Annotated in this window: 42 protein-coding genes and 2 tRNA genes; 15 read left to right on the top strand and 29 right to left on the bottom strand. The window is 57.0% G+C overall.

Annotated features, from left to right (window positions below; translation table 11 throughout):
• Positions 1 to 211: 211 nt before the first annotated feature.
• The gene (locus VM554_02905; protein ID HVJ07306.1) at positions 212 to 3808 is read left to right on the top strand and encodes a chemotaxis protein CheB; all 3597 of its coding nucleotides are present in this window, start codon (positions 212 to 214) and stop codon (positions 3806 to 3808) included.
• A 740-nt stretch (positions 3809 to 4548) separates the two neighbouring features.
• A complete protein-coding gene (locus VM554_02900) occupies positions 4549 to 6162 on the top strand; it encodes a hypothetical protein (GenBank protein ID HVJ07305.1) in 1614 nt (537 codons plus the stop codon).
• A gap of 187 nt (positions 6163 to 6349) precedes the next feature.
• Here the strand turns inward: VM554_02900 and VM554_02895 are convergent, their stop codons facing one another.
• From VM554_02895 to VM554_02865, 7 genes are all read right to left on the bottom strand, one after another.
• On the bottom strand, positions 6350 to 6697 hold the full coding sequence (locus tag VM554_02895) for a DUF488 domain-containing protein (protein ID HVJ07304.1): 348 nt from the start codon (positions 6695 to 6697) through the stop codon (positions 6350 to 6352).
• A gap of 92 nt (positions 6698 to 6789) precedes the next feature.
• Entirely contained in the window at positions 6790 to 9270 is a 2481-nt protein-coding gene (locus VM554_02890) for a 2-oxoglutarate dehydrogenase E1 component (GenBank protein ID HVJ07303.1), read from the bottom strand.
• 186 nt (positions 9271 to 9456) lie between these two features.
• Positions 9457 to 11367, bottom strand: coding sequence for a glycoside hydrolase family 2 TIM barrel-domain containing protein (locus VM554_02885; GenBank protein HVJ07302.1), 1911 nt, complete (start codon positions 11365 to 11367; stop codon positions 9457 to 9459).
• Between the two features lie 283 nt (positions 11368 to 11650).
• Complete coding sequence (locus tag VM554_02880) at positions 11651 to 13042, bottom strand: sigma-54 dependent transcriptional regulator (GenBank protein HVJ07301.1); 1392 nt, start codon at positions 13040 to 13042, stop codon at positions 11651 to 11653.
• A gap of 9 nt (positions 13043 to 13051) precedes the next feature.
• Complete coding sequence (locus VM554_02875) at positions 13052 to 14353, bottom strand: ATP-binding protein (GenBank protein HVJ07300.1); 1302 nt, start codon at positions 14351 to 14353, stop codon at positions 13052 to 13054.
• 64 nt (positions 14354 to 14417) lie between these two features.
• Positions 14418 to 14975: a DUF2231 domain-containing protein gene (locus VM554_02870; GenBank protein HVJ07299.1), complete on the bottom strand. Its 558-nt coding sequence runs from the start codon at positions 14973 to 14975 to the stop codon at positions 14418 to 14420.
• A 66-nt stretch (positions 14976 to 15041) separates the two neighbouring features.
• Positions 15042 to 15563 carry a rubrerythrin family protein gene (locus VM554_02865; protein ID HVJ07298.1) on the bottom strand — a complete coding sequence of 174 codons (522 nt, stop codon included), beginning with the start codon at positions 15561 to 15563 and terminating at the stop codon, positions 15042 to 15044.
• Positions 15564 to 16039: 476 nt separating this feature from the next.
• Here VM554_02865 and VM554_02860 point away from each other — a divergent pair, with 476 nt between their 5' ends.
• Positions 16040 to 16504, top strand: a complete 465-nt coding sequence (locus VM554_02860) for a universal stress protein (protein ID HVJ07297.1) — start codon at positions 16040 to 16042, stop codon at positions 16502 to 16504.
• 80 nt (positions 16505 to 16584) lie between these two features.
• Here the strand turns inward: VM554_02860 and VM554_02855 are convergent, their stop codons facing one another.
• Entirely contained in the window at positions 16585 to 17448 is an 864-nt protein-coding gene (locus VM554_02855) for a uroporphyrinogen-III synthase (GenBank protein HVJ07296.1), read from the bottom strand.
• Between the two features lie 132 nt (positions 17449 to 17580).
• Here VM554_02855 and serB point away from each other — a divergent pair, with 132 nt between their 5' ends.
• Positions 17581 to 18843, top strand: coding sequence for a phosphoserine phosphatase SerB (gene serB / locus VM554_02850; protein ID HVJ07295.1), 1263 nt, complete (start codon positions 17581 to 17583; stop codon positions 18841 to 18843).
• A gap of 61 nt (positions 18844 to 18904) precedes the next feature.
• Here serB and VM554_02845 read toward each other — a convergent pair whose 3' ends face one another.
• Entirely contained in the window at positions 18905 to 20002 is a 1098-nt protein-coding gene (locus VM554_02845; GenBank protein HVJ07294.1) for a hypothetical protein, read from the bottom strand.
• Positions 20003 to 20072: 70 nt separating this feature from the next.
• Positions 20073 to 20453: a hypothetical protein gene (locus tag VM554_02840; protein ID HVJ07293.1), complete on the bottom strand. Its 381-nt coding sequence runs from the start codon at positions 20451 to 20453 to the stop codon at positions 20073 to 20075.
• A 216-nt stretch (positions 20454 to 20669) separates the two neighbouring features.
• Between VM554_02840 and VM554_02835 the strand changes: the two genes are divergently transcribed.
• Together VM554_02835 and VM554_02830 are read left to right on the top strand one after the other, a co-directional pair.
• On the top strand, positions 20670 to 22313 hold the full coding sequence (locus VM554_02835; protein ID HVJ07292.1) for an NAD+ synthase: 1644 nt from the start codon (positions 20670 to 20672) through the stop codon (positions 22311 to 22313).
• A 41-nt stretch (positions 22314 to 22354) separates the two neighbouring features.
• Positions 22355 to 23407, top strand: coding sequence for a thioredoxin domain-containing protein (locus VM554_02830; protein HVJ07291.1), 1053 nt, complete (start codon positions 22355 to 22357; stop codon positions 23405 to 23407).
• A gap of 51 nt (positions 23408 to 23458) precedes the next feature.
• Here VM554_02830 and VM554_02825 read toward each other — a convergent pair whose 3' ends face one another.
• The 10 genes from VM554_02825 to VM554_02780 form a co-directional block, all read right to left on the bottom strand.
• On the bottom strand, positions 23459 to 25363 hold the full coding sequence (locus VM554_02825; GenBank protein ID HVJ07290.1) for a hypothetical protein: 1905 nt from the start codon (positions 25361 to 25363) through the stop codon (positions 23459 to 23461).
• Positions 25364 to 25407: 44 nt separating this feature from the next.
• The gene (locus VM554_02820; protein ID HVJ07289.1) at positions 25408 to 26181 is read right to left on the bottom strand and encodes an HAD family hydrolase; all 774 of its coding nucleotides are present in this window, start codon (positions 26179 to 26181) and stop codon (positions 25408 to 25410) included.
• Positions 26182 to 26219: 38 nt separating this feature from the next.
• A complete protein-coding gene (locus VM554_02815; GenBank protein ID HVJ07288.1) occupies positions 26220 to 26501 on the bottom strand; it encodes a helix-turn-helix domain-containing protein in 282 nt (93 codons plus the stop codon).
• A 92-nt stretch (positions 26502 to 26593) separates the two neighbouring features.
• Positions 26594 to 27130, bottom strand: coding sequence for a CvpA family protein (locus VM554_02810; GenBank protein HVJ07287.1), 537 nt, complete (start codon positions 27128 to 27130; stop codon positions 26594 to 26596).
• Positions 27131 to 27140: 10 nt separating this feature from the next.
• Complete coding sequence (locus tag VM554_02805; protein ID HVJ07286.1) at positions 27141 to 28034, bottom strand: phosphoribosylaminoimidazolesuccinocarboxamide synthase; 894 nt, start codon at positions 28032 to 28034, stop codon at positions 27141 to 27143.
• A gap of 646 nt (positions 28035 to 28680) precedes the next feature.
• Complete coding sequence (locus VM554_02800; GenBank protein HVJ07285.1) at positions 28681 to 28899, bottom strand: DUF2934 domain-containing protein; 219 nt, start codon at positions 28897 to 28899, stop codon at positions 28681 to 28683.
• A gap of 105 nt (positions 28900 to 29004) precedes the next feature.
• Entirely contained in the window at positions 29005 to 30168 is a 1164-nt protein-coding gene (locus tag VM554_02795) for an ABC transporter ATP-binding protein (GenBank protein HVJ07284.1), read from the bottom strand.
• A gap of 67 nt (positions 30169 to 30235) precedes the next feature.
• Positions 30236 to 31135 (bottom strand): ABC transporter permease, encoded by a 900-nt coding sequence (locus tag VM554_02790; GenBank protein HVJ07283.1) that lies wholly within the window; start codon positions 31133 to 31135, stop codon positions 30236 to 30238.
• On the bottom strand, positions 31129 to 33732 hold the full coding sequence (locus tag VM554_02785; protein HVJ07282.1) for a condensation domain-containing protein: 2604 nt from the start codon (positions 33730 to 33732) through the stop codon (positions 31129 to 31131). The genes VM554_02790 and VM554_02785 overlap by 7 nt, the downstream gene beginning before the upstream one ends.
• 56 nt (positions 33733 to 33788) lie before the next feature.
• A complete protein-coding gene (locus VM554_02780; GenBank protein ID HVJ07281.1) occupies positions 33789 to 34736 on the bottom strand; it encodes a P1 family peptidase in 948 nt (315 codons plus the stop codon).
• 225 nt (positions 34737 to 34961) lie between these two features.
• Between VM554_02780 and VM554_02775 the strand changes: the two genes are divergently transcribed.
• Both VM554_02775 and VM554_02770 read left to right on the top strand, forming a co-directional pair.
• Positions 34962 to 38270 (top strand): amino acid adenylation domain-containing protein, encoded by a 3309-nt coding sequence (locus VM554_02775; protein ID HVJ07280.1) that lies wholly within the window; start codon positions 34962 to 34964, stop codon positions 38268 to 38270.
• A gap of 100 nt (positions 38271 to 38370) precedes the next feature.
• On the top strand, positions 38371 to 39864 hold the full coding sequence (locus VM554_02770; GenBank protein HVJ07279.1) for an aminotransferase class V-fold PLP-dependent enzyme: 1494 nt from the start codon (positions 38371 to 38373) through the stop codon (positions 39862 to 39864).
• Between the two features lie 5 nt (positions 39865 to 39869).
• Here the strand turns inward: VM554_02770 and VM554_02765 are convergent, their stop codons facing one another.
• Together VM554_02765 and VM554_02760 are read right to left on the bottom strand one after the other, a co-directional pair.
• On the bottom strand, positions 39870 to 40610 hold the full coding sequence (locus VM554_02765) for a class I SAM-dependent methyltransferase (protein HVJ07278.1): 741 nt from the start codon (positions 40608 to 40610) through the stop codon (positions 39870 to 39872).
• Positions 40611 to 40742: 132 nt separating this feature from the next.
• Entirely contained in the window at positions 40743 to 43832 is a 3090-nt protein-coding gene (locus VM554_02760; protein HVJ07277.1) for a hypothetical protein, read from the bottom strand.
• Positions 43833 to 44304: 472 nt separating this feature from the next.
• Between VM554_02760 and VM554_02755 the strand changes: the two genes are divergently transcribed.
• From VM554_02755 to moeB, 4 genes are read left to right on the top strand one after another with little or no spacing between them, the layout of a single operon-like run.
• Positions 44305 to 45276, top strand: a complete 972-nt coding sequence (locus VM554_02755; GenBank protein HVJ07276.1) for a cysteine synthase family protein — start codon at positions 44305 to 44307, stop codon at positions 45274 to 45276.
• The gene (locus VM554_02750; protein HVJ07275.1) at positions 45273 to 45767 is read left to right on the top strand and encodes a M67 family metallopeptidase; all 495 of its coding nucleotides are present in this window, start codon (positions 45273 to 45275) and stop codon (positions 45765 to 45767) included. The genes VM554_02755 and VM554_02750 overlap by 4 nt, the downstream gene beginning before the upstream one ends.
• Before the next feature lie 12 nt (positions 45768 to 45779).
• Positions 45780 to 46073, top strand: coding sequence for a ubiquitin-like small modifier protein 1 (locus VM554_02745; GenBank protein ID HVJ07274.1), 294 nt, complete (start codon positions 45780 to 45782; stop codon positions 46071 to 46073).
• A 40-nt stretch (positions 46074 to 46113) separates the two neighbouring features.
• Positions 46114 to 47280 carry a molybdopterin-synthase adenylyltransferase MoeB gene (moeB, locus tag VM554_02740; protein HVJ07273.1) on the top strand — a complete coding sequence of 389 codons (1167 nt, stop codon included), beginning with the start codon at positions 46114 to 46116 and terminating at the stop codon, positions 47278 to 47280.
• Positions 47281 to 47431: 151 nt separating this feature from the next.
• On the opposite strand, the gene VM554_02735 is transcribed toward moeB, so the two are convergent.
• Together VM554_02735 and VM554_02730 are read right to left on the bottom strand one after the other, a co-directional pair.
• A tRNA-Cys gene (locus tag VM554_02735) sits at positions 47432 to 47508 on the bottom strand.
• A 151-nt stretch (positions 47509 to 47659) separates the two neighbouring features.
• Positions 47660 to 48100 (bottom strand): Rrf2 family transcriptional regulator, encoded by a 441-nt coding sequence (locus VM554_02730; GenBank protein ID HVJ07272.1) that lies wholly within the window; start codon positions 48098 to 48100, stop codon positions 47660 to 47662.
• Between the two features lie 159 nt (positions 48101 to 48259).
• Here VM554_02730 and VM554_02725 point away from each other — a divergent pair, with 159 nt between their 5' ends.
• Together VM554_02725 and VM554_02720 are read left to right on the top strand one after the other, a co-directional pair.
• Positions 48260 to 49405, top strand: a complete 1146-nt coding sequence (locus VM554_02725) for an L-rhamnose/proton symporter RhaT (protein HVJ07271.1) — start codon at positions 48260 to 48262, stop codon at positions 49403 to 49405.
• Between the two features lie 117 nt (positions 49406 to 49522).
• The gene (locus VM554_02720) at positions 49523 to 51412 is read left to right on the top strand and encodes a CRTAC1 family protein (protein ID HVJ07270.1); all 1890 of its coding nucleotides are present in this window, start codon (positions 49523 to 49525) and stop codon (positions 51410 to 51412) included.
• Between the two features lie 247 nt (positions 51413 to 51659).
• Here the strand turns inward: VM554_02720 and VM554_02715 are convergent.
• Both VM554_02715 and VM554_02710 read right to left on the bottom strand, forming a co-directional pair.
• Positions 51660 to 51747: transfer RNA gene (locus VM554_02715), tRNA-Ser, on the bottom strand.
• Between the two features lie 99 nt (positions 51748 to 51846).
• Complete coding sequence (locus VM554_02710) at positions 51847 to 52611, bottom strand: WecB/TagA/CpsF family glycosyltransferase (GenBank protein ID HVJ07269.1); 765 nt, start codon at positions 52609 to 52611, stop codon at positions 51847 to 51849.
• A gap of 233 nt (positions 52612 to 52844) precedes the next feature.
• Between VM554_02710 and VM554_02705 the strand changes: the two genes are divergently transcribed.
• The gene (locus VM554_02705) at positions 52845 to 54248 is read left to right on the top strand and encodes an MATE family efflux transporter (GenBank protein ID HVJ07268.1); all 1404 of its coding nucleotides are present in this window, start codon (positions 52845 to 52847) and stop codon (positions 54246 to 54248) included.
• Between the two features lie 420 nt (positions 54249 to 54668).
• On the opposite strand, the gene VM554_02700 is transcribed toward VM554_02705, so the two are convergent.
• From VM554_02700 to miaB, 3 genes are all read right to left on the bottom strand, one after another.
• Complete coding sequence (locus VM554_02700; protein ID HVJ07267.1) at positions 54669 to 55250, bottom strand: hypothetical protein; 582 nt, start codon at positions 55248 to 55250, stop codon at positions 54669 to 54671.
• Positions 55251 to 55593: 343 nt separating this feature from the next.
• Entirely contained in the window at positions 55594 to 56079 is a 486-nt protein-coding gene (locus VM554_02695) for a bifunctional nuclease family protein (GenBank protein ID HVJ07266.1), read from the bottom strand.
• A gap of 13 nt (positions 56080 to 56092) precedes the next feature.
• Positions 56093 to 57436 (bottom strand): tRNA (N6-isopentenyl adenosine(37)-C2)-methylthiotransferase MiaB, encoded by a 1344-nt coding sequence (gene miaB / locus VM554_02690; protein ID HVJ07265.1) that lies wholly within the window; start codon positions 57434 to 57436, stop codon positions 56093 to 56095.
• Positions 57437 to 57671: the final 235 nt, after the last annotated feature.

The raw sequence follows: 57671 nt of genomic DNA, 5'->3' as shown, positions 1-57671 counted from the left end.
GTTGCCTACCAGCGCTGGGATGTCAGGCCAGTAAAGCCGCTGCTCTTAGAGATAGGCTCGAATTCCAAGCGTGGCGTAGTATTAAGAGGATCACCGATCGAGCCAGAAGGTGAAACCAACCGGTCCGATGCCCGTGGATCCCGGTGCCTAAATGCCTTCTTCTCGAGTACAACGACCGCTGGCCAAAGGCGCTTCATTGGAGATTCCAGTGGTGGCAATTGGGGCATCGGCAGGCGGTCTGGAAGCTCTCACCGCGATTCTCCGTGCTCTACCCACTGATATAGCTATGGCATTCATGCTGATTCAGCACCTGGATCCTAAACGCCACAGCATCTTGCCAGAACTGCTATCGAAGGCGACCAGGATTCCGGTACTGGAGGCCCTCGATGCGATGAAAATCGAGTCGAACCGCGTCTATGTGATGCCGAGTAACGTGGACATCTCTATCAAGGATGGCCACTTTGGGCTGACCCAGCGAGTCGCAGATCATAAGCAGCATTTGCCCATCGACATCTTCATGCGTTCTCTTGCGGAAGCACGCAAGAGCCAGGCCATAGGTGTCATTCTCTCGGGGACCGCATCGGATGGCACTGCAGGGGTACAAGCGATTCGCGCCGAAGGTGGGGTGACTTTCGCACAAGACCCACAGACAGCCAAGTTCGACGGCATGCCTCGGAGCGCGATTGAATCCGGCTGCATCGATCACGTTCTGTCTCCTGAGCAGATCGCGGCGGAGTTGTCCTGGATGAGTAAGCATCCGAAGCTTCGGAGAGCGCCGGCGGACTTGCGAGAAAACCGACAGGGCGATGACCAGGTTTTTGATTCCATTTTGAACATGGTCAGCGCTTCCCAGGGCGCCGATTTCACTAAATACAAACCCAACACTATTCATCGGCGTACGCAGCAACGCATGGCCGCTCTTAGAATCGCTTCCCTCGCTGCATATCTCGCCTATCTCGGAGAGCATCCAGAAGAGGTTGCGACGCTCGCCAATCATGTTTTGATTCCCGTAACCGAATTCTTCCGCAACCCCGAGGTCTTTGAGGATCTGGCAAATACGGTTTACCCGGTGATTGCCGGCAAAGAAGCAGAGGGAACGATCCGTATATGGGTAGTCGCCTGTTCCAGTGGGGAAGAAGTGTATTCACTGGCGATTACCCTGCTGGAATTCCTGGGTACAAGAGCCGATGAGATCCATATTCAAATCTTTGGCACGGATATCAATGAAAAGGGGATTGCGAAAGCACGCGCCGGTATCTATCCCGACAGCGCTATGAAGAATGTCTCGGCGGACCGCGCTGCAAAGTTCTTTACGAAAGTGGCAAGCGGATACCGAGTCAACAAAACAATTCGAGATCTCTGTGTCTTTGCGCGCCAGGATGTCACCAAGGACCCGCCATTCTCAAGTCTGGATCTCATCTCCTGCCGAAATTTCATGATTTATGTTCAACCGGAGTTGCAGGAAAAGATTATCTCGACCTTGCACTACGCCCTGAATTCATCCGGTTTTCTGTTACTGGGCAACGCCGAAAGCGCAGCCTCTTACCCTCAGATGTTTACGCCCCTGGATAAGAAGAACAAGATCTATGTCAAGAAAGCTGACGATCAGCGTCAGCAGCGCTTGTTCAGGACAAGCAGAACTCTCACTCCACCGACTGCATCGTCGGCAGCGAATGCGCTCCCTATCAGTCGCGCTAGCCAGCATGAAGCTGAACTGCGGCAACTCGCAGATCGTATTGTCCTCAAGGAGTGTGCCCCGCCAGGCGTTATCGTCAACGACACACTTGAAATCCTTCAGTTCCGCGGGCGAACCAGTCCCTTTCTGGAGCCTGCCGCAGGGCGCGCAAATCTCAACATACTAAGCATGGTTCATGAAGAGTTGGCAATCGCCTTGCGCACTGCCATTACTTCGGCCAGGAAAAAAGCTGCTCCCATAAAGAAGAAGAACGTCGCTTTTGAACACAACAATAAGAAGGGCGTGGTGCATTTGTCCGTGATTCCGATGGATGAGGCGGCTTCAGGAATCGGACAGTGTTATCTCATCCTTTTTGAAGATGCATTGCCTCAGGTCGAGATGCATGGCACTGCGAGTCGGCACCTCCCTTTGAGAGCAAGCGACCTTGTTCGGAAAACTATTCTTGAGCAGAAGCGTGAATTGCATGCCGCACGCGCTCTGCTCAAAGAACACCTGGTGGCACAGGAAGCGCTCCGCGAAGACTATCAGTTGGCAAGCGAAGAGATGCTCTCCGCAAATGAAGAGCTACAAAGCACCAACGAAGAGTTGGAAACCTCGAAGGAAGAACTGCAAGCTACCAACGAAGAACTCAACACGGTCAACGACGAGTTGAATAGCAATAATTCCACACTGCACTTGCTTGGGAATGACCTCAAGAACCTGCTCGAAAGCACAGTGATCCCCATTGTGATGGTGGATGGCGGCCTGCGTATACGGCGTATGACGCCTTCGGCGCAGACCATTCTTAAAGTGCTTCCGTCCGATATTGGGCGACCCATCACCGATATCAGGCCGGATCTCGATCTCGATCTGAAGCCTCTACTGACAGACGTTCTTCGCGATGGTGTAAGCCTCGAACGGGAGGTACAGGATCAGCAAGGCCATTGGTATCGGCTGCAAGTAAGGCCCTACAAAACGTTCGATAACCGCAGTGATGGAGCCGTCTTGGTCCTCATGGATATCGATGTCATTAAGAAGCGCAATCAGGAGCTGATTCTCGCGGGTGAGTTTACCAAGTCCATCATCGAGACTATGCCGGAGCCTGTACTGGTCTTGAACGCCGATTTCCATATCCTGATGGCAAATCATGCGTTCTACGTGGCTTTTGAATTTAAGCCCGAGGCAACACTGAATCAGCTTGTGTATAGCCTCGGGGAGGGGCAGTGGAATAAGCCCGACTTGCGAACGCTGCTGGAGGAGGTTCTGCCGCACGACAGAAACTTCTTAAATTATGAATTTGTATACGATTTTCCCGGTATCGGCTGGAAATCCTTCATGCTCAGTGGTCGTTACATGGGGCAGGCGCCGGATGTGGCACCTCTGATCCTCTTGTCGCTCACGGATATAACCAAACGTAAGAAGATCGAAGCCGCACTCATCCAGGCGGAGAAGCTGGCCATTGCCAGCCGTCTCGCAGCTTCCATCGCTCATGAGATCAATAATCCGTTAGAAGCGATCACCAATCTTCTCTATCTCGCCTCGAACGGAGATGATGCAGCGGCCGCAAAATCATATACAGCCAAGGCGCTTGAGGAGATAGGCCGTGTTTCGGAGATCACGCAGCAGACACTCAAGTTCTATCGGCAATCTACGGCTCCATCATCTGTGCAGGTCTCTGAGATGCTGGACTCTTTGCTGGTGCTCTACCACGGAAAGCTCCTGGCCAATAACATCTCGGTCCATCGCCAATATAGAGAAGGGCGGCCAATCTTGTGCCTGGCGGGAGATCTTCGTCAGATCTTAGCCAATATCATTGCCAACGCGGTAGACGCGATGAAGTCAGGGGGGGCGCTCACCATGCGAGTGAGCCCATCGGTCGACTGGCGTAACCGGGAGCAATCCGGCATACGTACTACAATTGCCGACTCCGGCACAGGGATGAATTCTGAGACGCTCCGCAAAGTCTATGAGCCGTTCTTTACGACTAAAAACGAGACGGGCACCGGGCTTGGGATGTGGGTGTCTGCTCAACTTGTCGAACGACTGCAAGGCGATCTGCGGGTGTCAAGCACAATGCGTCCCGGCAGGAGTGGCACAGTGTTTTCTCTGTTCTTGCCCCTTGACCTGCCTTAGCGGGACAGCCACTGAATTAAAGGTCACATCCTGCGCTGAGGCATCAGAGCATGCGCACGGGCAACTTTCGGGCGCGAGGGCTTCCGCTAGGAACCTGATTCCGATTACGGTGAAGTCGCTTCCATGCAGGCCACTTCTCAAAGAAACGGCAGCAGCATGCGCCGCCGCTTCTTTCTGAATCAAACAGTGGCGCGTGCGCTCGCTGCGCAAGGTGCACAGCTAACGATCAAGGGAATCATCTCATCAACCGCGTCGTTCCTCTTGTGATGTCCGCTCCGTGAAAGTCGTGGCCCCTTCATTCACGATCTCAACCAGCTAAGCTCTCGTAGAGTGTGATCCGTCGCGCTGAGTTGTTTGCTCGCGATTGTTTCCTCGTGCTATATTTCGGCACGAATCGGGCGGACATCAATCCATTCGCCCAGAACGACTCAAGGCTTGTGACCACGTAGCCATCAGCTTCCTGACGCTTGACGGACAGCGTTGCCTGAACCTTTCTATGCGAGCAGATCAGGAAGCGAATCAAACCTTGCCGATCCTGCTCAGTGTTTCATTTTTGCTCTGTTCTGGATTGGTCTGCCGCGGGATGATTCTCTGTACTGGCGATCTCTCTGAGAGAGAGGAAAATGAGCAGCCGATATTCAGGGGTTATTGCTATGACTTCATTGCGAAATGCGATTTGGCTTCTACTACTAGCGCCTTGCACGTTGCAGGCGCAAACCAGTCCCGGAAACTCCACCTCCTTGCCGAATAATTCGGATATCGCGGCAGAGGTCAAAGTTCTCCGCGAGGCTCTTCTGGAGACACAGAAGCAATTAGCATCCCAGCAGCGGGAGATCGACGCCTTGAAGGCCTTGAGCGCCCGCCAGGATTCCACCGACTCTAATGCAGAAAATGTGGCACACGTCCTTGACGCGGCAATTCATTCCACCGTCTCAACAAGGCCCCGCAGCGAGATATATCGCGCGGATGGGAAGATGGCTGAGTTACCCAAAAGCCAGGCAGAAGGGGAGCATAAAGAGTCTCCCTTATCCTTCAAAATTGGCGGGGCCGAGCTCACACCTGGCGGCTTTGTTGACATTGAGAATATCTACCGCACGACAAATACGCAGAACAACATTGCTACCAACTTTGCGGCCATACCGTTTAGCAATACTGCGCAAGGGCACGTGACGGAAGACCGCACCACGGCGCAATACTCCCGCCTCAGCCTGAAGGTTACGGACAAGTTTGGTCCCTACCACGTGCTCGGATATTTCGAAGCTGACTTCAGCGGCAACGCAGCCCCCAATGTGTATCAGACGGTGAACGGCCAAACCAATCGTCTTCGCCTGTATTTTGCAGATGTGACGCGCGGAAGATGGGAGGTTCTAGGGGGGCAGACCTGGAGTTGGCTGACTCCGAACCGCAATGGGGTATCACCCATGCCTGCGGACCTGGCTCTGACCTACAACGAAGATCAGAACCTGGGAGTTGGCATACCCTACTCCCGAGCCGCGGAATTTCGTGTTGCATTTCACCCGAACGAGCATTGGTCCATGGGCGTAGGCATTGAGGATCCCAATCAATTTATCGGCGGATTCGTTGCTCTTCCGACGGCCTTCAGCGCCACGCTGAGCCCGCAATTCGATAACGGATCGCAAGCAGGCGCTCCAAACTTATTTCCCGACATTCTTTCCAAGATTGCCTACGATACAAAGATTTCGGACAGGCACTTCCACGTGGAGATGGGCGGATTGCTCACCGGGGCGAGAGCGTCTGTCGTGCCTATCGGAGCGACATCCTTCTCGTCGCACTCGGCTATTGGCGGAGGTGGCGAGATCGCTGCAAACTATGCCCTCATGAAGAACCTGGTGTTGCTGGGCAACGCCTACTGGACCGATGGTGGCGCCCGCTATCTGGTCGCCACAGGGCCGCAATTGGTAGTTCGTCCAAATGCAGCAGGAACAGATGTGAGTCCTTCGATGGTGCATGCATCCGCCGGATCCGCGGGGTTGGAGTGGAAGGCGACGCCAAAGACCGTGCTGGCCGCGTACTACGGCGCAGATTATTTTGGGCGGAACTTCTTCCGGGATACTACCAATCTGCTTCATCCCAACACGATCATCGGATACGGCGGACCAGGGTCCGCAAACACCAATAACCGGACGATTCAGCAGCCTACCTTCGATTTGACGCAGGACATCTGGCGAGGCCAGTATCACGGAGCATTGCAGTTCTATACGCAGTATTCGTATCTGACTCGCGCTCCATGGTTTGTGGCACCAGGCGCACCGAAGAACGCACATCTCAATATGGTCTACATGGGACTTCGCCTGGTTCTTTCTTCAGGAGTCATCCTTCCAGTAGAGAAGTGATGCGTAAATGCGCGAGATTGCGCAAGGCACCATGAGCGTGGAGCGGCAGGTACTCAGCAGATGCGGGATGAAGGACGGATTGGCGACAACGGGATGCGCCGACTGTAAGCGGAATTGGATCTTTCGGAGACGCGGTAGAAAATCTATCTAACACAGTAGGGATGCCGGCTCCGGGCTTTAGCGGCGCTCACATGTGATGCTTCAAGAAGTCCTGGAGCGCAACAGCATTGTTGTGCTCGGTGTCATGCGAGCTGTAGATCAGTGTGACCGGTCCTTTGCGCGCAGCCTCCACGATAGGCCGCCACGCATCCGGATTGGCCTTGAGCTCCGCAGCGTAGCGCTTGCGAAATTCCTCCCACTTAGCCGGATCATGGCTGAACCATTTCCGCAGCTCCGTACTGGGACCCACATCTTTAAGCCAGTCCTGAATCTCCAGCGAGGTCTTCTTTACTCCCCTCGGCCACAATCTTTCGACGAGCAGGCGAGTTCCATCCGAATCGCCAACCGGGTCGTAGACACGTTTGATATGAATCATCGCCAACCTTTCCGTGGCGCCGCCGCTCGCCACTGCACCATTCAACTGTGAGTTGCCTTCGGCCCTATCGTCGTGCATGGCTGCGATGAAGGCTACTGCCGGCCACCAAAGCTGGCGGCAAGCAGCGTCTTCTGTTCCAGCGCATGCGCCTTGGAAGAACCGGTAGCCGGGCTCGCTGCGCTGGATCGTTTGACGGTGAGTACCTGGCGTCCACGCGCCAGCCGTCGCAGCCGAGGCAAAACGAAGGAGAGAGCTCCCATGTTTGCCGGCTCCTCCTGAACCCATACGATCTCGTGCGCCTCCGCATGGCGATCCAACTCCGCTACGAGCTCCGCTTCCGGCCATGGGTAGAGTTGCTCCAGAAACACGATTCCGGTTGTGACGTCCTTCCGGCGTGCCCGTTCCGCGCGTAGTTCATGTCCGATCTTGCCGGTGCAGAGAAGCAGCCGCGTGGCATGCTGCACCTCCGTGTCGGGCAATACCTTCTGGAATGCGGGTCGAGCAAAGTCCTGTAGCTGCGATGCCGCGTCCGGACGGCGGAGCATGCTCTTGGGCGTAAAGACGACCAGGGGCTTCCGCCAGGACTGCAGCGCCTGACGTCGCAGCAGATGAAAGTACTGGGCCGCGGTGGAGGGCTGACATATTTGGAAATTGTCGCGCGCCGCCAATTGCAGGTAGCGCTCGATTCGCGCACTGGAGTGCTCCGGACCCTGCCCCTCATAACCGTGAGGCAGCAATAGAACCAGGCCGCTCAGCAACCCCCACTTATCTTCTGCCGCCGCGATAAATTGATCGATGATGATCTGCGCACCATTGGCGAAGTCGCCGAACTGAGCCTCCCATAACACCAGAGCCTCCGGAAAATCGCGGCTGAATCCATACTCGAATCCGAGCACCGCAGCTTCGGAAAGAATCGAGTTATACACCTCGAAGCGTGCCTGATCTGGGCCAAGATTGGCCAGAGGAATGAAGTATTTCTCCGTCTCAACATCCACCAGGACGCTGTGCCGCTGATTGAACGTACCGCGCTTGCTGTCCTGGCCGCTGAGACGTACCGGCGTTCCGCCTAGAAGCAGCGAGCCCAGCGCGCAGGCTTCCGCCATGGCGTAATCGATTGCGTGCCGGCCACGCCCCATCTCGGCCCTTTGCTCCAGCAACTTCTTCATCTTGGGATGAATGTGAAAATCCGCCGGATACGAGGTCAGTAGTTTGCTGATCTCGAGGATGCGCTCCGCTGGTAGACCCGTGTTCGGCACCTCCACTGTCTTGTAAGGGCCACCGTGATAGGGAGCCCAGTATGCGGGCAGAGTGACCAGCGTTGAGGTTTTCTTCATCCGGCCGGCCGCACTCTGTTCTTCCATCATTTGGGCCTGGATCTCCGCCGCCTGCGTTGAAGGGTCCGTTCCGATTCGCTCTGCGTAGATTTTGTACAGGGGAGGATGACCCTTGATCTTTGCATAGCGAAGCGGCTGCGTAATGGTGGGGTCGTCGATCTCGCTGTGACCATAACGCCGGTACCCGATCAGATCCACCACAACGTCGCTCTGAAAGGCGGAACGATACTCGATGGCGAGCCTGGCAACGCGAACAACTGCATCGGGATCTTCCGCATTGACATGGAAGATAGGAACCGGCAGTCGCTTGGCTACATCCGATGCGAAGCGTGAGGAATTCGACTCCTCAGGGTTCGCCGTAAAACCGATGAGGTTATTCACGATGACCTGAATGCTGCCGCCCACGGCGTAGCCTTCAACGGAGGTCAGGTTGAGCGTCTCCGCGCAAATACCCTGGCCGGCAAATGCTGCATCGCCATGGACCAGCACAGGAAGCACGTGTTCCTCTCCCTTGTCTCCAAAACGATTCTGCTTGGCGCGGCTGCGGCCCACGGCTACGGGGTCGACGGCCTCCAGATGGCTGGGATTCGACACCAGGTGGAGGTCCACTTCTTTCCCGCGACCATCTTTCCATTGGCCTGTCGCACCCATGTGATACTTGACATCGCCGCCGCCGAGAACACTGCGCGGGTCAATATCCTCAAATTTTGAAAAGACCGCCGCAGGCGATTTGCCGATGGTGTTCACCATGACATTCAGCCGCCCGCGATGACTGAGAGCCAGCACAGCCTGCTGCGCGCCTTGGCCGGCTGCCTGTTGCAGCGCTGCATCCAGGAACGGAATCAGCGCCGTTACCCCTTCCAGCGAGAACCGCTTGGTGCCGGGATAGCGCGACTGGAGAACCTCTTCAAAGATATCGGCTCGAATCAAAAGGTTGAGGATGTGCTGCTGGTCTTCGACCGGGGCAGCCTGCTCCCATCGCTCCTGGATCCACTGGCGCTTCGCAGGATCTGCAAGATGCATGAACTCAATCCCGACGCTGCCGCAATACAGGCGACGTGCCTGGTCCGCTGCTTCGCCGGTTACCTCAAGCTCAGGTAGCTCCCGAGGAAGAAGGTATTGGCCAAGCGGATCCAGTTGCGCCTGAAGATATCCCCATCGGCGAAAACTATCGAAGACCTGTTCGGACGATTGGGCCGCTACGGAAGAGCGTTTCTGGGCGGGGTCGGGGGACTTCATCTGTGCATGTGCCTCCATATCCTTCCATCATCAATGAAAGTATGGCTCGATGCCAGTCTTTGTAAACAAAAGGGAAGTAAAGACCCCACGCGAGGGCCGTCCGGCGCCAGATGACGCGTGCGTGCGCATCAAGCTGTCCCGCCGGAGGCCCTCCTGGGTCTATCTTTTCCAGGTCGCGCTTCTAAGTCACTCCGCCTTTCCGTAGCCGCTGCGATAAGCCTTCTGCAGCACACCGAATGCGGCTTTCTTATCGCCCTTCTCGCTAACCAACCCCTTGCGGTTGAAGTAGTCCTGAACTCCTGGGAGTTGACGAGAAGGAGAGCGGAAATCCATCAGAACCCACGGGCTCATCCCGCGCACCTGTGGAATTTGCGCCAGCATCGGCAACGAATGTTCGTAAATAGAAGCCTGGTACTCTTCGCTCCAGCGCTCCGTCGCCTGGCCGTGAAGTCCGGCCTGGGCCCCTCCTCCGAACTCGCTGACGACTACCGGCTTTTGAAAGGCAATCGTCCAGTGGGTGGCGTCGGCAGACTCCGGTTTGCCTTCGTACCAGCCGATGTACTCGTTGATTCCAATTACATCCAGCGCCTCGCCGAGTGTGTCGTCGACGACCTTCTCATTCGGTGCGCCATTTCTCACCAGCAGCGCCGCACTTACCAGCCGCTCCTTGTCGAGCGAACGCACTTCTTCGGCGTGCGAGGTCAGGAAGCGGGTGCGCGCCGGGATGTTGGGCGTCTCATTTGCAATGGACCACAAGCCAATGGAGGCACGATTCCGATCCCGTTCAATCTCCTCATGAAGCTGCTGCTTCGCTTTCGCAAGCACGGCGGGATTCTCAAACTCGATGGCCCAGTACGTGGGAATCTCCGACCACACCAGCAAGCCCATACGATCGGCGGCACGCGTCATCTTCTCATCATGAGGATAGTGCGCCAGCCTTACATAGTTGCAGCCGAGTTCCTTCGCCCAGCCAAGCAACGTATCTACGTCTTTCTCCGTCGAAGCGCGTCCGGTCCGGAAGGGCGCTTCCGCATGAATCGAGATACCGCGTAAGAAGACGGGCTTTCCGTTGAGCAGGATCTGCGTTTCCTTCGCCTCGATGGTCTTGAAGCCCATCTGCTCATGCAGTTCATCGGCTCCGGCGCGTAGATCCACTTTGTACAGCGTCGGCGATTCAGGAGACCAGAGATGCACGCCGCGAACCGGAAACGACACAGGGCCTCGGCCCGTCTCGTCCACCTTCACCGATGTTTCCGCGTGCAGTTCTGGGATCGAAACCATCACGCTGTCTCCGGCCTTTGCTCCCGTGAGTTGTACCCAGCCTTCAATCTTTGAGCGTGTGGGCCGATCGATGTGAAGGTCGTAGCCGGATATAAAAGTCTCCGGCACCTCGACCAGCGATACGGAGCGCGTGAGTCCGCCGTAGTTCCACCAATCGGTTTGGAGAGTCGGAACACCATCGGAGAGGCGCTGGTTGTTGACCGCGGCGACGATGGAGTTGGCGCCGTCTTTCACCGCCTGCGTCACGTCGCAGTCGAAGGTGGTGAAGCCGCCCTCGTGCTGGCAAACCTTGGCTCCATTGACCCAGAACAAGGACCGGTAGTTTGCGGCACCGACATGGAGAAACACGCGCTTCCCGGTTGTGCCCTGCCAGACGAAATTTCGCTGATACCAGATTGGGCCTTCATAGAAGAAAAGGGAATCCCGCTGAGTGTTCCAATCTCCGGGTACGCGCAGCGTAGGAGATTTTGCAAAGTCGTATTCCTGCAGGTGATTGTCGCCTAGCCCTTGCCAGTGTCCGTCGCGGAACCAGCCGTTCTTCTTCTCTTCATGGTGAAAGCTGTACAAGCCGGTAAAGTAGGGATCGACGATCGAGTGCCAGTCGCCGTCGAGCGAAGTCTGCGGCCGGCGGTCCGCTCCCTCGATCACCGTGGTGTTTTGCGTGAAGATCTCTACCTGCGGCTTCGCGTTCGTCTCTACTTCCCCCGACCCCGCCGGGCGTTGCGCCGATAGATACCCCGCCTGGATTACCAGAGCGGAGAAGAGGGTTACACACAGCTTGCGACGCACCTTGACCAGCCTTTGCTTACACGTCATTCCCGGACCTCGAATCTGTAGTTAAAAGAACAATGCGTTTGTGTTTCCTGCACTCCACTAGGCTGCAAACCCCAAAGACAAGAGGGTGAATCGGTACGATACCTGGAAAGTGCATGTATGTTGGAACAGCGAATTGTACAAGGTTTGTATGTCTGGCGAGAGCATAAACTTCAACGCGCTTATGAGTTAGCTCCAGACAATGTTCCGTGCAGAAGCAGAGGCGCAGGAAGTATCTCTCATTAGCGTCCCGCGTAGAGCCGGACACAGGGAAGGATAGATCGATTCATCGGTTGCTTAAAGCGTACTTCGCGACTTTATAGCCCAGGTCACTGCGGGAGAGACTCAGGCGACGCGCAGCTTCCGCCTGTACCCCGCCGGTTGCGCTGAGGGCTCGCTCGATCAATGCAATTTCTATTTGCGATAGTACCTCGCGAAGATCGAGATGCTCGGGTAAACGAGCGGCAAGTTGATCGACATCCCAATGCACCTCCTCTTTCTGCGCGGCTAGGTTGGCAACATTTAACGGGAAGTCTTCCGGTTGCAGGTCTCCGTGCTGCCCGAGGATATAGGCGCGTTCGAGCAGGTTGCGCAGCTCCCGAATATTTCCGGGGAAGGGATACTGCCGCAGCTTGTCGATCGCAGCTTGACTCACGCTTCGCCGGGCAACCTTCATCTCCTGCGCAATGCTTGCAGAGAGAATGTTGCATAAGCCAGCGATATCTTCACTCCGATCGCGCAATGGAGGAAGATGGATGGGCAAGACCGCAAGGCGATAGTACAGGTCCTCGCGAAACAAACCTTCTCGCACCCGGTCCTTGAGATTTCTGAGCGTCGCTGCCAAAACCCGAACATCAACGTGCCGGGTTCTGGTCGAGCCAACGCGCTGAATCTCGCCATCGGCGAGAACTCTGAGGAGCTTTGCCTGGGCCGCTGGAGAAAGTTCGCCCACCTCATCGAGAAATAGCGTTCCTTCGTGAGCGGCTTCAAAGAGTCCGGCTCGAACCTTGTCGGCGCCTGTGAATGCTCCCCGCTCATGGCCAAAGAGCTCGCTCTCCAGCAGAGTCTCCGTGACAGAGGCACAATTGATGGCGATAAACGGCCTGTCTGCTCTTCGACTATTTCGATGTATGGCGCGGGCTACGAGCTCCTTGCCCGTGCCCGTCTCGCCGGTGATCAAAACGGTTGTATCCATGGGAGCGACACGCGCGATTGTCTCCCGCACTGCTTGGATTGACGGGCTATCTCCGAAGATTTGATCCGGGCCTTCGAGCTTCAGTACAGCGGTCTTGAGCACGGCGTTTTCGCGTAAGAGTGCTGTGCGCTCACAGGCTCGTTTCACCGCTGCTCTCACCGTATCCGGAACAAATGGCTTGGTAAGGAAATCGAAGGCGCCCTGACGCATGCTGGTCACTGCAAGTTCTAATGTGCCGACCGCTGTCAGAAAGATTACGGAAGTGGTCGGATCGTCCTGCTGCGAAGCTTGAAGAACATCGAGCCCGTCGCCGTCAGGCATGCGTTGATCCGTAAGTATGACGTCGAACTCTTCCCGTTCCAGGATGGCCTTTGCCTCCAGCACGCCCGATGCCTCGACCACCACATGAGAATCCATCCGCAGATTGGTGGCCAGAATTCGCCGCATGCTTGGTTCGTCATCGACAATCAATACTTTGCCCATTTGTGGCTCCTACTCCGGCTGTGCACCAGATGCGTCCGCAAGCGTCATCGAGAAAGTTACGCTTCCTTCTTCATTTCTGCTAACCCATAGATCGCCTCCGTGGGCCTGGGCGATACAGTGGGCAATAGAGAGTCCCAGTCCTGTGCCAGTCGGCTTGGTGCTGTAGAACGGCTCAAAAATATGGGAAAGATCCGAATCCGGAATACGCGCACCCGTATTCTGTACGTCTATCTGGATGAGCCTTCCTGTCCTGTCCGCTCTCAGGACGACCGCTCCCGGCGAATCGGTGGCGTCAATTCCGTTCAACACCAGGTTCAGCAATGCCTGCTGCACCTGTGACGGATCGACCTGGATCGGAGTGGTCTCGGCGGCAGACCAGGTAACCTTGATAGACCTGGCCGATGCATAAGCTTTCACCACATCTGCAGTGTAGGCAAAGAGATCGCTGACAAGTGTGGAGATGCGTTTCGGATCATTGGGCCGCGCATAACTCAAGAAATCAGTCGTCAGCCGCTCTAGCCGTTCCGCCTCTTTTGCCGCGATCTGCAGCATCGCTTCACGATCCGTGTTGCGCACCTCGGGGTTGGCGGCTGTGGTCAGAGAACTGGAGATCATCGCGACCGGGTTGCGAATCTCGTGAGCGATGCCGCCGGCAAGCCTGCCAACTGCGGCCAGCCTTTCCTCAACCGCAAGCTTCTCCCGCGTGGCCTCCAACTCCGCAATGTTGTCGGAGAGCATAGCTTGTTGCTGGATTCGTTGATGGACGAGAAACCACACGATGACCCCGACCAGGGCAAAGATGATCGAGATCATGCCTCCTTCCAGATACTCGGAAGGCTGTTGGGGAGGATGCAGAGTAAAGAAATGCCACAACCAGTAGAAGATCATTCCAATTGCTGTGACGATCGTAACTATGGTGGGCACCAACCCAAAACAAAACGCACACTGCAGAATCGGAATCACCAGCAGCACCAGGTACGGTGCGTCGTCATGATTCGTAAGAAAGATGAGGGATGCGGAAAGGATAAATAAGCCCGTGATCGACAGGGCTGTCTCCCGCCTTGCCGTCTCTTCCGAGATTCCCTCGGTTCGACCTTGCAGCCAGGCAAGTTCGATCACTTTTACGGAGAAGCTGCAGCCGAGCAACAGGATGATCCATATCGACGGCTCGTCGAGCAGGGAAGCAAAGAGGGTGTGCAGCAGCAGTAAAACTGCAATGACAAAAAGGGTGAGGACGCAGAAGGCCGTCTGCTGCTTGCGGAACGACTCGGCCTTCATGAGTTCCAGTTGCGCGACCTTAGAGGCTGACATCTCTTTGAAAGGCATCTACCCGGATGTACGACTAGACTAGCCTGTTTCGCGAATCATGGATCGCCTATTCTTCCTTGCCGACGGCGGTGGAATCATTTTCTCCAACCGGTGCAACGGTAGCCTGACTATCCGATGCTGGAAGCAGGGCATGTACGCCAAACTCGTGCACCAGCCGGCCACCAGCATGCGCGGTCTTGACTAGAAACAGCAGGCCGGCAGAGTACAGAACCAGAAATGCAAGCGGCAAGAGGGTTGAAAAGAGCCTGCTCTCCTGCCGCTTGAGAGCGCGCGGAAGGGCAAACATTCCCAGCAAAATAGTAGACAGCCCCAGGAAGACGACCTTTGTTTCCGAGGCAAGTCTTTCATGGGTTTCGAGCACAGCGTTCACCGCGCCATCCCGGTCTGCCAGTTCGCCCGCCGCCTTGCCCGTTGAGGCGGATAGAAACAGGCTCCCGGTTCCCAGCAACAATATGAGGATCGCCGAGACTAGATAGGGTCTGCTCTTCCGCGGCGGCACCGCTGCGCTGATAGCCAGAAACAGAGGGCTTAAGAAAAGAAGCGCAATCGGAAAGTGAATAATTAACGGATGCAATAAGTCCCAACTGGGCATATGTGGCAACATAACGGACCTCCTGGCCTCTGGCTGCCGATCTGCCGATTCCATGCTCGGTAGATCGGGAGGGAAATCTCAAGCGACACGTTCGAATTTCTCCTTCGGGGTGAAGCAGGTAGGACATTTCGCCAGGTTCGCATTGTTCGTGGTGTAGCCACACTTTGGGCAGACGTAGAACGTCATGCTCTTGGATCCTTTGAGCCGGTCCAGACTGGCAAGAGCTTCGGTATAGAGTTTCGCGTGTTCCGCCTCGGCGGCCTTTGCATAATTGAGGCTCTTGATCGCATCTCGATTGCGATCGATCCGCGCCTGTTTAAGGAAATCGGGGTACATCGTGTCGCGTTCGTAGGTCTCGCCCTTGATCGCGGCCTGCAAGTTCTCGCGAGTGGTTTTCACCTCTGGCGCCAGGACCTTCGCCTGAGGTACCGCGCCCATCTTTTGAATGACGGCTGCATGGTTTGCGGCGTGTATCTCTTCCGCTCTTGCTGCTGCACGGAAAAGGCTCGCTACCTGGCCATAACCTTCGGTATCGGCTTGCAGTGCAAACGCCAGATAGCGTGCATGTGCGTTGCTTTCTCCGTTGAAGGCTGTCTGCATATTCTGCAGAGTGGCCGTCGATGCCTGGGCAGCAGTGGATAGAACCAGAGCTGCGAATAGAGTAAGGGCAAACTTTGCGAAAGCAAGGAATCGATTATTGATGGTATGTAGCATTGGATCTCCTGATGGGGCGCCGCTCTATCTATGAGCTAACGCACCCTTGAAGATTCCTTGCATGCGCCTGACCGTCTGCCGAATGCTCTTAAATTCCGATTTTTAAAGGATAAGGAGGAGTGTAGAGCCTGCTAGCGTCCAATATTTCGGACACGATCGTCCAAAATATTGGACAATTGACCCGGTTGTAATCCACGACATTCAGCGCAGTTGCAGAAAAGGGAAGGCTTGCTGTCGAGGAATGCTTTGGCCATTCACATGCAATCCCAACTTACAGAAGCAAGTCTCATTTTTTTTAAGGACGCCAAGTTATTGCACAACGGTAGGGCCTGGATGGATCGCGCTCTCTTTTTGGAGGACTCATGGTAACTTGTGCTACCCCAATTGCTGCTGCTAACGCCCCCGAAACCGGAGCGCTGCTTTATGTGACCGATCTGATGCACGACTCGGACGAGCACCTCCAGCTCGCCTGCGAATTGGCAAGCAGCCGAGGCCTCCGTCTTGAGTTGGTTCACGTAATCGATCTGAACCAGACGCCATCCAGACCAGACGCTCAAATGGGCATTCAGCACCGTCTCGACGCACTTGTCCGAAGGCTGAAGCCTCACAAGAAGAATGTCAGATCCGTGCTCCTGTTCGGCTGTCCAGAGGAAGTTATTTCAAAACGAGCGATAGACCTCAAGGCGAGTCTGATCGCATTTGGGGCAAAAAGCGCCGCCTCCGCAGAGGTTCAATGGAGGCTCGTCCGCAGTGTTATTGGCAAGACTACTTGTCCTGTCTTGGTTCTCTCTTCCGATCTTTCTATCAAAAAGCGGAAAACTGCCTAGATCTCCTCTGCGTACCGTCGCCCGCGAAAAGACGGTACGCGGGAGGAACCCTGCGAATTTCGACTGCGTCTACTGAAGGATCAGTCCTTCGTGTTGGAGGACGACCGTTTTCTTTCGAGCAGCGATTGCGCTACCTTAGCAGCTTCGTTCACGAGAATCCCCATCCTGGGGTGCGAGGGCTGAAAGTCTGGCGAGATACCCTGTCGTGCCAATTCCTCATTCGTACTCGGTCCGACGGAAACAATAACTATCCGCTTGAGACTTTCGAGCAAAGCCTGGCGCTGGCCCATTTCGTCCGCTACTTGTAACAGATGCAAAGCTTGAACGCCGGTGAGGAAAAGCAAGACATCGAACTCGCCGCGTTCAAGAGCGCGGATGGTCGCTCGCATTTCATCCAGGTCTTCGGGCAGAGCCCATTGATAGACGGGAACTCGGGTGACCTGCGCACCGCGCTGCGCGAGTCCCTCCAGAAGCTGCGAATTCACCGCACCATACTCCTGGATCGCGATCCGAAGGCCGCTCATGCCTGTTGGATACGCAGTATCCAGTGCGACCAGCAACTCTCGCCATGTGCTTGGCTCCTGACTGACAATATCGGCGGTAACGCCAAGCTCCCGTAAAACGGCAACCGGCTTGGGGCCGCGCACGGCAACACGGGTCTGCTTCAATGCCTGGAGAAAATCTTCGCGCGAGAACCGGCTCTCTACCGCAGCAAAGAGTATCCGGGCTCCCACGCCGGTGAGAAACAGCACGACATCGAATTGGCCCGCAAGCAGCGCCTGTGCAAAGGAAAACGCCGCCTCGTTCGAGTCCAATGGAATCTCGCGCATCACGGGAACAACCGTGGGCACGCCTCCCGCGGATCGGATCAGCATCGCAACTTCTTTGGCGCGCCGGTTTTCCAAAGCAAGAACGCGCAATCCGTTAAAATTTGTCTCCAGCATATTCCCTGTGCTAAGCCTCCGATGGCATCCGTAGAGCAAAGATACCAGCAAACAGGAATTGCGCTCTCAGGAGAAGCGCGCGCGCCTGCGGCTTCCGCTGTTACCCTGAACACAGGAGCTTTCTGTTACCCGATGAACGAGACAGTTCTAATCCATTTCTCCGGCCGCGATAAACCCGGCCTCACGACTTCGCTGACCGCCATTCTGGCTGAATTTGATGCGTGTGTTTTAGATATAGGGCAAGCTGTCGTCCACGAGACTCTGGTGCTCGGGCTACTGATCGAGGTGCCAAAGGGAGCAAGCTTCCAGCCGCTGAAGTCCGCGCTTCTGGCCAAGGCTGGGGATCTGCAACTGCAGGTGCGGTTTACCCCTGTAAGCAGAGAGGCACTGCAACACTGGATTGCGGCTCAGGGCAAAGACCGCTTCATTGTTACCATCCTTGGGCGGGCGATCACAGCGAGACACATTTCACGGGTAAGCTCCATCATCGCGGATCACGGTCTGAACATCGACAGTATCGAGCGTCTCTCCGGGCGGCTGTCGCTTGCGGTACATACTCCGAAGGCGAAGGCCTGCGTGGAATTGCGAGTGAGTGGAACAGCTACTGCAGAGGCAGCGATGCGCGCCGCGTTTCTGTCCACGGCACAGGAACTGACGATCGACATCGCCATCCAGCGCGAAAGCATCTTCCGGCGCAATCGCCGCCTGTTCGCATTCGATATGGACTCTACGCTGATCCAGGGCGAGGTGATTGATGAACTGGCGAAGATGGCAGGCGTTGCCGATCAGGTGGTGAAGATCACCGAATCCGCTATGCGCGGGGAGATCGAATTCAAGGAGAGCTTTACTCGCAGAGTCGGTTTACTGCGAGGATTGCCTCAGGCCCGCGTCGAAGAATTACTTGGCACAATTCCACTGGTGGAAGGCGCAGAACACCTCATCACTACGTTGAAGCTGCTGGGGTATAAGACAGCGATCCTCTCGGGAGGCTTCACCTTCTTTGCCCGGCACCTGCAGGAGCGTCTGGGGATTGACTACGTTTTTGCAAACGAACTGGATATTGTCGATGGCAAAGTCACCGGTGAAGTGAAGACGGAAGTGGTGGACGGAGCAAAGAAGGCGCAACTGCTGCAGCAGATAGCCCGGCAGGAGAACATCTCCCTGGAGCAGGTGGTCGCGGTAGGCGACGGCGCAAACGATCTCCCGATGCTCAGTCTCGCCGGCATGGGGATTGCATTTCGAGCGAAACCACTGGTACGGCAAAGCGCCGACCAGGCTGTGTCCTTCCTTGGACTGGATAGTCTGCTCTACCTGATCGGGGTGCGCGACCGCGATCTGGAGGGGATTGTCGCCTCAGATTCACACGAAGCCTCCCAGAGCGCACAAAGGCAGTAGAGCAGGGAAGTTGAGTTCGAGGTGTCTGTTGCACAACAGACACCTCGCGAAAACCGCAGCCCTATGCGACGGAGGCTTCGAGTGACATGATCGGCGGCAGATTTTCCGCCAGCCCTTCCCAGGAATTCCCTCCATCGCGGGAATAGTAGATCGCGCCATTGGTGGTGCCCACGTAAACGGCCGCATCTTCGCAGGTATCGGTAGTTGCGGCGTGCCGCAGCACCTGCGTGTAGACATTCTTCCGCGGCAGCCCCCTGGTGAGCTTGCGCCATGTTTTGCCGCCGTTGCGTGTGCGATACACATTGAGCGCGCTATCGCATACATAGCGCTGCTCCGAACTAATCTCCGGGATAACATACATCGTTTCCGCCTGGTGCGGATGCACGACGCTGGCAAATCCAAAGCGGGAGGGAAGTCCTTCCGAGATGTCGGTCCACTCCTCCGCCGCATTCCGGCTGCTGTAAACCCCGCAGTGATTCTGCTGAAAGAGCAAGTCGGGGTTCGAGGCGCTCAGGTGCATGCTGTGGACGCATTGGCCCACCTCGGGATACTTTTTGGCTGCGAAGTCAGCGAGAACTCCCTTGTTCAGCGGCTGCCAGCTCTGGCCATCGTCGTCCGTGCGGAAACATCCTGCAGCAGAAATTCCGGCATAGACCCGGTTTCCGTTCGCCGGGTCGGGAAGGATGCAGTGCACCATCAATCCGCCGCCCCCCGGTTGCCAGCGCTCGCGTGTGGAGTGCTGCGTCAACCCGGTAACTTCATACCAATCCTTGCCGCCATTATCGGACCGGAAGAGCGCTCCCGGATCGGCACCACACCAGAGCACGTCTGGCCGCGAGTTTCGATCCGGAACCACGCGCCATATTCGACTGAGGTTAAGCCCACGGTCCTTGGCAAAACCGATTCCGTTGCTTGATTTCTGCCAGGTCTTGCCCTGGTTCCGGCTCACCTGCAGATCCGTACCCCACCAGGCACTGGTGATCGCCGCCCACAGGTGCCCTGTGCGCGCATCGCGCCCCAGGTAGTTCATCTCCGTGCCGGCAAAGAATGGACCATGAATCTGCCATGTCTTGCGGCGCATGTCGCTCGAAAAGGCAAATCCGCCCTTGCGGGTGCCGACAAATAGTTTGACCTCTTTCGGTTGTAAGCTCTTTTGCATGGTCGATCCTTCCGAAGAAAAACGTTGCGGAAAGGCGCATCGTTCGGCCAGCCCTGTTGACGGTTGCTTCCTATGCCCGCTGCACAAATATGCCCGAGAAGGCTTGACGGTGATAGATTGCGACAACGCACCACAGCACGACGACAAGGATGCCCAGTGGCAGTCCGCTCGGCTCCATCAGCAGATGAAAGAAAAATATATTTACGATCACCGGGCCAAGCAGCACAAGCGCAAGCGGGACGTAACGATTCACCAGCAGCAGCAGACTCGTCACGATCTGAATGACGGCAACGATGGGCATGTAATGCGATTGGGCGAGGGCACCCACAAACTGCGCTGCTGGCCCCGACGGCATAGGCCCCATGGGAATGAAGTGCAGAAAAGCATTCAGTCCAAAGACCAGGAAGATCAAACCCAATAAGAGTCGTGCGACCATTGCTGCGATTTTCATAGGGGTTCTTTCACCAATGGCAATAGATTTTAGAGACACGCACGAAGGCGCAAAACATCCCCGGGGTTTTCTACAGACAACGTTGTACCACGGAGCCGCGGCCAAGCATCTCCTTTATTTCCGATTTTTTCGCCTTAAATGACAGGATTGGGTGCTCCATAGCCGGCCCGATTGCTGGATGCCTGAATCGGAGCGTGCCGTTGTTACACTGATACTGTGAAGATCGCTCTTGCCCAGATAAACCCCACTGTTGGTGATTTTGACGGTAATACGGCGAAGATACTCGCCTTTACAAAGCGTGCCGTGGATAGCGGAGCCGGGCTGGTTCTGTTCCCCGAGCTCTCCGTCTGCGGCTATCCTCCGGCAGATCTGCTGGAGAAGACCTCCTTTGTAGCCCGCGCGCAAGAGGCTGTGGATGAGATTGCCGCGGCAACGGCCAGGGATGGAATCGCTGTCCTTTGCGGTTACGTGACGCCCGCGCCCGCGGAGAGCGGCAAGCATGTGCTCAACTCCGCCGCGATGCTCCGCAACGGACGCGTGGAGTTCGTCCAATCCAAGACGCTTTTGCCCTTTTACGACGTGTTCGATGAGCAGAGATACTTTGCCCCGGCGGACGTACGGCGGCTCTACCCCTTCGGCAACGAAAACCTCGCGGTTACGATCTGCGAAGACGCATGGAACGATAAATACTTCTGGCAGAACCGGCTTTACCAGCACGATCCAGTGGAAGAGTTGATGCAGGCGGGAGGATCGCTGATCCTCAACATCTCCGCGTCCCCTTATTGGCGAGGCAAGCGTCAGGTACGCCTGGAGATGCTCTCCGCAATTGCCCGGCGGCACCGCAGGCCGGTTCTCATGGTGAACCAGGTTGGCGGCAACGATAGCCTGATCTTCGACGGCACCAGCCTGGCGATTGCTGCGGATGGAACTTTGATTGCCCAGGCAAAATCCTTTGAAGAAGATCTGCTGGTAGTGGATATGGCAGAGCAATCCGAGTCTCCCGCGCTGGATGGTAACGAAGTCGCAGCGGTTTACGATGCGCTGGTGCTGGGAACCCGCGACTACATTCGCAAGTGCAGCTTTTCAAAGGCGCTGGTGGGGCTGAGCGGTGGAATCGACTCCGCGCTGGTAGCGACGATTGCAGTGGATGCGCTGGGTGCGGAAAATGTCGTCGGCATCGGCATGCCGAGTCCATATTCCTCGCAGGGATCGGTGGACGATAGCCGTCAGCTTGCGGCAAATCTCGGGATACGCTTTGAAACAATCGGAATCAACCAGCTCTTTGCGGAGTTCAACCGGTCACTCGCTCCGCTCTTTGCTGGGTGCAAGCCCGACATCACGGAAGAGAATATTCAGTCACGCATTCGCGGCAGCTTGCTGATGGCGCTGTCCAATAAGTTTTCGTCGCTGGTGCTCACCACGGGGAACAAGTCGGAGATGTCCGTGGGCTACTGCACCCTCTACGGCGATATGGTTGGTGCTCTCGCGGTGATCGGCGACGTAATGAAGACGCATGTGTATGAACTCTGCCGATACGTTAACCGCAACGGGGAGCGCATCCCGCAGGCAATCCTTGAAAAGCCGCCCTCGGCGGAGCTGCGTCCGGACCAGAAGGATACCGACTCGCTTCCTCCCTACGATGTGCTGGACCCGATTCTGGAGGGCTACGTGGAGCGCTACGAGACACCCGAGGAGATTGCGGCCGCGCATCGCATAAGCCTGGACGTTGTGCGCCGAGTTGTTAAGCTGGTGGAGAGAAGTGAATACAAGCGCCAGCAGGCGGCGCCGGTCTTGAAAGTCACGCAAAAATCCTTTGGCATGGGCCGCCGTTTTCCCATTACCGTCAAGGTTCAGGTATAAGCAGGACAGCACTCAACATTGCCACCGAAGAAAGGAATTCAATGCAACTCCGTTTATCCCTCCGTACCGCGGCGCTAACGTTTGCGGTTCTGCTGCCGGTCTCGTCGTCGTTTGTGCTGGCGCAGGCAGGTGGTAATGCAAAGCCACAGAGTCCGGCTCCGCAGGCGCCTACACCGCAAACTCCCAGCCGGGGCTCCGAGCCGATCTCTTCACTCGAGCCCTCTGGCAATGATGCGAATCCTTTCCCCAAGCCCGACCCGCGAAACTTTACCGCAGACAGCCCAACAGCGGAGACGGTCAGCGCGTTTCTCCATGAGTCGTGGGGATACGATACGCAGCGCATCTGGCAGGTTCAGGCAATCCTGAAGACCGCAGTACCCGGAGTGAGCAAGGTGGTCGTGCTGGTCGCGCAGAAGGGGGCAAAGGCGCAGGTGGCTTCGCTTCAATTCTTTACCCTGCCGGACGGAAAGCACCTGATTGCCGATGACGTGCTGCCTTTCGGCCCCAAGCCATTTGCAGAGAACCGCAAGCTGATGCAGGAACGTGCAACTGGCCCGGCACGCGGGTCTGCATCGAAGGACCTGCTGATGGTTGAATTCGCCGATTTCCAGTGCCCGCATTGCAAGGACGCGCAGCCAACGATTGAAAAGCTGATGCAGGAGTTTCCCAACGCGCGCTTTGTCTACGAAAACTACCCACTGGTGCAGATTCACAGCGAAGCCTATAAGGCGGCGGCATACGGCGTATGCGTGGCCAAGGAAGGCGGGAACGACGCCTTCTTTAAGTACTCCGCAGCGGTCTATGATGCGCAGGCGAATCTGACCCCGGCCGGATCTGACGAAGTGCTCAAGGGTGCCGTGACCAAGGCGGGGCTGGATCCTGCCAAGGTGGCAGCGTGCTCCACGTCGGCGGAAACCCGGAGCGCGATAGACGCATCCACCAAGCTGGCGCAGGAGATGAACATCAATCAGACTCCAACGCTTGTCGTGAATGGCCGCGCGCTTCCTCTCTCCAGCGTGCCGGTCGAGACTCTTGTCCAGTTGATCCACTTCCAGGCTACGGAAGACGGAGTTGCATCGGCTCCGGCGAAATAACAATCAGCAAGCAGTAGCAACGACAGAAGAGCGCCTGCGAGGGCGCTCTTTTTAGTGGCGGGGAATCATAACCATGGGATCTGAGAATTGGCTGGAGCGGCTCCGCACCACGTGAGGCGTGATCATAATCATCAGATTGGATACGTCATATTGCTTCGAGGTGTCGGTGGTGGTTTGAAATCCGGGGAGCTCGCTCATGCCGGGAATGCCGCTGACTGCCCGGGATTCCTGGCGACTCAGGTTGCTGACGAGCACCGCGGTTTCTCCATCATGCACCGTGATGGTGCCGGTGTATTGGCGGTTATTGAGGATAGGGCTACCGTTCAGCACGACGCCGCCCAGCGCTTCAATCTTCATGTCCAGAGCCAGGGTGATATCACGCGAGCGTTGGATTCGCGGGGTAGCCTTCAGCGTAAGGCCGAGATCCTCATACTGCACCTGGGGAGTGATCTGCGAAGTGGCAGCATTGGAGAGGTTGATACCCAGGCTCTGCAGCGTGCTCGAAAGGCCCGGGCTGGTCAATCCGGGGATGGCGCCGTTGATGGCAGAGGTGGAGTAGATCGAGGTGACGATCGGGTATCGCGTGCCGCTGCGCAGCGTGGCTGCCTCCGTATCGCTGGCGCGGATCTCGATGTTGTCCAGGACGCGTGAATCGGCGGTGTTGAGGCTGAAATTGGCCGTAATGCTTCCCGGGACGAGTCCCTCCTGGGTGATCCCTCCTCCAAATACAGCAAATGGTTGGGTGAGGATGCCTCCAGTGACAGCGCCGGAAGCCAGCAGAATGGCCGCGATGGCAGCAAAATCGCCTGGCTTCGCCAATCCGCTGGCAATAATCTGATCGACCAGCGACTGATTGGCTTTGAGGATACTGTTCAGCTCCGTGGGGACGTTGAAGACAGTAACCTGCTGGGGCAGCTGGATCCCGATGTTTCGAGTGCGGGTGCGGGCAATCTCGTAGAGGCGCATCTCGAGAAGGATCTGCCCACGACCGTCAATCAGGTTTTCCAGAGTGGCGTTGATAGCCTTGAGCGTTGCCTCCGGAGCACGCACGGTCAGGGTGCCGGCCTGGGCCTGCACGGTGGATTGCTGCGCATTAAAGATATTGCGGACGATGTTCCCGAGATCGCTCATCTCCGGGGCCGTCATGCCCGGAAGGTACAGCGTCTCTTCAAACAGCCGCTCAAACTTCTCGCGATTTTCGCGGTTATCCTCAGCGACAAGGACGCGTTTTGGATCGAGTGGCACAAAAAAAGTCCGGGTGAGAAGGCAGGCAATCTCAGCCGCCTTGTCGAAGCTCACCGCATCCGCATCGATGCGAATCGCTTGCGGCCTGACAGATTCGTCCATGAATGCAGTAATGCCATAGGCCCCGAAGACCTGGCGCAGAACATCGCTGGCGTTCGTGCGTACATGGAAGCTGTGCTGGCCGGCCTGGGGCGCGAGGTGTATGGACGCGTACTCCGGGGCAACATAGGGCGAGGGCTGACGGTCTGCCGCAGCAAAGTCCGCAAGTTCCGCGATATGCTGCGTCACCTCAAGGTTCTTAGGATCGATTTTCAGCGCCTCTTCCAGTCTGGCGCGGGCAATGTCCTCTTTGCCCATCATCCTTGCCTTGGCGGCCTCCTGCACAAGCTGCGTTAACAGGTGCTGGCGCGCAATCTCGGCAGCGCCCTGGTAGTTGCTGTTTGCAGGGTCCAGTTCGGCGGCACGGGTGAAATCCCTGGCCGCCTGCCTTGGATTGTCGTTATCCATCGCTTTAGCGCCATGAGCATAGAGCTTGGCTGCGCGATTTTTATCGTGATTCGATGCGGCGGGAGGGGTTTGCGCAGGCAGGGCCGCGACAGGCTGCGACACGCTGGGGTTGCCGGGAGCGGGCGGTGCCTCTTGCGCGGCAACTGGCGCAGCGACCGCCATCGCGAAGAGCGGAAGCAGGAGCGTTGCCTGGAGCAGGGGCAAGAGCGCAATCCTGTGGCTTGTATGCACATTGGAAGGGCCGTGCTTCATAGGTTGCGGTTCGCCGCAGGAGCGGTTGCGTGTAACAGGTCCTCGAGCGTGGAGGTGCAGGCTTCTGGCGCGTGCTGCATCAGCTCTTCCCACGTAAAGTGCCCGGTAGCGACCGCAATCGTCGGCAGGGAATTGGCTTTGGCAGCGGAAATGTCCCATGGAGTGTCGCCGACAACGCAGATTGAGGCATCCGGGCCAGCGATGCGCCGGGCGAGTTCCGCAGCATGAGCAATCATCTCGGCTCGAATATCGAAGCGGTCGCTGAAGCCGCCAAAGCGGAACCACTCCTTTAAACCTGCTGCCTCAACCTTCAGCCAGCCAATGACTTCAAGATTGCCGGTAGCCAGGCCGAGTAATGCGCCAGCACTCTGGAGATGGCGTAAGGTGGCCTCTACCCCAGGCATAAGAAAGGGCTGAAGGGAGTCGCGCTGCTCGACCACCGTCTGGCGCATAAGCGCAAGGATTGGCTCAAGCTGGGGCTTCCACTCAGAGTCGGCGATATTGGAGGCGCGAAAGGCGTCCCGAAGAATCGCAGTGTCCGTGCTGCCGTGGACGCTGACGCCCTGCAGATTGAGTTCGTATCCAGTAACATGCCTTACGCTGTGGGCGAAGGAGTTAAAGTGGACTCGGTCCCGGCTGCGCAGAAGAGTGCCATCGATATCGAAGAGGTACGCGTTCTGCCGGTCCCAGGCAAACCCCTCACGCAGGAAGACCTGCCCCGGCGACTTGGGATGCTGCGGAGTTTCTGCGCCTGGTGCTGCCTGGCTCATATGCGAATGCTCTCTCTGTGGTCCTGTGATCAGTTCATCTACGATTCTCGCAGATGTCTGCTCTCAGTTACAGGACGCACGCTGCGTGGAGGACGCTTGAGCCCGGCGCGAATTTGCAGGGGATCAATGTTGAGCTCCGCAATGGTGCGGCTGAGTGTGTTTCGGTGCATGCCAAGTTCCTTGGCGGTTTTGCACTGGTTTCCCCTGTGACTTGCCAGCACTTCCAGCAGATAGCGCTTCTTAAATTCCCTCACGGCCTCAGAATAGGTGATGCCCCCAGCGTGCATCTGCGTCACAAGACTTTCCAGTTCGCGTTTCACCGAAACCTCTTTCCCTCCTGAAGATTTTACCGGAGATGTTTGTAGTGCAGGTCAGTCTACCCCAAACAAAAAACGATATGGATCTAAACCCTTCAAGCATGCGGCCGTAACCAGTCTGGTTGCGCATCCTGGAGTGTCTTCACTCCGGCACGAATGCGTCCCGCCAGGTCCGCCGGGGTTACCACAGCCGTCTCATGAGCAGCGTTCAAAAAATAGTGGGCGAGCCGGGATTCATCTAACAAGCTGAAATGCGGAAGGAAGGCCGCCAGTGCCATCACTCCCACCGTTATTAGAATGCCTCCTCGCAAAAATCCAAAGGCAGCCCCCATCAGCCTGTCAGCCCAGCCCAGTCCGATCATGTGAAACAGAGACCGCAAGAGTCTGCCCACCAGGCCGAAAACAATCATGATGCCTAGCGCGATGAGGAAGAAACTGATTACCTCGCAAGCAGGTATGGAATGTACCAGGCCACCGACAAAAGGCATGAGCCGCTGATAATTCCAACTTGCCAGAATCAAGCCCAGAAACACTCCTGCGAGCGAGAACGATGCCACGAAAAAGCCCGTGCGGAAGGCCGTGAACACCGATAGAGCCAGAATCGCGACGATGATCCAGTCCGCTGCGGCCATTTAGTTCTCGCTACAAGGACAGCGTTTTGCCGGTGAGCAGGCGAAACGCCTCAAGATATTTTTCCTGTGTGCGCCGAATAACGTCCTCCGGCAATCCGGGTGCAGGAGCCTTCTTGTTCCAGTGAATGCTTTCCAGGTAGTCCCGAACAAACTGCTTATCGAAGGAAGGCTGCGCCCCTCCTGGCTTGTAGCCCTCGCGCGGCCAGAAGCGGGAAGAGTCCGGCGTCAGCACTTCGTCGGCAAGGATGATGCCCTTGGCGGTCTGTCCGAATTCAAACTTTGTGTCGGCAAGGATGAGGCCGCACTTTTCCGCGTGCTCGGACGCTTTCTTGTAGATCGCGAGGCTGAGCTCCTTCAATTTTGCGGCAGCAGTTGCTCCCACGCGTTCGACCGTCTGCTCGAAGGAGATGTTCTCATCGTGCTCGCCACCGAGGCTCTTGCTGGCAGGCGTAAAGATCGGCTCGGGAAGGCGCTCGGATTCGCGCAGTCCAGCAGGCAGGGCGATTCCACAGACGCTTCCTGTCTGCTGATAGTCTTTCCAGCCCGATCCGGAGAGGTAGCCGCGCACGACGCACTCCACGGGAAACATCTGAGCACGGGAGACAAGCATCGACCTGCCCTGGAGATCCTCCGCATAGGGCTGAAGCTCGGCAGGGTACTGATCGACATTCGCCGTGATGAGATGGTTGGGCACAATGCTGCTCAGCAGATCGAACCAGAAGAGCGAAATCTGCGTGAGGACCTTGCCCTTGCCGGGAATTCCTGACGCAAGAACATGATCGAACGCAGAGATGCGATCCGTGGCAACAAACAGCAGGCAGTCGCCTATCGAATACAAGTCGCGGACTTTACCGCGCGCGAAAAGCGGCAGATCGGAGAATTCAGTTTGCAGTAGAGTTGGCAACGGGTGAGGCCTTCCGTGAGATGACTGATTTCCGATTGTCCGGTCCTGGACGCGCTTTGTCAACGCAACAGTATTCTGCAATTTAAAATGCGGAATAGCTCGCTGCCATGGCCGTTGGCGCTTGTCAAGCTAAAAACTGGCAATGAGGATATGGGCCGAATCTCCTCCGGCTCTTCACGATGGCTGTCGTGCGCCACTTGCTCACGCGAGGCTGTGACAGCTGTCACCGTGAAAACTTTTGCAATCAGCGACACTCAAATTGTCAAGTTGCTCACGAAGCCGAACAAGAGCCTCGCGCGCAGCCGACAGAAGATAGTTTTGGAAAGGGGAAGCCAAAACTTTCTTCGTTGATCCGCAGTGACTTGCAATAGCGTGAAGCTACCGACCTCCGGCGTCTACTATTGTGAGCCTGTTCGTTTCTTGCATCACGCTACAACCCCCGGCGAAGGATACTTTCCGGGGGTTTCTTTTGTGCCCCGCACAGGCCTTGTCACAACTAGCAGGTGCGCCCAGCGACAGAAATACATTAGTAACCTGCGGCTGCATCTCTGCACCGCCGGTAGAGCTTTCCGCGAGAAAAAACCTCTCTTGCGGTCCTTTCAAAGAACTACATAGCGCCAGCGAATCAAGTCAGGTGTGGGATGTCTTACGATGCCATCCCCATGAGGTCTCTTTCGGCGCGGAGCCAGTCCTGCTCCGGCGAACCATCGGGCCGGCCACGTTCCATCCAGTACTTTTCTGCGAGTTGTGCAATCTCTTCGCGCGAAGGAGGAGCGGTCTTCAGCTTCGGTGAGGTCTTCTTATTCTTTGCAGAGGTCTTGCTCTTAGCGGGTGTCTTGCTCTTCACAGAATCCTGGGTGCGCATAAAGTCTCCTTAGTATGGTCCCCATTATTGAGTTCGTACTCGCGTACAGGATACGAGAGAATCGCTGATCTCAGCGGCTGAGAGGGGTAACTCTCTCGATACTTCTTATGGTAGCAGGCGCCAGCTTGCATCCATGTAGAAGTCGCCGAGAACCAGTTTGCCTGGATGCACGCGCAAGACGGAGCAGCGCTGCTGAACGTCGAGAGAGACGCCATTCGCTTCAATGGAGAGGTCCACGCGGTACAAGCCCGGTTGTACCTCCAGCACGGGACAATAAAACTCGATAACTCCCGATCCCTGCTCAACTCGCAAATGCGGATCCAATAGAGAAGTCGTGAGTTGTGCGCAAAGGTAGCCGCTCGGCCAGTAAATCAAAATGTTAAACACCGCATCGTCGAGAGCTTCCCTGGCGCGGAAGCTGAATCGCGCAAGCATTGGATACCCCGTCCGTACAAGGCCGGCAGGGTCTGCCGCAAAGGCAATGTTCATGCACTGTGCGGCGCTTGCCTCTCCAGCATCGAGGTCCCACGGCGCCTGCACACTCATGGCGCTGCGTTCGTAGTGCTCGATCACATCAGACGGCGAGCCGCGCATCACCACCTGCCCGCTCTGCAGCAGCATGGCGCGATCGCACAGCCGCTGGATAGCGCCTAGATCATGAGAAATCAGCACCATCGTTCGCCCGCTCTTTCGCAACTGGCTGATTAGATCGAGGCACTTCGCCTGGAAGACCAGATCGCCGACCGCAAGGATCTCGTCCAGCAGCAGGATGTCCGGATCAAGATGCGCCGCGATGGAAAATCCAAGCCTTACATACATGCCGGAGGAGTAACGCTTTACAGGGACATCGATGTACTCGCGAACTCCGGCAAACTCGACAATGCTCTCGATCCTGCGGGCAATCTCCGCCCGGGTCATGCCAAGCATCGATCCGTGAAGAAAGATGTTTTCGCGGCCAGTCAGCTCGGGATGAAATCCAGAGCTGACCTCTACTAAACCCGCAAGCCGTCCACGGATTCGGATCTCTCCCGATGTAGGAGCGGTGATTCTGGACAGCAGCTTTAGAATCGTGCTCTTACCCGCGCCGTTATTGCCGATGATGCCCAGAGACTCTCCCTCTTCTACTTCGAAGGAGACATCGCGAAGAGCCCACTTTTCCTTCTTCGCATGCAGCAAAAAATCTAGCCCAGGCCAACGCCTCGAACCGTGGCGATCTCTGCCATCGATGAGATATCGCTTTGAGATATGACTCAGGCTGATGTCAACCATTTCCGCATTCCGTCTTCATAGCATGTCCGCCGTCATACTTTTCATAGCATGTCTGCCAGCGTACTTTTCATAGCATGTCTGCCAGCGTACCTTCGGTTGTTTTGAAGTAGCCATAGGCAAGGGCAAGGGAGCACACGCTAATTGCGCCCGCGGAAAGGAGCGTGGCCGTGTCTGGAGGCATCCCGTGAAGCAGAACCTGGCGGAAGTTCTCGATCAGGCCGGCAATCGGATTCAACAGGAACAGCCGCCGAAAGTGGAGCGGAACAGAACTCGTCGAATACACGACCGGTGCAGCAAACATCCCTACCTGCAGCAAAAGTGGGAGCGCCACTCCCACATCGCGGAAGCGTACCTGGATCGAGGACAGGAACAGCGCAACAGCCGCAGTGAAGGCGCCCAGCAGAATTGCTATCGGCACAAGATACATGTCGTTCCAGTTCAGGGGCACTCGGTAGTACGCCATCAGGCCACTCAGAATGACGCAGGCGATTGCAAAATCCACCATCGCCGCCAGCACGTACGAGAGTGGAATGATCTCCCGCGGAAAATACATTTTGGTAAGCAGCGCCGGATAGTTGATTAATCCCTGAGTGGAATTGCTGACTGCGCTGGAAAAGAAGATCCACGGCAGCAAACCGGCGAATACGAAGAGCGGATAGGGCGCTCCTTCACTCGGCACTCTCGCCACGCGGTAAAAAATCAGCGTGTAAATCGTCATCAGCGCCAAAGGCTGCAGGACGGCCCAGATCCACCCCAGTATGGACTGCTTATAGCGAATCGATATGCGAAAGATCGTCAGCGTATACAGCAGGTCACGATAGGCGAACAAGGTCGCGATTCCCGAGGCGATCCGCTGCAACGAAAATGCGGGAGGACGAATGATGGTTATCCTGCGATTGGTTGCAGGCCGAGGGCCCAGGATGGGATGTTCCCGTGGCATAACCGGTGTTGTGGATTCTCTTACCAAATGGAGCTCTTCCAGACAAAGTCTGCCGGCTTCTTCGCCTGCGCCGTATCTTTTCGAAACTCGTCTCCCATGCGGTGCATTCTGCCGCCCAGCTTCTCCCCAATTTTCTGCACGCTGGGTTCTCGCAGCATCGCCTCATGTGCGGCGTCCACGGGAACGACCTCGACAGGCTTGCTGGATCGTTGGCCCCAACCCATCTCGGGATCTTTGACGTAGTAGTACGGCTGTCGCGGCCGTTTGAACAGCAGTACGGGTGCATCAAACCGTGGCGGCTGAAAGCCTTTGCCAGGCCAATATGCTCGGGCCCAGGGGTTCACGGGAACCACATCGCCTCGCAGCAGATTACGCAGGTGCTTTTGTGTCCAGTCCTTATAAGAGGTAAATTGCGCTGCAATGGGCAACCTGGCCAGGTAACGGAGGCGCTGCGAATAATAGTTGATGCGCTCCAGCCATCGCACCTGGCGATTCTCCAACACCCAGGTATCGATGACTGCCAGCAGCCCTACCTTATGGCCTTGCGCTTCCAGCTCGAGCACCATCTGTTCCGCGATGTGCACCCCGCCACACGCAGCGATCAGGAAATAGGGGCCCTGCGGTTGAATCGCTCGCATCGCCGGGATGTATTCTCGCGCCAGCTTCTGTAGTTGCTCCGTGCTGTACGGAGCAACAAACATGATGGGAGCATCGGCTTGCAGTTTATAGAAAGGCTGTTCCAGTCCCATGTGGCGAGCCAGCAATGCGTAGCCCAGCGTATCCACGCCAGGGGCCGCTATGCCGAAGACAGGGCTGCCTCCCGCACCAGCCTGAACCTCCATCAGCAAGGGGTCTGGAGCCGACGTTTTACCTTCGCGAACCACCTCTGAAAATGAATCGATCGTCGAACTGCGAAAGAGCGTTGAGAGGGGAACCTTGCAGCCAAGCACATTCTGCACTTCGGAGATCAGCCGCGCGGCAAGCAGGGAGTGACCGCCGAGTTCGAAGAAGTCATCGTGGATCCCTATTCCCGAAACTCCCAGAATCCTTTCCCAAAGCCGCACGAGAATCTGTTGTTGAGCATCCCGTGGCTTATCAGGATCATTTGAATCCTGCGCGGCTCCCGAGGCGGCCGGAGTGACCTCTGTTGCCGGACTGATGGGAGAGGACGATTCGGCTGGTGGTCCCGTGCTGCCTTGCCCCTTCGGTTCTTCTGCGTGCAATAACGAAGCAAGCTCTGAGATCCTCAGCTCCGGCTGGGCTGCAACGGCGGTCAGCAGCGTCGAGTAGTCGCGCAGCAGTTGGCGAATGCGCCCCGCGCTGAAGAGCGAGGTGTTATATTCCGCGCGCAGCCACGAGCCCCCCTCTGCCTCTTCAATAAAATTCATCGATAGGTCGAAGGGAGAGGTTCCGCTCGCAACCACGTAAGGACTGCACGCCAGGCCTCCGAACTGCGGCGGCCCTTCAACCTTCAGGCACGAAAACATGATCTGAAAGATGGGATTATGGCTCAATGTGCGCGGTGGATTCAGCTCCTCCACCAGCTTTTCAAAAGGTAGATCCGCGTTGGCGAATGCGCCGATCGACCCTTCGCGCAACTGAAGCAGCAGCTCGTTGAACCGCGGATCGCCGGAGAGATTCGTGCGCAGCACCAGCGTATTCACAAAAAAGCCGATGAGCTCTTCTACTTCCACGCTATTTCTGCCGGCTGCCGGAATACCGACGACGATGTCGTCTGCCTTGGTATACGACTGGATGAGCACCTTAAATGCCGCGAGCATCACCATGAACAGGGTTGCCTGCTTTGCGCGGCCGATGGCAGTCAAATCATGAACCAGTTCCTTTGGGACAAGGATTGCCTGGCTGGTTCCGTCATAGGTTTGCTGAGCCGGCCGCGGAGAATCGGTCGGCAGCTCCAGATATGGCGGCGCGCCAGCGAGCCTTTGCTTCCAATAGCGAAGCTGGCCGGCCAGCAACTCTCCGCTGATCCACTTCTGCTGCCACACTGCAAAGTCGCCATACTGAATCGGAAGATCCACGAGGTTCAATGGACTTCGACCATTGAAGTGGTCATAGAGCGAGGCCAGTTCCCGCGCAAAGATCCCCAGCGACCAGCCATCGCATACGATGTGGTGCATCACGCAGACGAGGATGTGTTCCTCGGCATCCAGCCGAATCAGCTTCAGACGAAGGAGCGGACCCGTGGCGAGATTAAAGGCAATCCGAATCTCTGCAGCCGCAGCTCGGTAGGCCTCCGCCTCGCGGATCTCATGTGCCAGCGCAGTCAAATCCAGCACTGGTATTGGAATGCTGGAGCCAGGTCCCACCACTTGAACCGGATTTCCGTCTTCTACCTGGAACGTGGTGCGGAGAACGGCATGGCGATGTGCGATTTCGCTAATAGCCAGGGTCAGAGCATCTATATTCAGGCGCCCCCGCAGCCGCATTCCAAAAGGAACGTTGTACGCAGGATTCTCCGGCTCCAGTTGATCCAGAAACCAGATGCGCTTTTGAGCAAGCGACAGGGGAAAGACCCCTGCATTGCCCCGGCCAAGGAGCGCGAGCAGGAGATCTTTCTGTTCCTTCGGCGAAAAATCGAATGATGAATCTGGACCATCCGGCATCGCACCCGTCCTTGCGTTGGAGGATAGCTTAACCCTTGCTTTCCCCCGTCGTCACTCTAAAGCTCCGGCACAGAATTCAATACTGCGTCCCAGGCCAGTTCCGACGCATACACCGACAGGTCCGCAACGTCAGGCGTGTCTGCGTAGCACTCTGCCGTACTGACCGCGAAGAGGGTATCTCCATCCCGCGAGGTATGAAACGGTTGAATAGCACGGGCCATGGAAGAGTGAACTTCGATCGCGAGTCTCTGGAGTTGACCCTGATCCAATACCCGATTTGTAACAACCAGCGTCAGTGTCGTGTTGTCAGAGATCGATCTCCCCTGAGGCGGCGTATCTTCTGGCCGGTTTCCGCTCTCCAACATAGTGGGAACTGCAGTCCGCGTGCCATTTTGCGGATCCCGGTTGCCCACGACGACCTGTCCGGCGCGATTGACGATAGCTCCTCGAGCGTTCACCACGGTAAAAACCGCGAGTCGCGTAGCTCCAAACTGCCGGAAGGCTGCTCCCTGTCCTGACCTCTCCATAAAGTTTTCGCCAAAATAGGAGCCGCAATGCACAAAGGCTCCAGCTCCCCTGGCGCCAAGAGGAAAGTGTCCCTCCACGACCGAGTTCAGCGCATCTATCCCTAGTTCTCGATCCGGATAAACCTGGGTGTGACGCCCCTTGAAGTCAAAGACCACAGCGGCGGGGACAATCGCGACCTCTCCCCAGCGCGTCGAGCGGCGGCCGGAGCGGAGCAGGCCCGCCGCGACTCCGGACGCTGCTTCCAAGCCGTAAGCCGAGCCGCCACAGAAGGCGACAGCATCGATATATCTGCCGAATCCCATCCGCAGCGTCTCCGTCAGCGAGCTTCCCGGAGCCCCTCCCCGGCTGTCAAAAACCCCGAACGCCCGGGAAGGGAAGTCGAAGATCGTTACGCCTGTTGGCCCCGAAGCGTACTCCGCAACTCCGATTCGGAGGCCTGGAAAGTCAAATTCCAGAGACCGGGTGTGTTTGCTCATGGAGTTCTCGCCTTTGACAGCGAAGTTCAATTGCAGCAGCCCTTACGAACTGAATTGACCATAGTGGCAACTAAATTGCACATCATTCATTTCGCACGCCAGTATAAACGTCGTTAAATTTGAGTCGTTCCATTTCGGGACAGCATGAAAACAGCAAATACGGGCATCGAAATCATTAGACCGCTGGTTGGACATCATACGAGATACAGAGCAGGAATGGATCCGATGGGGAAACAGGTTTTTCCAGCATCGTTTGCACAGCAGCGGCTATGGTTCCTGGATCAGCTCGATCCCGGTACTTCTGCCTATAATTTGCCCCGCGCATTTCACCTTACCGGCGTGCTGGATGCGGAACAATTGTGCAAATCTGTGCAGACTGTCATTCTGCGGCATGCCTCCCTGCGAACAATCTTTACCTCTGTCGAAGGGGTTCCCAGTCAGGTCGTGCTGCCTGAATTCGAATTCGCGCTGCCTATGGTAGACCTCAGCAACCTGCCCCCAGCCGAGAGGGAGCAGGAGGTGCAGCGCATCCTCGGGCAGCAGGCGCGGGCACCCTTCGATTTAAGCACTGGACCCCTTCTGCGCTCCCTGCTTTTGCGGCTGGGCGCGGGCGATCACATATTTTTGCTGGTTATGCACCACATCGTCACCGACGGATGGTCGATGAGCGTCCTGCTCCGCGAGATCGGAGAGATCTATGCCAGCCAGTCCGCCGGTAGAAGAGAGCAGCTTCCCAATCTTCCCCTTCAATATTCCGACGTTTCGCAATGGCAGCGGGATGCGATAGCGGGGGACCTGCTGGCGGGTCAACTGGATTACTGGACGAAGAAGCTTCACGGAGCGGAGACTGTCCTATCTCTTCCCACAGACCACCCAAGCACATCTGTTCGCGATGGGTTTGGGAAGACCTTCAGTTTCAATCCTTCTCCAGAGGTGGGCCATCGGCTGAAGTCTCTGGCGCAGGGCGAGGGCGCCACCCTCTTCATGGCGCTTCTCTCGGTGTTCCAGATCCTGCTTTGGCGCTATACCCTGCAGGACAGCATCCTGGTCGGTATTCCTGCAGCCGGCCGGGGTGACGTAGAACTTGAAAACCTTGTCGGATTATTCGTCAACACATTGATTATCCGATCGGACCTCAACCCGGACAGTACCTTCCGCCAGATCCTGAGCCAGGCGCGAACCAACACGCTGGAAGCGCTCGCGCAGCAGGATCTTCCCTTTGAAAAACTGGTGGAAGCACTGGATCCGGTCCGTGCGATCCATCGAAATCCATTGTTCCAGGTGATGTTCATCTTCCAGAACACGCCACGCCAGAAACTGCAGTTTCCCGGCCTGCTGCTGGAAGAGATCGAATTCGAGAGTGGCATCGCAAAGTTCGGACTCTCGCTTGAAGTATTCGAGATGGATGCGCTGCATTGCACCTTTGAATACGAGTCCGCGCTCTACGACGAGGCCACAATCGCGCGAATGGCCGGCCATTTCCTCACACTCTTAGAGGGAGTCATCCAGGCGCCCGACGAGAAGATTTCGAGGCTTCCACTTCTAACGGCAGAGGAAGTGACGCAATTTACCCAATGGAACCATACCTCGAGCGAGTTTCCTCGTGAGATTTGCATCCAAACTGCCTTTGAAGAGCAAGCCGCTCGCACCCCGGAAGGGATTGCACTGATCGACGGCGAGAAACGGCTGTCGTACAGCGACCTGGATTCGCTGGCAAACCGTCTGGCTCAACGCCTGACCGACGCTGGCGTGCTCCCCGGAGATCTTGTCGGCATCTCGCTGCCTCGATCCATCCAGATGGTGGCCGCTCTGCTGGCGGTGCTGAAAGCCGGAGGCGCCTATGTTCCGCTGGAACCGAACCAGCCCGAAGAGCGGTTGCGCTTCATGGTGGAGGATTCACAAGCCGCTGCGGTGATTACGTTTGAGGAATTCGCCAGCCTCTTTCGCAGCGATTTAACCAAGATCGTTCTACTCGACGACGAAAATCTTCCCCCTAAGCCCTCCCCCAACATATCCCCTAGCATGCCTTTGGCGCGCTCGTCCGACAGCGTGGCCTACGTGGTCTACACCTCCGGATCGACAGGGACACCGAAGGGAGTGCAGGGAACACATCGGGCCACTTTCAATCGATTTGCATGGATGTGGAACAGCTTCCCCTTCACTGAAGGAGAAGTTTGCTGCCAGAAGACTCCTCTGGGATTTGTTGACTCAATCTGGGAGATCTTCGGCCCGCTGCTGCATGGCGTGGCCTCCGTGATCCTGCCCCCGGAGTCGCTCCTCGATCCTGAGGAGATGGTAAGTCTCCTCGCCAGGCATGATGTCACGCGGATTGTTCTCATTCCCTCGCTCTTGCAGGTGATGCTGGATGCGATCCCGGATTTACAACTCCGGCTGCCCCGGCTGAAGCTCTGCACATGCAGCGGGGAAGTGCTGCCGGCCGGCCTGGCGAAGCAATTCACGAAAGCCATGCCAGAGGCGACTTTACTCAATCTCTATGGCTCTTCCGAAGTAGCTGCGGATGTAACCTGCCACGTCGTCACCTCCGAGGATGAGCAGGACTCCGTTCCCATCGGCAGGCCGATCAGCAACGTGCAGCTCTTCATCATGGATCGCTGCATGAACCAGGTGCCGCAAGGGGTTCCGGGTGAGTTGTATGTGGGTGGAGAGTGTCTTTCTCCAGGTTATTGGAAGAGACCGGAACAGACTGCGGAGCGATTCCTGGCATATCCGTTAGGACCCGGCGGTCCGCCTCGCCTCTTCAGGACAGGAGATCTCGCGAAATTTCTCCAGAATGGCGAGCTCCAGTTCCTGGGCCGCATGGACAACCAGGTGAAGGTCCGGGGAATTCGTGTGGAGTTGGGAGAGATCGAAGTTGCGCTCTCATCGCACGCCAAGGTTCAGGACGCCGTGGTCCTTCTCGCTGGTCCGCCTTCCCACCAAAAGCTGGCTGCCTACGTCGTTTTGCGCGCTGGAGCCAATCCGAATTCAGAGGAGTTTCGCCGCTTTCTCCGGTCGAAGCTACCGGAATACATGATTCCTTCGGATTATCTTGTCGTGAAGACCTTGCCACTGTTGCCCAGCGGCAAGATCGACCGCCGCACTCTTGCAACGCATCCCTCGGCTTATCCCCTGGATGACCATCGCTATATCGCTCCCCACACTGCGACCCAACAAGGGCTTGCCGCGATCTGGCGTGACTTGTTGAAGGTCGGAGAGGTCGGTATAACTGACAACTTCTTTGAGCTGGGCGGCCATTCCTTGATGGTTATGCAGGTGATCGCACGCATTCGGAAGATCTTCAACGTTGAAGTTTCTCTTCGAAGCATGTTCGAAAACCCAACCATTGAAGGGCTCGCCGAAGAAGTGGAAAATGCCCGGGCCAATGGCAGCCAGGCTCGCGCACCGATTCTCTCCAAGAGCAAGGCCGCGCCACAGTCGAGTAAGCAAGCGATCCTGGAGCAGCTTAACCAGTTATCAGGAGAGGAGTTAGAGGAGTTGCTGAAGCAGGTTCTGAAGGGCAGGCAAACTATCTGACGCTCGCACAACCTGCCACTGCCAGCCCGAAAACGAAGCACAACAGTTAGGATGAGAGTGAAGGGTTGGAAACACCAACCATATGGAGCGACTTCCTCGGATGACGACACTCACGGAGACCAGGACCGATCAATTAACGCTCGACCCGGAGAATTGGGCGGAATTACGGGCGTTAGGGCATCGCATGCTGGACGACATCTTCCAGCACCTGGAGACCCTTAGGAAACAACCCGCATGGCAACCGATGCCAGCTGCGGTGACACAGGAATTGAATCGATCCTTACCCCTCCAGGGACAAGGAGCCGAAGAGGTTTACGAAGAGTTCCTCTCCAACGTGCTGCCCTACACCAGCGGCAACCGCCACCCACGGGCGTGGGGTTGGGTCCGGGGAAACGGAACGCCGCTGGCCATGCTGGCGGATATGCTTGCCTCAGGAATCAACGCGCATCTGGGCGGGGGACAGCAGGCGCCGATCCTCGTAGAGAAACAGGTGATTGCATGGATGGCGGAGGTGATGGGCATGCCTGCGTCGTCGAGCGGAATCCTCACCAGCGGCGGCACCATGGCAAACCTGATTGGATTGGCCGTGGCGCGCCATGCCAAAGCCGGATTTGATGTGCGCCAGGAGGGCCTGCAGGGCGACCATCCGCAGCTTCTGGTCTACGGCTCCGCGGAAACGCACATGTGGGCACGCAAGAGCATGGAACTGCTTGGGCTTGGCAGGCGTTCGCTGCGGCGGATCGCCGTCGATGCCGATCACAGGATCGTCGTTGCGGAGCTTGAGAAACAGATCGCGGCGGACCGCGACGCGGGGCACCAACCAATCGCGGTCATCGCCAATGCCGGGACGGTCAACACCGGAGCGATCGACGATATCGAAGCGCTGCTTAAAGTGTGCCGCAGGGAAGATCTCTGGCTGCACGTCGATGGAGCCTTTGGCGCGCTCCTTAAGCTCTCCCCCCGGTATTCCTCTCTGGTGCGCGGAATCGAAAAAGCAGACTCGCTGGCCTTCGATATGCACAAGTGGATGTATCTGCCCTTTGGCATAGGCTGTGTGCTCTTCCGCGATGCAGCCGAACACTCCGGAACGTTTGCCACTCCCGCCAACTACCTGGAGAGTGCAGAACGTGGTTTGCTGGCCGGGGGCATGGGCTTCTCCGATCTCGGCATTGAGCTGACGCGAAGCTTTAACGCGCTGAAGCTGTGGATGTCCCTGAAGGCTCATGGACTGGAGACGTACTCCGCTCTGATCGAGCAGAATGTCGAACAGGTCAAGCACCTTGCGTCCTTAATCGATCAGCACGTCGATCTACAACGGATGGCGCCACAGGTGATGAACGTTCTGTGCTTCCGTTATGCTCCGCCATCCTATGCAAACGATACGGAAAAGCTGAACGCGCTCAATCGTGAGATCGTCATGCGCATGCAGGAGTCAGGCCAATTCATCGTGTCCGGCACAGTGCTCAACGGCGAGTATGCCATGCGCGTGGCCAATACAAATCATCGCAGCCGGATGGAGGACTTCGATGCCCTGGTAGCGGAAGTTCTGCTGGTAGGCGAAGAACTTGCGTTCAGTGAGGCGGAGGACGCCTGAGCGAATCAGACGCGTGGCTGTCCATTTTCAGCGAGCGGCTTATTTCTGCCGGGCCTGGCTACGCCAGTCCAGCGATACGCTGAGCAGGATTCATATTCAGAGGCGATGTACTCGCCATCCGGCTGGTTATACAGAATCTTCCGGTCTGCTTCCTCGTCCTCGGAAGACTTGTAAATCGCCCCGCTCCATAACTGGATGAATCCGCGGTGTTGCGTGAGCAGGCTCTCGCACTCGTGATTGACGTAGAGCAGGTCCAGTTGTCCAGGCCGCTGCGCAAAGGCGCGTTCGATCTTCTTGATCAGGCGTCGAAGGACCGTCCCGCCAAATGGATTGAAGAGAAAGACGACGCATGGATTTTCAGGAAACTGGAACTCCGTCGCATCTCCGCACACAACCCGCGTCGAGCATCTTACCCGTCCCGCAGACTCCCATGCCTGAATGTTCTTTTGTGCCGTGGCAGCCAGCGTAGCGTTTAACTCCACGCCGACGACCTCGCGAAACGGCATCTCCGCCGCCAGCAGAATCGCGCGGCCCATGCCGCAGCCAAGATCGATAAAGCTGTACTGATCCAGCGCCGCAGACAAGGGCGCGCTCTGCCAATGCGCACAAAGAGCGTGCAGAATCGAGGGCGACACACCAAAATATGCAGTGTTGTGCCGGTCATGCGCGTGGCCGGTGACGAGGTCGCGTCCGCAGATTAACCCGCTCGTTTCCACGCCAAATTTGAGATCAAATGGATGCCGCATAAATCCATCCTTCACTCTCAACCCTCGAAGCAGGCGTCTCCGTCCGCTCAATGCGCCTCCGATCCTCAGTGCCTGCTGAATTGCAGTCCACCTACGTAAGTTTAGCCTGCTCCAGACCCAGGCTCTGCCGCTTTAGAAGCCGTACTTTGCCTGGATGCTCCCATCCGACTTGCGAAGCAGCACAAGCGCCGCATGTAGAGCCGGCAACCGAAGCTGGATGACTCCTCCCGTCGGTTTGTCGCGCAGATCGAGATTGCGGTCATGGGCATCCTCGGACACCAGCACATAGAGCACCGAATCCCTCAGCTCCGTGGGATAGACAAGCACTCCAGCAGGCAGCGCGGACGTGGACTCAAACCGCGGCTGGATCGCGAGTTCATCCATCACAGCCTGATAGACTTCCGCAGCAGCCGCTTCCCCCTCGGCCAATTCCAGCGGATACGCCGACACGAATAGTTTGCCTTTCCCGTAAGGAATGGTTTTGAAGCTCGAGCCATCCGCAAATTTGAAGATGTCCAGCCACAACTGGGCTTCCTGCCCAAAGTTGGCCGGGATATCGCGATCTTTCACGCGAACCTCAGCCGTATGGCAGCGAAGCGGCTCCGCATGTACATCGATCTTCAACTCGGCAAGCCGGCTCACCGGATGCCAATGCTCATCGCGCTCGGCTGGCCCCGTCAACAAAAGGTTCCCGCCGTTCTCTACATACTTCAACAGTAGATCCCAGGAGCTCTGCGCCAGCGCCTGCGAGGAAGGCAGGATCGCAAGGCGCGGCGAGCCAAGCTGCGCAATGTGGTTCTCCGCAATCATGTATACCGGCATGTGATCGTCGTAGGACGCGGCCCGCACCGCTCTTTGCTGTGCGCGAATCTGCAGCCCGGCAAGCGCGGAGTATTGCACCGCCTGCGAGGTTACGATGGCGACCTCGGGAAGACGCGGTTCCTGCAGTTTGTCGCCTGCCTGCCGTGCGAACGCGGCAAAATCGCGCAGCGCCTTGGCCTCGGGCTTCTCCGTGCCATCTCCGCGCAAAGCCCCGATCGGCGCTTCGTTCCGCTCCACCATGTAGTCGTTCGTGTTCCACAGCCATTGGATCGCGCCTGCTCCTCCAATCAGCGACATGGCGATCTTGCGCTCTACCAGTGCTCCTTCCGACTCCGGCGTGCGGCGCGAGACCTCGTCCAGCGTGGATTGCCGCTGCATACCCGTCTCCTGAATCAGCATGGGAACTCCAGGCTGCTTGGCAGAGAGCGAATCCCACAGGATAGAGTCATCCAGCCACCAGGAATGCATTGCGGTAAAGTCCACCTCGGGCGCTAAGAAGGTGGGCGACATGCGATCTATGCTGCCGCCTTCATCCTGTCCCACGGTAACCAGTTGGTGCGAGCCCTCTCCGCGAATCACCGCTCGCATGCCGTGCACCCATGCTGCAAAAGTTTCCTGGGAGAAGAGGTTGAAGTCATAGAGCTTCAGAGAATTGTGTCCATTATTCATGCCCAGCGGATCGAACTCCGCTTCTACCGGCAACGCAATCGGCGCCGCATTCGGCAGCGATGGGAGATTCCACGCATGAGCTAAAGCATTGCGATCGGGATAGCGATGCGAGATCCAGTCATTCCACTTTGCCAGTTCGAAGGCATCTCCGTTCGGACGGTTCTTCCAAACCGCAGTGGAGAAGCTTGGTTCGTTGATCAAATCCCAGCCCAGATAGGGCACGTCTCCAAATCTCTTTGCCAGCGCCCCGATCAAGGTTTGCTCCCGCCGAACGGAGACCGGATCAAGGTAGGCGTTTTGCCCTCCCAACACCTCCGGCAAAAATGCGAATACGTTGAACTGGACGGGGAGCCCGTATTTTCTAGCCGTCATCAAGTAGGCTTCCACGGTGCGAAGCGTCCGCTCGTAGGGCACTCCTTCTTCATCGCAAAGCTTGTCCCATCCCGTCCACCATCCGGCGCGCAGCATGTTGAGCCCTGCCGCGTGCATCTGCGCCATGTCCTGGTCCCAGACGTACACGTTGGGATGATCGAAGTACAATCGCTGGACGTCACTCGCCATGTATGTCGTGCCCACGACTAAGATCGGTTTCCCGTCGATCTCAAAGTAGTTGTGATTCACCGTCATTCGCGGACCAGAGCGCAGATATGCCTCATCGCGAATCCAGAAACCGGAACGATAGCTGGCACGCAGGCGCTTGCCTTCCATCAACTCCGCTTGAATCACATAGAAACCCTTTCCAGACGGAGCAGGGAAGAGGAGCGGCTCGTGTGCAGGCATGTCCACGCTCTTCACCACCGGGGCGGCTGAGCTGCCTTCCTGCCGCAGCGTGATCTTTGCAGTCAGCTTCTCATTCGGTTTTGTCGAGCCCAGCCAGTTCAGGGCAACCTCTACCGGTTCGCCGGGAAGGTAGAGCGGCAGGACAGGCCGCACGAGAAATTCTTCGCTCCCCTCGCTGGCACGGCTCGCCAGTTGTGAAGTCCATTTGCCCGCGTCTGCGAAGAAGCTTCCATTCAACTCGGCATTGACCAGGATCCATCGGCCACCGGCAAACTGACTGCGCAGGTGGTCAATCTCCAGCACGGGCGCGGCAACCCGTCTGCCATCTTTCACTCCCCAGGCCAGCGCATCCATCCGCGCGTCAAGATATCCGCTGGAGCCGCCTCGCGCAGAGATCGCGCTCGCGCTCAAACGGATTACAGGACTGAAGGCACGGCTCCATTCGAATGCAGGTGTCTCAATCGGTAGCTCCGTGTTCGCTTCGAAGCGCAGCCCATTCGATCCTGGCGTCTCTTGATACTGATCGATCGATAATTGCTGCAGGAAGCGAACGCTGTAGTCCCGCAGATGCCAGCCATTGGCATCGCGATATGCCGCACGGCTGAATGGGCGGCCTCCAAGAGCGACAAGGTTGCCGCCGCGTTCCAGATAATTGAAGATCGCCGCCCAGGAAGATTCAGGAAAGGCCGAACCATAAGGCAAGACCAGCAGCTTTGTCTCCGGCGTGGTCAGCGCGGCATCGAGTGCCTCCGCCGATACCAGGCGTGCCTGCGGAAAGAGCCTCGTAAGTTGCTCGCGGGATGGCGCAATCGAATCCGCTGCGGGAAGGCCCTCTTCCTGGAGGACGACTTCGGACGAAGACGCCTGTGCGGCGATCCGGCCAGGCTGTATCCAAAGAGCGAGCCCCAGGCAACAGCAGATAACTCGAAATCCACGATTGTAAAGTGCCATCAGCGACCTTTCTTAACCCCTCTTAATCCGTTCAGATACGCCGGCTTACGCTGGCCTGCTGGTCTCTATCGATTTGCAGGCGTAATCCGAATGCCTTCAACAAGTCCAACCCATAATAGCGCGGGGGCGCTGTCGGGCCATGTTTGTCAAAGTGCCAACAGCGCCGTAACATAAAGCAGATCGATCAAGATGATCTTGATTAAAACTGATCGAAATACACTGGTCGAGATGATCTGGCAGTCCTCGATACGGTATTGACATGCTGACGAGAAATCTACATTCGGCCGCCAACATTCCGCTGCGCCGTTCCGGCGCTTATCGCTGTTGTTGAAGACTTCGAATTCCTGAACCAATCCGGTTCCCATCAACAACAGACTCCAATCCTTCGCAATTCATATATGGGAACTCAGCCGCAGGGCAGATTGGCTCACGCATGGCTGGAAACATCTCGCATCACAGACAGGGACTCTCCATGAGCGTGAACGTTGCACCGTTGAGCCGCCGCTTCGGTCAATCCGCAATGGGCCGCATCGGAAATACGCCTCTCCTGCGGCTGGACCGCGTGACTGCGCGACTCAACGGCGTGCAGATTCTGGCGAAGGCGGAATGGTGTAACCCCGGCGGCTCCGTCAAAGACCGTGCCGCCTCCAACATCCTCACAGAGGCTCTGCGCGACGGAAAACTATCGCACGGCAGGATCCTGCTGGATGCGACCAGCGGCAACACCGGAATAGCCTATGCCATGCTCGGTGCGGCCTACGGTTTCCCGGTCACGCTCTGCATGCCTGCCAATGTCTCGGAGGCTCGCAAGCAGATCCTCTACGCCTATGGAGCAAAGATCGTCTACACCGATCCCGGGGAGGGCTCCGACGGAGCCATCCACAAGGCGCGCGAACTCCACCAGTTGGCCCCGGAGAAATACTTCTACGCCGACCAGTACTCCAACGACGCGAACTGGCGAGCACACTACTCCCACGGAACTGCCGACGAGATCTGGCGGCAGACAGAGGGGCGGGTCACGCACTTTGTTGCGATGATGGGAACCAGCGGAACCTTCGTCGGAACCTCGCGCCGGTTAAAGGAGCTCAATCCCGCAATCCTCTGCACCTCTCTCCAGCCGGATTCAGCCTTCCACGGGATCGAAGGCACCAAGCACATGGCCACCTCGATTGTGCCGAAGATCTACGACCCCTCCATCGCCGATAATGAACAGGAGATCCGTACAGAGGAGGCTTACGAGATGGCCCGGTGGCTTGCGCGGGAGGAGGGCTTGCTGGTCGGAGTCTCCGGTGCGGCTGCCCTGGTTGGTTCCATCCGTGTGGCACAATCGGCCCGATCCGGTTCCGTTGTCATCACTCTATTCCCGGATGCGGGGGAGAGGTATCTAAGCGAACCGTTCTGGGCAGAAGCCCAGACTGCGAAAGAGCCGGAGTTTGATCTATGACACTGAAGATCAGCAGCGAACACTTCGAATATCTTCGCCGGCACGGCGAGGAGACCTACCCGCACGAGTGCTGCGGCGTGCTCGTCGGCCAGGCTGGCGATGCAGGGTCCAGAACGGTGCTCGATGTCATCCGCTGCGGAAACACGCGCGAGGACTCGCCACGCAATCGCTACCAGATCGATCCGCGCGACCTGATCCGCATTCAGCGCGAATCACACATGGCGGGTCGGGAGATCGTGGGCTTCTACCACTCGCATCCCGACCACCCTGCACAATGGTCGGTAACGGATCTTGCCGAGGCGCACTGGACCGAGTGCTCGTACATCATCACCAGCGTAGAACAGGGAGAGGCTGCGCTTACGAACTCTTTTCTGCTACTCGGCGAAGAAGAAACAAAGCACTTCGAAGAAGAAGAGATTCAAATAGAGAGTGCGCGCTCGTCCGGCGAATCCAGAGGCGAACCCAGAGACGAATTCAGAGAAGGGAACTGAGGGAAGTCCGCTATGAAAGTACTAATACCCACTCCGTTGCGTGCCTACTCCGACAAGCAATCCGCCGTTGAGGTCTCAGCCCCCACCGTAGGCGAAGCTCTCAGCAGGCTGGTCGAGAAGCATCCCGATCTGCGCAGACATCTGTTTTCCGATGACGGCAGGCTGCGCTCCTTCGTGAACGTATATCTGAACGATGAGGACATCCGCTATCTGGCAAAGGAAGCTACTCCGCTGCAGGAGTCGGATACTCTCACCATCGTTCCCTCGGTAGCCGGAGGCCTGGATCTGGAGGCTGTTTCAATCTAGCCACGTCGTAATGGTTCGCTGAAGTACCCGGAGACTGCGTATGTCCACTACACCAACGCAAAAGGAAGCTACCCTGAATCGCGAAGAGATCCTGCGCTACTCCCGCCACCTCATCATGCCCGAGGTGGCCATGGAAGGGCAGCAGAAGCTGAAGGCTGCGCGCGTACTCTGCATCGGTGCCGGTGGACTTGGCTCACCGCTCCTGCTCTACCTGGCAGCAGCCGGAGTGGGCACCCTCGGACTGGTCGACTTCGACGTTGTAGACTACACCAACCTGCAACGTCAGATCATCCACACCACGAGCGACGTGGGGCGGCCAAAGATTGATTCCGCCGCGGAGAAGATCGCCGCCATCAATCCGTTCGTCAAGATCGTTCGCTTTGAAACGATGCTCACCAGTGCGAATGCGCTCGATATATTCAAGGACTTCGACATCATCGCCGATGGCACCGACAACTTTGCCACCCGCTACCTGGTGAATGACGCCTGTGTCCTCTCAGGGAAGCCGAACGTCTACGCCTCCATCTTTCGCTTCGAGGGGCAGGCATCCATCTTCGCCACGAAGGACGGGCCGTGCTACCGCTGCCTGTATCCCGAGCCGCCACCTCCCGGGCTCGTGCCCTCCTGTGCGGAAGGGGGCGTGCTAGGCGTGCTCCCTGGGATGTTAGGCATTATTCAGGCGACTGAGGTCCTCAAGCTGATCCTGGGTTCAGGGGAACCGCTCATCGGCCGCCTGCTACTTGTGGATGCCCTGGCTGCACGATTCCGCGAGCTGCGAATACGCAAGAATCCTGATTGTCCCGTGTGCGGTGCTCATCCCAGCGTGCGGGAACTCATCGACTACAATCAATTCTGCGGAGTAAGAGGAGAAGAAGTGATATTTGGATCCACCGTTCCAGAGATTCAGCCTGAAGAACTGAAGCGTCGGCTCGACGCTGGCGAAGACATTTTCGTACTCGACGTTCGCGAGCCTCATGAGTACCAGATCTGTAACCTGAATGGCTACCTCATCCCGGTTGGCGATCTGCAGAAGCGCGTCCATGAGCTGGACTCCAGCCGCGTGATCGTCGCCCACTGCAAGAGCGGTGCACGCAGTGCGAAGGCTGTGGAGTTTCTCCGTCAGGCCGGATTCCAGAACGTCTCCAACCTCGCCGGAGGCATCCTGCGCTGGTCGGATAAGGTCGATCCCACGGTGCCCAAGTATTAGTGCCAAAGTATTAAGGTATTAGCGCTAAGCAGGAAAGTGGTGCTTCTCGAGAGCAGCGGTTATCGGAGTGCGAACAGCGCGACCGAATGCCGCTGCTCTTCGTGCTTCTATCGGAACTCGATAACGGTCTGCGAGGCTGGAAGCAGGAATATGGAGCACGGGATGGGGGTCGAACCCATGTATACCGGCTTTGCAGGCCGGCGCGTTAAGCCACTTCGCCACCCGTGCTCATCTTGAAAACTGCTGGAGTTTGTCTGCCCCGTCAAATAGGGAATTGGCTGGTCGGCGACCCGCTCCATTCGCATATTGATCGAGATACTCATGTTAGGCGGATTCGCCTCAGATGACAACAAAATTCGAGCCCTAACATCGAAGAGATTCAGATGTAGTACATCCCCTCGGGCTCGCTGCTTCTGCAGGCATCTGCAATCTCCGCCAGCGTCTGCAGGCGCAGAGCCTTGGCCCGCTCGGCATTTTGCGTGTCCCAGACGGACTTGAGTGCAGCCCAGGTGGCTGGCCTCGGTTTCCGCGAATTGCGTCGTACAAAGTTGTCGTCCCCCAATGGGCCTTCCAGCGCGCAAACGGCATCCAGCAGCGTGATTTTCGCTGCAGGACGCGACAGACGGTATCCACCCTGCCTCCCGCGCAGTGTGGTCACCAGCCCCGCACGCTTCAGGATCATCAGAATCTGATCCAGATACTGTTTGGGAATCTGCTGCCGTGCGGCGATATCGGCTGCCTGGACTGTTTCGGCCGCATCCTGCAGCGCCAGATCCACCAACGCCAGCAGCCCGTATTCTCCCTTGGTCGAAAGTTTCATACGCGCCAATCATGACAAATAGAGTCATGTTTATCAAGCATCCGACGCAATGCAGGATTCCAGGAATAAACATATGCCGTAATGGAATCTGCTGCTTTATGATTTCTAGCGCACATCGAAGGAACAGTTCAGAGCACGGCAAATCTGGCGAGGGAACTCTTGGGAGTCAATCCGTTTGTTGGGGTCATCTACCACTGGCTTGGCGGTCTTGCCTCCGCAAGTTGCTATCTCCCGTTTCGCGGCATTCAGCGCTGGTCCTGGGAGGTCTACTGGCTGGTTCAGGGAATCTTCAGTTGGATTTTCGCACCGGTCCTGATTGCTTCTCTGCTTGTCCCGGGAGTCTTCTCGATACTCCACGCTGCTCCCGCTTCGAGCATCTTCTGGGCCTATTTCTGGGGATGCATGTGGGGCTTTGGCGGCCTCACCTGCGGCCTTGCGGTCCGTTACCTCGGCTTCGCGCTGGCCTATCCGCTGGTGCTCGGCTTGTGTACCGTCTTCGGAACGCTGATGCCACCCATCTTCAACGGCGAAATCGGCTCGATTGCTCACAGTAGCTCCGGGGAGGTCATCCTGCTTGGCCTCGGCGTCTGCGTGATCGGTATTTTGTTCAGCGGCTTCGCGGGTCGATCCAAAGAAGTAGAGCTTACCGCAGAAAAAAAGATGGCATCCGTGAAGGAGTTTCACTACAGTCGCGGCGTTGCCGTGTCCATCCTCTCCGGAGTTATGAGTGCCTGCTTCGCCTATGGTCTGGCCGCGGGCAAGCCCATCGCTGTTCTGGCGAAGGCTGCGCTGCTATCCCATGACCGCATCGATCTGTGGCAAAACCTTCCGGTGCTGATCGTCGTCATGCTCGGCGGCTTCACCACAAATTTTCTCTGGTGCCTCCTCCTCCTGGGCCGGAACCACTCTGCCGGACAGTACCTCGGCATGTCCGCGCCATCCAGCGGGATCCCGCCAGCACCAAGCCGGATCAGCATAGGCACCCTGTTCGCCAACTACGCGTTCGCTGCCCTGGCTGGAATTACGTGGTACTTTCAGTTTTTCTTCTACAGCATGGGCCAGACGAAGATGGGGAAATACGACTTCTCCAGCTGGACCCTTCACATGGCCAGCATCATGATTTTTGCCACCATCATCGGCATCCTACTGCGGGAATGGCAGGGCACCAGCAGACGGACCCGTGTCCTTGTTGCCGCCGGGTTACTCTTCCTCCTCATCTCCACGGTTGTAGTTGGCTATGGCAACTACATCAAGGCAATCGAGAGCCCCGAGCCTATGCACGCCGCGAACACACTGGAGAATTGAAGCAAACCCTCGGCACGCTGGAGACGTGGCCAGAAGATCAGGGTTTGCTCCCTCCGGAAGATGCCGTTTCCAAATACTTAGGCATACTTACATTGTGGGGACGCTTTCCAGGAGTGCATGACAAAGATCCGCAAAGATTCGCTGAAGTCCAGAAGCATCTTCACCGATGCGATTCTGTCGATACTGCTGGCCGTCCTGGCATCGCTGGCCACCACGCTGGCAGCGCAGACTCCGCCTGGCGGACCGCCGCCGCAGGGTGGAATGGCCGCCGGCCCAGCGCAGCAGGCCGTCTATGACAGCCAGCATCGCCCCATCACTGCGGGCGGATTCGTCAAGACCGGCCCTGTCGTTTTCATGGATATCGCCAAACGCGCCGGACTCACAAGCTGGCATCACACCGCCGGAACACCGGAGAAACGCTACATCCTTGAAGCCAAGGGGCCCGGCGTGGCTCTGCTCGACTATGACAATGATGGATGGCTCGACATCTATTTTGTGAATGGCTCGACCTTTGAGGCGCTCAAGGGCAAGGAGCCTCCACCGCAGGCCGCTCTCTTCCACAACAATCACGATGGCACCTTCACCAATGTCGCCATCCAAGCCGGAGTAACGAATGATCACTGGGGTTACGGTGCCGTAGTAGGGGACTATGACAACGACGGCTGGCCCGACATCTATGTCTCCAACTATGGCAAGAACCGTCTTTACCACAACAATCACGATGGCACGTTTACCGATGTTGCGGAGAAGGCCGGTGTTGCGCTGGGTAGCTGGTCCACAGGAGCAACCTTTGGCGACTATGACGGGGATGGCCGCCTGGACCTCTTCGTCGCGGGCTACATCCGCTTCGACCTCAATCATCTTCCTGAAAATCTAACGGTGGATGGCGGCAGCCCGGCTTGCTCCTATCACGGCAACCCCGTCATGTGCGGCCCGCGAGGGCTTCCCGGCGAGCACGATCACCTCTTTCACAACAATGGAGACGGCACCTTCACCGATGTCAGCCAAAAGCTGGGCGTCAGCGATCCCAACGGATTCTACGGGCTTGGGGCTCTCTTCGCCGACGTGAACGGTGACGGCAAACCTGACCTGATTGTTGCCAACGACTCCACGCCAAACTACCTCTACATCAACAAAGGCAACGGAACCTTCGAGGACCAGAGTTACGCCAGTGGTTTTGCCGTGAATGAAGATGGCCGCGAAGTAGCCAACATGGGGCTCGCCGCCGGCGACTATGAAAACAACGGGCATCTGGATCTGGTCAGCACTACCTTCTCCGACGACTACGACGTGCTCTTTCACAATAACGGGCATGGAGTCTTCACCGACGTCAGCTTTGAAGCAGGCCTAGCCTCCGCCACCATGCCCTTTGTAGGCTTTGGCGACGGCTTCCTCGACTACGACAATGATGGGTGGAAGGATCTGCTGATTGTGAACGGGCATGTCTATCCGTCCGTGGATACGATGGAGGCGGGCACATCCTACGCGCAGCGCCCCCTGCTGTTTCGCAATCTAAGGAACGGAAAGTTCGAGTTGATGCCTGCGGTCGAGGGCACCGGACTCGCCACTGTGAGCGTAGGCAGGGGAGAGGCCTTTGGCGATCTCTTCAATGACGGCAAGATCGACGTTGTCATCGCCAACATGGATCAGGTTCCCGTGCTGCTGCGCAACGTAAATCCGGACCACAATCATTGGGTAGAACTCAAGCTTGTCGGCGGGCCCAGAAGCCCACGGGATGCCGTGGGCGCCACAGTTTACCTGACAGCAGGCGGCATCCGTCAGCGCGGCGATGTCCTCAGCGGCGGCAGCTACCTCTCCTCCAACGACATGCGAGTTCACTTTGGCCTCGGCACTGCAACCACCATCGAGACCATCGAAATCCACTGGCCCAGCGGAGCGATAGAAAAAACAAACCTGCCAGCCCTGGATCGCATTTTTACCGTGGAAGAAGGAAAGGGAATTACCGGAGAGCTCTGCGCATCCTGCCCAAAAGCACCCAGAAAATAATTACGGCGCATTCCATGACTGAAGCGAGTGTTCTTTGGGCTACAACATGAGCGTGGTGGCAATGCATTCCAGCCCGAGAATTTGCTTTCTGCGATGTGGATGCAGTTTGCACAAGCCATCACCGAAGAACACCAGATGTAACAGCTAAGTTTTTGCGATGGGGATTTCCAGATAGGTACGGGTGCAAGCCGTCTAGACACTGTGTCGATGTAAGGTCGTGGCTGAAGTGCAAGAAATTGATTCTATATGGCGGAGAGACAGGGATTCGAACCCTGGATACCTTGCGGTATACACGCTTTCCAAGCGTGCGCCTTCAGCCACTCGGCCATCTCTCCGCGTATTGCTAAACAACTTTAACATAGGCGGCGGATCGGAGGCTTCCACAGGCCACATGGGTTCCGTTTGAAGCAATTTTCCTTCGGCCAATCTGCGCATCAGGCACCGGAATTGCCGTCCTGGCGCGTTCGGGTCAAGATGAGTTGCCGCAGAAAATACGCTACGTAACGGGGATTGTGCTTCAGATAGCGGCGAGCAAGCCTCCTCGGCTCGCTGGCAAAGCGGAAGACCCATTCCAGGCCAGAGCGCATCATCCATCGCGGAGCCTGCGCCGTCGTTCCGGCAATAAAATCGAAGGCCGCGCCGACAGCAAACATCACCGCGGGAATCCTCCCGTGATGCTGCATCACCCACTTTTCCTGCTTCGGGCAGCCCAGCCCGACGAAGAGCATGCGCGCTCCGGAAGAGGCTATCTCCTGCGTGATCTTTTCGTCTTCTTCCACGGTTAAAGGACGGAATGGGGGAGACAGTGCATAAACGATCCGGAGGCGCGGATGCTGCTGCTGAACACGCTGGACCAGTTGCTGCAGGACCTCCGGACTCCCTCCGTAAAATCCAACCGGAAGATCCGCCTGTTCTGCGGCTTCGAGCAGCACAACTGTGCTGTCCGGGCCATAAACCCGCGTTGCATTGCGGTTGCCCAGTGCGCGAAGCGCCCACACCAGGGGGACTCCATCCGGGCAGGTCAGGTCACCAGCATTCAGGCTGCTGCGAAACTGCGGATCGTCGTAGGCCTCCATGACGACATGGACGTTGGCAAAAAATACAGCGCGCGACTCCCGCCGGGATGCCCAATCCAGGCTCGTGGCAGCCATCTCCGCATAGCTTGTAGGTGCCACCTGCAAACCGAGTATCTCGGGCATCTTGCGCCTCCTCGTCCCTGGTCCGGAAGCGTTGGTCCAGAAACCCGGAGCCACCGGATCGCTCGCCATCCGTTCGTCCCACTGTATTACAGGAAGGGAAATAGCCCTTCAGTTAAGTTCACTCCTCGCGCTTGTTCGGCAATCCTGAGCAGGCTTGACCGGACAATCATGCAGAGTCGGTAGGATTAGGAAGAGCAACTTTCGAAGCTGGCATTTTGCCGCGCAGGGTCAGGATGGCATCGAAACAGGCAGCCCCAAAGGAATCGAACAGTCTTCACCGCAAGATGTGGCGTCGTGAGTTTCGCGCGCTGCTTGCGTTGGCGATTCCTGTGGTTCTCTCCGAACTTGGCTGGATGGGCATGACCACCGTCGACACTATCATGGTCGGCGGACTGGGTCCGGTAGCGATCGGCGCCGTTGCGGTCGGCAGCTTTGTCTATTACGCACCCGCCCTCTTCGGCATCGGAATCCTCCTCGGCCTGGACACGCTCGTTTCCCAGGCACACGGCCGCGGCGACTATGACGAGTGCCATCGCTGGCTGGCGCAGGCCGTCTACCTCGCTGCGGCGTTCACCCCGGTATGCATGCTCGTCACCTTCGGAGCCGGCCACCTCTTTTCCTTCTGGGGCGTGAATGCCTCGGTTGCATGGGAGGCAACCCGCTTCCTCCGCGTCCTGAACTGGAGTACGCTTCCGCTGCTGCTCTACGCCGCTGCGCGCCGCTATCTCCAGGGAGTGGGACGCCCCACCCCTGTCACCTTCGCGCTGCTCTCCGCCAACTTCGTGAACCTGGCAGGGAATTGGGTGCTCATCAACGGCAAGCTGGGTTTCTCGGCCATGGGTGTCCGGGGATCGGCTCTCTCCACCTGCATCGCTCGCGTCTATATGGCGGCCGTCCTGCTGTTTGCCGCGTGGAGATATGAGCGACAGCGGGGACACCAGCTTTTTCGGCACTGGCCCGGTCCGGAAATCAGCCGTCTTCGGCATCTCCTGCGACTCGGATTGCCGGCTGCCAGCCAGATTTTGATGGAGGTGGGTGCCTTCGGAGCCGCCACGGTGATGGCCGCACGCCTCGCCCCGGAGGCCCTGGCTGCTCATCAGATCGCTCTCAATTGCGCGAGCATCAGCTACATGGTGCCACTTGGGGTTTCCGCCGCCGCTGCCGTATCCGTTGGGCACGCCATTGGCGCGGGTGACGGGCCGCGGGCGCGCCGTGCCGGATGGATGGCCATGGCAACAGGGGTCGGCTTCATGGCCCTGGCCGCCTCCGTATTTCTGCTGATTCCCATGCCCATCCTGCGCGTCTACTCGAACGATCCTGGAGTTCTTCGGCTCGGTGTTCCGCTGCTGGTCTTTGCCGGGGTCTTCCAGATCTTCGATGGAATCCAGACCGTCTCCACCGGAGCCTTGCGCGGCATGGGAGAGACCCGAATGCCGATGCTGGCCAATTTCTTCGGCTACTGGATCTTCGGATTGCCACTCGGATACGCCCTGTGTTTTGGGGCAAAGAAGGGAGTCTTCGGACTCTGGCTAGGCCTGACGCTGGCCCTCATCGCAATCGCGCTGGTCTTACTGCGCAAATGGATCCACGAATCCCGGCGGATAGCCCTGGAGGTACCAACCATCGAAGCAAGCTGAATTATAAGAATGATCTATAGGGATTGTTTCATGCAAATAGTGAAGACTTTCAGGCTGACCCGCTGGGTTTTCGGTGTCTAACGCTTCTCCAACAGGACTGTTGAACTGGGAAGATCTTGCTTTTCGAATGGATGGAGAGATCTTATCTTCAGATGGACTAATCAGAGACTTGGCCTGAGTTGCCCAAAGCGGGCGCCCCAACTTATCCCTCGTGGCTACATTCTGACCTTCAACGGACAACGATCCAACTAAGAATGCGAACAGAGTAAAACGATCGCATCACAAGACCGATTCTAGGTAATTATGCAAGACCGATTCTAGGTAATTATGGATTGCGCAGTGTGAGCATCCGGATACAGTCACTTAGCACGGACTTCGTCCTGAAACTGTTGCGCTGCCAATTCCTGCCGTTTTGTTGCTTTATTTCTCTACCTTGGAGGGGCCATTCCAGACGCACGGCTTCGAGCCATCAGGCAGGATGAGTCCTACTTTGTAACCGTAGAACAGAAAGCAGAAATTCATTTCGGATGCAGCGGCACTTCTGAAGATCGCTCCCATATAGGTAGATCTTCCCATTTTCCAACCCATGTAGACGAGGACGGGGGAGGCCAGAATCCATGGCCAACGCACAAACAAGGAGAGGACAATAGTGATGACCGGAAGCACGTACATTACGACCATCGAGAGATTGAAAAGAGCTGACTCGCCCTGCGTTGCCACGAGAGTGAATACCTCCGAACTGTAATTGATCCCGGGACGATACAGCATAAGCTCTCGCTTGGACAATTTGGACCTAAGGTCATCGAAAGTCTGGCAAGGAAACTCGGGGATTTCAGATACCCGGCTCGGGATAACGTGACCCTTGGCTCGGAGTGCATCCACAACACGCGCGAGTTTGTCCACTTTGGAAGCGTGGGTGCTGGCCCTCTGCGAGATTTTCTCGTTGGCTGATGTTTTCTCGCACTGCGGGCAGTTTAAGTCCAACTCGACGTTCTTGCTCATGTACCATCCTGCGGGGCACAGCAACATTCATTCTTGATGTTGATAGCTTCTCGCGAGCCATGATACCGGCATGAATAAGGTCGGTCAATCCAGTGCAGAAGGTACGGCAGCAGACTCCAATCGACTTGAGCGGATTGGGATAACGCAGACGGCTTCACCTCGCCATAAAACGCAGTTGCCCTAGTCCAATACGCAATAGATTAAAAACTGCCGTAATGTCCGATAACGCATATTCTGTATAGTGAAACCCAGCAAGGACTGGAGCTGGCTATTTAACGAGTTTCCCTGTTCTGGATGTGGCTGAGGACCACCACTACCCCAGTAGCCCTCGGAGATGCCGACCCTACATCTTATAGCGGCCCAGATCTTCGTCGTTCAGGCCCTCGAGCCAGCGCCGCATCTCTTCGGCAGAGACATTATCATTGGCCGTTGGTCCCAGCTTCGCCATTTGCAGAACCTGCTCGCTGACGTAGATTGGGCAGTCGGAACGCAAAGCGAGCGCCAGAGCGTCGGAAGGACGAGCGTCAATCGCGACTGTCTCGCCGTCCTGCTCAATCCACACCATGGCGAAGAACGTCTCGTCCTTAAGCTCTGTCACTACTATCTTTTCCACCCGAGCATTCAAGCCCTGGATGAGGTTTCGCAGCAAATCGTGCGTCATCGGTCTGGGGGGTGCGATCTTCTCGATCTCCAAAGCGATCGCATTGGCCTCGTACAGGCCCACCCAGATCGGCAGCAGTGCCTCGCTCTTCACGTCTTTCAGCACGACGATGGGCATATTGGTGGAAGGATCAACCATCAGGCCCCGGATTTTCATTTCTACGTCCATCTTCCACCCCTCTCTATGAACTTAAACCCTGTATCAGTTCGACTTCTTCACCCACCAGGCTATTCGGAAAACTGCTGGTAATCCTCACATTCCTATAGCTTCCAGGGGCCGGAAGAATCGGCTGGATGGTCGTAAAGTTCACGGTCTTGTTCTGTGAACTGCGCCCGGTTACCTGCCCCTTTTGCGGGTGATGCCCCTCAACCATAACCTCAAGAACCGATCCTATTTGCCTGTTATATATAGACCTTTGCGTCTCGCGCTGCTGTTCAAGCAGTGCCTGAAGGCGGCTCGACTTCTCTTCCTCTGCAATCGAGTCCTCCATCGTAATCGCCGGCGTGTTCGGGCGCGGGGAGTATTTAAAGGCGAAGACCGCGTCATATTCCACGGTCGCCAGCAGATCGCGGGTCTGCTCAAAGTCCGCCAGCGTCTCTCCGGGGAAACCGACAATGATGTCCGTCGTCAGGCTGATGGGGCGTTTCGCGGCTTGAATCCAGGAGATGCGCTCCAGATACTGCTCTCGCGTGTACTCCCGGTTCATCCTTCGCAGCACGTCCGTCGATCCGCTCTGCACAGGAAGATGGACATGATCGCAGAGCGTTGGGTAGGCTTCGATCGCCTCGACGATCTCCCGCGTAAAGTGCCGCGGGTGCGACGTCATAAAGCGGACGCGGCGGATGCCGGAAACCTGCCCCACGGCTGCCAGCAACTCGGCGAAGCTCAACTTCCCTTCCGGGTCCTGGTACGAGTTCACATTCTGGCCCAGCAACTGGATCTCGGTGTAGCCTGAGTCGGCCATACGACGGGCCTCGTGCAACACGGAGGTCGAGGTGCGGCTGCGCTCCTTGCCGCGCGTGTATGGAACCACACAATAGGCGCAGAACTTGTCGCAGCCCTCGATGATCGTGATGTATCCCCGATAGGGATTGGTGCGGGCAGTAAACTCCGTCTCAAATGTCTGGTCCGTCTGCCGGTCGTCCAGGCCGGTGATGCGCTTCTGCCCTGCCTCCAACTGCACCAGCATGTCCGGCAGCTTCCGGTAGGAGGCCGATCCGGAGACGATCGAGACGTAGGGCGCACGCTCGAAGATCTTTTCGCCCTCCTGCTGCGCCACGCAGCCAAGGACGGCAAAGCGCTTGCCCTGCTTGTAGAGCTTTTTATAGTCGTTCAGGCGGTTGAAGACCTTCTGCTCCGCCTTATCGCGGATGGAGCAGGTGTTGTAGAGAATCAGGTCCGCCGCGTCTTCGGTTTCGACCCGACGGTATCCCTCGTGCTCCAGTGTGCCCACGACCTTTTCCGAGTCATGAGCATTCATCTGGCAGCCGAAGGTTTCGAGGAAGAAGGTCTTATCGGTTGCCATAACAAGGCTGAGTATAACCCACCAGTAACCTACTTTCCGGACGAGCCAGGCCTCTTGCCTTCCACCCTGCTGCAAGTGCTAGGGTGTATCGACCTATAGGAACGGCCGCCGTTGGTTCGCAACGCATGTCATTTTTTTTGCGGTGTAAGTGAGGGCTACGGTTCTATCGTTTGGCCGGATTCCTGCCAACCCTCCGGGACGGGGTCCGTTCCCCTCATTTCTTCGTCGGTCGTCG

The organism is Acidisarcina sp., assembly GCA_035539175.1.
In the GTDB taxonomy this organism is placed as follows: domain Bacteria; phylum Acidobacteriota; class Terriglobia; order Terriglobales; family Acidobacteriaceae; genus JANXZS01.
This window is presented reverse-complemented; position numbering and strand designations above follow the sequence as displayed.

Bases quoted from the DNA above. Each gene is read 5' to 3' on its own strand.
- VM554_02895 (HVJ07304.1), bottom strand. From the start codon at position 6,697: ATGATTCATATCAAACGTGTCTACGACCCGGTTGGCGATTCGGATGGA.
- VM554_02890 (HVJ07303.1), bottom strand. From the start codon at position 9,270: ATGAAGTCCCCCGACCCCGCCCAGAAACGCTCTTCCGTAGCGGCCCAA.
- VM554_02885 (HVJ07302.1), bottom strand. From the start codon at position 11,367: ATGACGTGTAAGCAAAGGCTGGTCAAGGTGCGTCGCAAGCTGTGTGTA.
- VM554_02880 (HVJ07301.1), bottom strand. From the start codon at position 13,042: ATGGGCAAAGTATTGATTGTCGATGACGAACCAAGCATGCGGCGAATT.
- VM554_02875 (HVJ07300.1), bottom strand. From the start codon at position 14,353: ATGTCAGCCTCTAAGGTCGCGCAACTGGAACTCATGAAGGCCGAGTCG.
- VM554_02870 (HVJ07299.1), bottom strand. From the start codon at position 14,975: ATGTTGCCACATATGCCCAGTTGGGACTTATTGCATCCGTTAATTATT.
- VM554_02865 (HVJ07298.1), bottom strand. From the start codon at position 15,563: ATGCAGACAGCCTTCAACGGAGAAAGCAACGCACATGCACGCTATCTG.
- VM554_02860 (HVJ07297.1), top strand. From the start codon at position 16,040: ATGGTAACTTGTGCTACCCCAATTGCTGCTGCTAACGCCCCCGAAACC.
- VM554_02855 (HVJ07296.1), bottom strand. From the start codon at position 17,448: ATGCTGGAGACAAATTTTAACGGATTGCGCGTTCTTGCTTTGGAAAAC.
- serB (HVJ07295.1), top strand. From the start codon at position 17,581: ATGAACGAGACAGTTCTAATCCATTTCTCCGGCCGCGATAAACCCGGC.
- VM554_02845 (HVJ07294.1), bottom strand. From the start codon at position 20,002: ATGCAAAAGAGCTTACAACCGAAAGAGGTCAAACTATTTGTCGGCACC.
- VM554_02840 (HVJ07293.1), bottom strand. From the start codon at position 20,453: ATGAAAATCGCAGCAATGGTCGCACGACTCTTATTGGGTTTGATCTTC.
- VM554_02830 (HVJ07291.1), top strand. From the start codon at position 22,355: ATGCAACTCCGTTTATCCCTCCGTACCGCGGCGCTAACGTTTGCGGTT.
- VM554_02820 (HVJ07289.1), bottom strand. From the start codon at position 26,181: ATGAGCCAGGCAGCACCAGGCGCAGAAACTCCGCAGCATCCCAAGTCG.
- VM554_02810 (HVJ07287.1), bottom strand. From the start codon at position 27,130: ATGGCCGCAGCGGACTGGATCATCGTCGCGATTCTGGCTCTATCGGTG.
- VM554_02800 (HVJ07285.1), bottom strand. From the start codon at position 28,899: ATGCGCACCCAGGATTCTGTGAAGAGCAAGACACCCGCTAAGAGCAAG.
- VM554_02795 (HVJ07284.1), bottom strand. From the start codon at position 30,168: ATGGTTGACATCAGCCTGAGTCATATCTCAAAGCGATATCTCATCGAT.
- VM554_02785 (HVJ07282.1), bottom strand. From the start codon at position 33,732: ATGCCGGATGGTCCAGATTCATCATTCGATTTTTCGCCGAAGGAACAG.
- VM554_02780 (HVJ07281.1), bottom strand. From the start codon at position 34,736: ATGAGCAAACACACCCGGTCTCTGGAATTTGACTTTCCAGGCCTCCGA.
- VM554_02775 (HVJ07280.1), top strand. From the start codon at position 34,962: ATGGGGAAACAGGTTTTTCCAGCATCGTTTGCACAGCAGCGGCTATGG.
- VM554_02770 (HVJ07279.1), top strand. From the start codon at position 38,371: ATGACGACACTCACGGAGACCAGGACCGATCAATTAACGCTCGACCCG.
- VM554_02765 (HVJ07278.1), bottom strand. From the start codon at position 40,610: ATGCGGCATCCATTTGATCTCAAATTTGGCGTGGAAACGAGCGGGTTA.
- VM554_02760 (HVJ07277.1), bottom strand. From the start codon at position 43,832: ATGGCACTTTACAATCGTGGATTTCGAGTTATCTGCTGTTGCCTGGGG.
- VM554_02755 (HVJ07276.1), top strand. From the start codon at position 44,305: ATGAGCGTGAACGTTGCACCGTTGAGCCGCCGCTTCGGTCAATCCGCA.
- VM554_02750 (HVJ07275.1), top strand. From the start codon at position 45,273: ATGACACTGAAGATCAGCAGCGAACACTTCGAATATCTTCGCCGGCAC.
- VM554_02745 (HVJ07274.1), top strand. From the start codon at position 45,780: ATGAAAGTACTAATACCCACTCCGTTGCGTGCCTACTCCGACAAGCAA.
- moeB (HVJ07273.1), top strand. From the start codon at position 46,114: ATGTCCACTACACCAACGCAAAAGGAAGCTACCCTGAATCGCGAAGAG.
- VM554_02730 (HVJ07272.1), bottom strand. From the start codon at position 48,100: ATGAAACTTTCGACCAAGGGAGAATACGGGCTGCTGGCGTTGGTGGAT.
- VM554_02720 (HVJ07270.1), top strand. From the start codon at position 49,523: ATGACAAAGATCCGCAAAGATTCGCTGAAGTCCAGAAGCATCTTCACC.
- VM554_02710 (HVJ07269.1), bottom strand. From the start codon at position 52,611: ATGCCCGAGATACTCGGTTTGCAGGTGGCACCTACAAGCTATGCGGAG.
- VM554_02705 (HVJ07268.1), top strand. From the start codon at position 52,845: ATGGCATCGAAACAGGCAGCCCCAAAGGAATCGAACAGTCTTCACCGC.
- VM554_02700 (HVJ07267.1), bottom strand. From the start codon at position 55,250: ATGAGCAAGAACGTCGAGTTGGACTTAAACTGCCCGCAGTGCGAGAAA.
- VM554_02695 (HVJ07266.1), bottom strand. From the start codon at position 56,079: ATGGACGTAGAAATGAAAATCCGGGGCCTGATGGTTGATCCTTCCACC.
- miaB (HVJ07265.1), bottom strand. From the start codon at position 57,436: ATGGCAACCGATAAGACCTTCTTCCTCGAAACCTTCGGCTGCCAGATG.